The 54063-nt window shown below is 72.9% G+C and carries 60 protein-coding genes and 1 tRNA gene (1 of these 61 only partly in view); 30 read left to right on the top strand and 31 right to left on the bottom strand.

All coding sequences use genetic code 11. The features are described 5' to 3' along the window. The 7 genes in view from AC1DT4_RS14740 to AC1DT4_RS14710 are tightly spaced (at most 56 nt apart) and all read right to left on the bottom strand, a layout consistent with a single transcriptional unit that may run on beyond the window. On the bottom strand, positions 1–796 hold the 5' portion of the coding sequence (locus AC1DT4_RS14740; RefSeq protein ID WP_477090546.1) for a GMC family oxidoreductase. 704 nt of this gene lie to the left of the window's left edge; 796 of the gene's 1500 nt are visible here — the first part of the coding sequence; the start codon lies at positions 794–796; its stop codon lies off the left edge, out of view. A gap of 6 nt (positions 797–802) precedes the next feature. Further along, positions 803–2230, bottom strand: a complete 1428-nt coding sequence (locus AC1DT4_RS14735) for an FAD-binding oxidoreductase (protein WP_477090545.1) — start codon at positions 2228–2230, stop codon at positions 803–805. A gap of 30 nt (positions 2231–2260) precedes the next feature. Then, positions 2261–5521, bottom strand: a complete 3261-nt coding sequence (locus AC1DT4_RS14730; protein WP_477090544.1) for an AfsR/SARP family transcriptional regulator — start codon at positions 5519–5521, stop codon at positions 2261–2263. 56 nt (positions 5522–5577) lie between these two features. Further along, positions 5578–6384: an ABC transporter permease gene (locus AC1DT4_RS14725; RefSeq protein WP_477090543.1), complete on the bottom strand. Its 807-nt coding sequence runs from the start codon at positions 6382–6384 to the stop codon at positions 5578–5580. Continuing rightward, complete coding sequence (locus AC1DT4_RS14720; protein ID WP_477090542.1) at positions 6381–7274, bottom strand: ABC transporter permease; 894 nt, start codon at positions 7272–7274, stop codon at positions 6381–6383. Before AC1DT4_RS14720 ends, AC1DT4_RS14725 begins: the two co-directional genes overlap by 4 nt. A 4-nt stretch (positions 7275–7278) precedes the next feature. After that, positions 7279–8484: an extracellular solute-binding protein gene (locus AC1DT4_RS14715; RefSeq protein WP_477090541.1), complete on the bottom strand. Its 1206-nt coding sequence runs from the start codon at positions 8482–8484 to the stop codon at positions 7279–7281. Between the two features lie 25 nt (positions 8485–8509). Next, a complete protein-coding gene (locus tag AC1DT4_RS14710; RefSeq protein ID WP_477090540.1) occupies positions 8510–9568 on the bottom strand; it encodes an ABC transporter ATP-binding protein in 1059 nt (352 codons plus the stop codon). Between the two features lie 257 nt (positions 9569–9825). Here AC1DT4_RS14710 and AC1DT4_RS14705 point away from each other — a divergent pair, with 257 nt between their 5' ends. After that, positions 9826–10122: a hypothetical protein gene (locus tag AC1DT4_RS14705; protein ID WP_477090539.1), complete on the top strand. Its 297-nt coding sequence runs from the start codon at positions 9826–9828 to the stop codon at positions 10120–10122. A 66-nt stretch (positions 10123–10188) separates the two neighbouring features. Here AC1DT4_RS14705 and AC1DT4_RS14700 read toward each other — a convergent pair whose 3' ends face one another. The 5 genes from AC1DT4_RS14700 to AC1DT4_RS14680 form a co-directional block, all read right to left on the bottom strand. After that, the gene (locus AC1DT4_RS14700) at positions 10189–11304 is read right to left on the bottom strand and encodes an LLM class flavin-dependent oxidoreductase (protein ID WP_477090538.1); all 1116 of its coding nucleotides are present in this window, start codon (positions 11302–11304) and stop codon (positions 10189–10191) included. A gap of 102 nt (positions 11305–11406) precedes the next feature. Then, positions 11407–11895: a flavodoxin domain-containing protein gene (locus AC1DT4_RS14695; RefSeq protein ID WP_477090537.1), complete on the bottom strand. Its 489-nt coding sequence runs from the start codon at positions 11893–11895 to the stop codon at positions 11407–11409. Positions 11896–11990: 95 nt separating this feature from the next. Beyond that, positions 11991–12362 carry a nitroreductase family deazaflavin-dependent oxidoreductase gene (locus AC1DT4_RS14690; RefSeq protein WP_477090536.1) on the bottom strand — a complete coding sequence of 124 codons (372 nt, stop codon included), beginning with the start codon at positions 12360–12362 and terminating at the stop codon, positions 11991–11993. 113 nt (positions 12363–12475) lie between these two features. Then, positions 12476–12988, bottom strand: a complete 513-nt coding sequence (locus AC1DT4_RS14685; RefSeq protein ID WP_477090535.1) for a tetratricopeptide repeat protein — start codon at positions 12986–12988, stop codon at positions 12476–12478. Between the two features lie 99 nt (positions 12989–13087). Next, positions 13088–13243, bottom strand: coding sequence for a hypothetical protein (locus tag AC1DT4_RS14680; RefSeq protein WP_477090534.1), 156 nt, complete (start codon positions 13241–13243; stop codon positions 13088–13090). 158 nt (positions 13244–13401) lie between these two features. Here AC1DT4_RS14680 and AC1DT4_RS14675 point away from each other — a divergent pair, with 158 nt between their 5' ends. Both AC1DT4_RS14675 and AC1DT4_RS14670 read left to right on the top strand, forming a co-directional pair. Then, positions 13402–13878, top strand: coding sequence for a PPOX class F420-dependent oxidoreductase (locus tag AC1DT4_RS14675; RefSeq protein ID WP_477090533.1), 477 nt, complete (start codon positions 13402–13404; stop codon positions 13876–13878). A 75-nt stretch (positions 13879–13953) separates the two neighbouring features. Continuing rightward, positions 13954–14652, top strand: a complete 699-nt coding sequence (locus AC1DT4_RS14670; protein ID WP_477090532.1) for a VOC family protein — start codon at positions 13954–13956, stop codon at positions 14650–14652. Between the two features lie 134 nt (positions 14653–14786). Here AC1DT4_RS14670 and AC1DT4_RS14665 read toward each other — a convergent pair whose 3' ends face one another. Next, positions 14787–15227, bottom strand: coding sequence for an Hsp20/alpha crystallin family protein (locus AC1DT4_RS14665; RefSeq protein WP_477090531.1), 441 nt, complete (start codon positions 15225–15227; stop codon positions 14787–14789). 242 nt (positions 15228–15469) lie between these two features. Between AC1DT4_RS14665 and AC1DT4_RS14660 the strand changes: the two genes are divergently transcribed. Next, on the top strand, positions 15470–16702 hold the full coding sequence (locus AC1DT4_RS14660) for a PP2C family protein-serine/threonine phosphatase (RefSeq protein WP_477090530.1): 1233 nt from the start codon (positions 15470–15472) through the stop codon (positions 16700–16702). 34 nt (positions 16703–16736) lie between these two features. Here the strand turns inward: AC1DT4_RS14660 and AC1DT4_RS14655 are convergent, their stop codons facing one another. Further along, positions 16737–16865 (bottom strand): hypothetical protein, encoded by a 129-nt coding sequence (locus AC1DT4_RS14655; protein ID WP_477090529.1) that lies wholly within the window; start codon positions 16863–16865, stop codon positions 16737–16739. Positions 16866–17177: 312 nt separating this feature from the next. Between AC1DT4_RS14655 and AC1DT4_RS14650 the strand changes: the two genes are divergently transcribed. Then, complete coding sequence (locus tag AC1DT4_RS14650) at positions 17178–17555, top strand: hypothetical protein (RefSeq protein WP_477090528.1); 378 nt, start codon at positions 17178–17180, stop codon at positions 17553–17555. A 129-nt stretch (positions 17556–17684) separates the two neighbouring features. Further along, positions 17685–19019, top strand: a complete 1335-nt coding sequence (locus tag AC1DT4_RS14645) for an NAD(P)/FAD-dependent oxidoreductase (RefSeq protein ID WP_477090527.1) — start codon at positions 17685–17687, stop codon at positions 19017–19019. A gap of 33 nt (positions 19020–19052) precedes the next feature. Here the strand turns inward: AC1DT4_RS14645 and AC1DT4_RS14640 are convergent, their stop codons facing one another. After that, positions 19053–20006 carry a PAS and ANTAR domain-containing protein gene (locus tag AC1DT4_RS14640; RefSeq protein WP_477090526.1) on the bottom strand — a complete coding sequence of 318 codons (954 nt, stop codon included), beginning with the start codon at positions 20004–20006 and terminating at the stop codon, positions 19053–19055. A 316-nt stretch (positions 20007–20322) separates the two neighbouring features. Here AC1DT4_RS14640 and AC1DT4_RS14635 point away from each other — a divergent pair, with 316 nt between their 5' ends. Further along, complete coding sequence (locus AC1DT4_RS14635) at positions 20323–20634, top strand: hypothetical protein (RefSeq protein WP_477090525.1); 312 nt, start codon at positions 20323–20325, stop codon at positions 20632–20634. Here the strand turns inward: AC1DT4_RS14635 and AC1DT4_RS14630 are convergent. From AC1DT4_RS14630 to AC1DT4_RS14610, 5 genes are all read right to left on the bottom strand, one after another. Then, a complete protein-coding gene (locus AC1DT4_RS14630) occupies positions 20617–20793 on the bottom strand; it encodes a DUF2188 domain-containing protein (RefSeq protein ID WP_477090524.1) in 177 nt (58 codons plus the stop codon). The genes AC1DT4_RS14635 and AC1DT4_RS14630 overlap by 18 nt on opposite strands. A gap of 16 nt (positions 20794–20809) precedes the next feature. Next, positions 20810–20956 carry a hypothetical protein gene (locus AC1DT4_RS14625; protein ID WP_477090523.1) on the bottom strand — a complete coding sequence of 49 codons (147 nt, stop codon included), beginning with the start codon at positions 20954–20956 and terminating at the stop codon, positions 20810–20812. A 52-nt stretch (positions 20957–21008) separates the two neighbouring features. Next, on the bottom strand, positions 21009–21677 hold the full coding sequence (locus AC1DT4_RS14620) for an acetate uptake transporter family protein (protein WP_477090522.1): 669 nt from the start codon (positions 21675–21677) through the stop codon (positions 21009–21011). 93 nt (positions 21678–21770) lie between these two features. Then, entirely contained in the window at positions 21771–22211 is a 441-nt protein-coding gene (locus AC1DT4_RS14615; RefSeq protein ID WP_477090521.1) for a hypothetical protein, read from the bottom strand. Beyond that, a complete protein-coding gene (locus AC1DT4_RS14610; protein WP_477090520.1) occupies positions 22208–24664 on the bottom strand; it encodes a molybdopterin oxidoreductase family protein in 2457 nt (818 codons plus the stop codon). Before AC1DT4_RS14610 ends, AC1DT4_RS14615 begins: the two co-directional genes overlap by 4 nt. 274 nt (positions 24665–24938) lie before the next feature. Between AC1DT4_RS14610 and AC1DT4_RS14605 the strand changes: the two genes are divergently transcribed. The 17 genes from AC1DT4_RS14605 to AC1DT4_RS14525 all read left to right on the top strand — a co-directional run bounded on the left by AC1DT4_RS14605 (position 24939) and on the right by AC1DT4_RS14525 (position 38731). Beyond that, positions 24939–25910, top strand: coding sequence for a carbohydrate ABC transporter permease (locus AC1DT4_RS14605; protein ID WP_477090519.1), 972 nt, complete (start codon positions 24939–24941; stop codon positions 25908–25910). Further along, on the top strand, positions 25910–26845 hold the full coding sequence (locus AC1DT4_RS14600) for a carbohydrate ABC transporter permease (protein ID WP_477090518.1): 936 nt from the start codon (positions 25910–25912) through the stop codon (positions 26843–26845). Before AC1DT4_RS14605 ends, AC1DT4_RS14600 begins: the two co-directional genes overlap by 1 nt. A gap of 215 nt (positions 26846–27060) precedes the next feature. After that, the gene (locus AC1DT4_RS14595) at positions 27061–28425 is read left to right on the top strand and encodes an ABC transporter substrate-binding protein (protein WP_477090517.1); all 1365 of its coding nucleotides are present in this window, start codon (positions 27061–27063) and stop codon (positions 28423–28425) included. A gap of 4 nt (positions 28426–28429) precedes the next feature. Beyond that, on the top strand, positions 28430–29185 hold the full coding sequence (locus tag AC1DT4_RS14590) for a histidine phosphatase family protein (protein ID WP_477090516.1): 756 nt from the start codon (positions 28430–28432) through the stop codon (positions 29183–29185). Beyond that, on the top strand, positions 29169–30032 hold the full coding sequence (locus AC1DT4_RS14585; RefSeq protein WP_477090515.1) for an NAD(P)H-hydrate dehydratase: 864 nt from the start codon (positions 29169–29171) through the stop codon (positions 30030–30032). Before AC1DT4_RS14590 ends, AC1DT4_RS14585 begins: the two co-directional genes overlap by 17 nt. Positions 30033–30234: 202 nt before the next feature. Continuing rightward, positions 30235–30969 carry a GAF and ANTAR domain-containing protein gene (locus AC1DT4_RS14580; RefSeq protein ID WP_477090514.1) on the top strand — a complete coding sequence of 245 codons (735 nt, stop codon included), beginning with the start codon at positions 30235–30237 and terminating at the stop codon, positions 30967–30969. A 306-nt stretch (positions 30970–31275) separates the two neighbouring features. Beyond that, positions 31276–31989: a hypothetical protein gene (locus tag AC1DT4_RS14575; protein ID WP_477090513.1), complete on the top strand. Its 714-nt coding sequence runs from the start codon at positions 31276–31278 to the stop codon at positions 31987–31989. Continuing rightward, positions 31986–32396 carry a phage holin family protein gene (locus AC1DT4_RS14570; RefSeq protein ID WP_477090512.1) on the top strand — a complete coding sequence of 137 codons (411 nt, stop codon included), beginning with the start codon at positions 31986–31988 and terminating at the stop codon, positions 32394–32396. Before AC1DT4_RS14575 ends, AC1DT4_RS14570 begins: the two co-directional genes overlap by 4 nt. Further along, entirely contained in the window at positions 32393–32986 is a 594-nt protein-coding gene (locus tag AC1DT4_RS14565) for a DUF3618 domain-containing protein (protein ID WP_477090511.1), read from the top strand. Before AC1DT4_RS14570 ends, AC1DT4_RS14565 begins: the two co-directional genes overlap by 4 nt. A 71-nt stretch (positions 32987–33057) precedes the next feature. Continuing rightward, on the top strand, positions 33058–34143 hold the full coding sequence (locus AC1DT4_RS14560; RefSeq protein ID WP_477090510.1) for a YihY/virulence factor BrkB family protein: 1086 nt from the start codon (positions 33058–33060) through the stop codon (positions 34141–34143). 16 nt (positions 34144–34159) lie between these two features. Then, on the top strand, positions 34160–35131 hold the full coding sequence (locus AC1DT4_RS14555; RefSeq protein WP_477090509.1) for a manganese catalase family protein: 972 nt from the start codon (positions 34160–34162) through the stop codon (positions 35129–35131). After that, positions 35128–35700 carry a type 1 glutamine amidotransferase domain-containing protein gene (locus AC1DT4_RS14550; RefSeq protein WP_477090508.1) on the top strand — a complete coding sequence of 191 codons (573 nt, stop codon included), beginning with the start codon at positions 35128–35130 and terminating at the stop codon, positions 35698–35700. The genes AC1DT4_RS14555 and AC1DT4_RS14550 overlap by 4 nt, the downstream gene beginning before the upstream one ends. A gap of 20 nt (positions 35701–35720) precedes the next feature. Further along, positions 35721–35981, top strand: coding sequence for an endonuclease/exonuclease/phosphatase family protein (locus AC1DT4_RS14545; protein WP_477090558.1), 261 nt, complete (start codon positions 35721–35723; stop codon positions 35979–35981). Continuing rightward, entirely contained in the window at positions 35879–36520 is a 642-nt protein-coding gene (locus AC1DT4_RS14540) for an endonuclease/exonuclease/phosphatase family protein (protein ID WP_477090557.1), read from the top strand. Before AC1DT4_RS14545 ends, AC1DT4_RS14540 begins: the two co-directional genes overlap by 103 nt. A 220-nt stretch (positions 36521–36740) precedes the next feature. Next, complete coding sequence (locus AC1DT4_RS14535) at positions 36741–36926, top strand: hypothetical protein (RefSeq protein WP_477090507.1); 186 nt, start codon at positions 36741–36743, stop codon at positions 36924–36926. Beyond that, positions 36923–37078: a hypothetical protein gene (locus tag AC1DT4_RS14530; protein ID WP_477090506.1), complete on the top strand. Its 156-nt coding sequence runs from the start codon at positions 36923–36925 to the stop codon at positions 37076–37078. The genes AC1DT4_RS14535 and AC1DT4_RS14530 overlap by 4 nt, the downstream gene beginning before the upstream one ends. A 54-nt stretch (positions 37079–37132) precedes the next feature. Then, positions 37133–38731, top strand: a complete 1599-nt coding sequence (locus AC1DT4_RS14525) for a phytoene desaturase family protein (protein WP_477090505.1) — start codon at positions 37133–37135, stop codon at positions 38729–38731. On the opposite strand, the gene AC1DT4_RS14520 is transcribed toward AC1DT4_RS14525, so the two are convergent. Further along, on the bottom strand, positions 38728–39165 hold the full coding sequence (locus AC1DT4_RS14520) for an SRPBCC family protein (RefSeq protein WP_477090504.1): 438 nt from the start codon (positions 39163–39165) through the stop codon (positions 38728–38730). The two genes, AC1DT4_RS14525 and AC1DT4_RS14520, sit on opposite strands and share 4 nt — an antisense overlap. A 7-nt stretch (positions 39166–39172) precedes the next feature. Beyond that, positions 39173–39589 (bottom strand): CBS domain-containing protein, encoded by a 417-nt coding sequence (locus AC1DT4_RS14515; protein ID WP_477090503.1) that lies wholly within the window; start codon positions 39587–39589, stop codon positions 39173–39175. Positions 39590–39763: 174 nt separating this feature from the next. Here AC1DT4_RS14515 and AC1DT4_RS14510 point away from each other — a divergent pair, with 174 nt between their 5' ends. Both AC1DT4_RS14510 and AC1DT4_RS14505 read left to right on the top strand, forming a co-directional pair. Continuing rightward, positions 39764–40357: a DUF2231 domain-containing protein gene (locus tag AC1DT4_RS14510; protein ID WP_477090502.1), complete on the top strand. Its 594-nt coding sequence runs from the start codon at positions 39764–39766 to the stop codon at positions 40355–40357. A gap of 152 nt (positions 40358–40509) precedes the next feature. Then, positions 40510–41292, top strand: a complete 783-nt coding sequence (locus AC1DT4_RS14505) for a DUF899 family protein (RefSeq protein ID WP_477090501.1) — start codon at positions 40510–40512, stop codon at positions 41290–41292. Positions 41293–41304: 12 nt separating this feature from the next. On the opposite strand, the gene AC1DT4_RS14500 is transcribed toward AC1DT4_RS14505, so the two are convergent. Beyond that, complete coding sequence (locus tag AC1DT4_RS14500) at positions 41305–44106, bottom strand: helix-turn-helix transcriptional regulator (protein WP_477090500.1); 2802 nt, start codon at positions 44104–44106, stop codon at positions 41305–41307. 305 nt (positions 44107–44411) lie between these two features. On the opposite strand from AC1DT4_RS14500, the gene AC1DT4_RS14495 reads away from it, so the two are divergent. The 4 genes from AC1DT4_RS14495 to AC1DT4_RS14480 all read left to right on the top strand — a co-directional run bounded on the left by AC1DT4_RS14495 (position 44412) and on the right by AC1DT4_RS14480 (position 47170). Then, positions 44412–45146, top strand: a complete 735-nt coding sequence (locus tag AC1DT4_RS14495) for an alpha/beta fold hydrolase (RefSeq protein ID WP_477090499.1) — start codon at positions 44412–44414, stop codon at positions 45144–45146. Beyond that, complete coding sequence (locus AC1DT4_RS14490; RefSeq protein WP_477090498.1) at positions 45143–45505, top strand: cupin domain-containing protein; 363 nt, start codon at positions 45143–45145, stop codon at positions 45503–45505. The genes AC1DT4_RS14495 and AC1DT4_RS14490 overlap by 4 nt, the downstream gene beginning before the upstream one ends. Before the next feature lie 61 nt (positions 45506–45566). Further along, positions 45567–46454 (top strand): alpha/beta fold hydrolase, encoded by an 888-nt coding sequence (locus AC1DT4_RS14485; protein WP_477090497.1) that lies wholly within the window; start codon positions 45567–45569, stop codon positions 46452–46454. Beyond that, positions 46451–47170, top strand: coding sequence for a pyridoxamine 5'-phosphate oxidase family protein (locus AC1DT4_RS14480; protein ID WP_477090496.1), 720 nt, complete (start codon positions 46451–46453; stop codon positions 47168–47170). Before AC1DT4_RS14485 ends, AC1DT4_RS14480 begins: the two co-directional genes overlap by 4 nt. A 26-nt stretch (positions 47171–47196) precedes the next feature. Here AC1DT4_RS14480 and AC1DT4_RS14475 read toward each other — a convergent pair. The 8 genes from AC1DT4_RS14475 to AC1DT4_RS14440 form a co-directional block, all read right to left on the bottom strand. Beyond that, a tRNA-Pro gene (locus AC1DT4_RS14475) sits at positions 47197–47270 on the bottom strand. Positions 47271–47297: 27 nt separating this feature from the next. Further along, positions 47298–48341 carry a hypothetical protein gene (locus tag AC1DT4_RS14470; protein WP_477090495.1) on the bottom strand — a complete coding sequence of 348 codons (1044 nt, stop codon included), beginning with the start codon at positions 48339–48341 and terminating at the stop codon, positions 47298–47300. Next, positions 48338–49813, bottom strand: a complete 1476-nt coding sequence (der, locus tag AC1DT4_RS14465; RefSeq protein ID WP_477090494.1) for a ribosome biogenesis GTPase Der — start codon at positions 49811–49813, stop codon at positions 48338–48340. Before der ends, AC1DT4_RS14470 begins: the two co-directional genes overlap by 4 nt. A gap of 56 nt (positions 49814–49869) precedes the next feature. Further along, positions 49870–50676, bottom strand: coding sequence for a class I SAM-dependent methyltransferase (locus AC1DT4_RS14460; protein WP_477090493.1), 807 nt, complete (start codon positions 50674–50676; stop codon positions 49870–49872). A gap of 2 nt (positions 50677–50678) precedes the next feature. Next, a complete protein-coding gene (locus tag AC1DT4_RS14455) occupies positions 50679–51365 on the bottom strand; it encodes a lysophospholipid acyltransferase family protein (RefSeq protein WP_477090492.1) in 687 nt (228 codons plus the stop codon). Beyond that, on the bottom strand, positions 51362–52075 hold the full coding sequence (gene cmk, locus AC1DT4_RS14450; protein ID WP_477090491.1) for a (d)CMP kinase: 714 nt from the start codon (positions 52073–52075) through the stop codon (positions 51362–51364). Before cmk ends, AC1DT4_RS14455 begins: the two co-directional genes overlap by 4 nt. Continuing rightward, positions 52057–53166, bottom strand: a complete 1110-nt coding sequence (locus AC1DT4_RS14445) for a prephenate dehydrogenase (RefSeq protein ID WP_477090490.1) — start codon at positions 53164–53166, stop codon at positions 52057–52059. The genes cmk and AC1DT4_RS14445 overlap by 19 nt, the downstream gene beginning before the upstream one ends. Continuing rightward, positions 53163–54063 (bottom strand): pseudouridine synthase (locus tag AC1DT4_RS14440; RefSeq protein WP_477090489.1); only part of this gene is annotated, 901 nt, incomplete at its 5' end. The genes AC1DT4_RS14445 and AC1DT4_RS14440, both read right to left, overlap by 4 nt.

The raw sequence follows: 54063 nt of genomic DNA, 5'->3' as shown, positions 1-54063 counted from the left end.
CGGCCGGACCGATCCCGGACCGCAGGAGCAGGGCGGGGCTCCCGTACGCGCCGCCGCAGAGGACGACGCGGTCGGCGTGGACGGTCTCTCCTGACAGGAGCCGGACGCCGGTGACGCGGTCGCCCTCGAGGACGACGTCGCGTGCCTCGGCACCGCAGGTGACACTGAGGTTCGCCCGCTGTCCGTCGTGCGGCAGGTAGGCGATGGCCGTGCTCACCCGCTTGCCGTCGACGCAGTTCATCGGGATCCGGCCCACCCCGACGGCGCCAGGCGCGTTGAGGTCCGGCACGGGTGCGCAGCCGATGTCCCGCAGCGCCTCCTCCCCCGCCCGCGCGACGTCCGTCAGCTCGTGGTCGCCGTAGCGGCGGACGGGCAGAGGCCCGTGGTCGCCGTGCCAGGGCTCCGAGCCGTGATCCACATCCGACTCCAGCCGGACGAAGTCGGGCAGCACCTCGGCGAAGGACCATCCAGGGTTGCCGGCGAGCGCCCAGGCGTCGTAGTCGCCGGGGTGACCCCGGAGGGCGAACGTGGCGTTGGTCGACGAGCACCCCCCGAGCAACCGGCCGCGCGGGAGGTGTCGAGCGGTGCCGTCGGGGCCGGGCACCTCGGTGTAGCCCCAGTCGTGCTGCATGGTGGCGCGCCGACCGTCGCGGACGTCGTCGGGCGTGTCCACCCGGTGGTCCGGACCCGCCTCGAGCAGCAGCACCCGCCGCGAGGGGTCCTCGCTCAGGCGAGCCGCGAGCACGCACCCGGCGGCGCCGCCACCGACGACCACCACGTCCCATCCCGTCGACATCGTCGCTCACCCCCCGGTCGAGGGTGCGGGAAGGACGTTCTGGTTGAACCGGAACACGTTCTCGGGGTCGAGTCGCCGCTTGACCTCGGCAAGGCGCGCATAGGTCTGCGGCGGGTAGCAGGCTCGGGCTCGGCCCTGCTCCGGCTCCCCCGTGAAGTTCACGTACATCCTGCCGCTGCCGTACGCGGCCATCGCGTCGCGCGTCGCTCGCGCCCAGTCGACCAGGGGCGCGGCGTCGGACGTCCCGGGCGTCCGGGCGAGGCAGTTGACCACGAACGGCGCGGTGCGCTCGGCGAACGCGGACGCCTCGGTCGCGACGCGGCCGACCGCCCCACCGAGCTGGTGGACGTGCAGCTCGCAGAGGGCGGGGGGGCCCGCGGCGCGGCGGTGCGCGTCCGCGTACAGCTCCACCGCCGCAGCCGGGAGGTCGTCCAGGAACGCCGAGGTGAAGTAGTTCGAGGCGCCTGCCGGCCACAGGGGGTCGACCAGCTGCTGCAGGTCGACGTAGCGGATCGGCCCCAGCAGGTCCGCGATCGGGTCGCCGAGCGAGCGCAAGGGCCGCACGACCTCCTCCCCCACGTCGGCGGGTCCGCTCCAGCACGCCACGACCGCGGCGACCTTCGTCCCGTGGACCTCGACCGGCAGCACGGGCAGCGGCGGTGCCGACGTGAGGTTGACCAGGGAGGTCAGCTCGTCCGGCGTCCCCGCGACGGCGTCCCGCCACCCGGCGACGACCTGAGCGGCCTGGTGGCCGGGGTAGAAGACGACGCCGCCGAGGACGACAGGCCCGACCGGGTGCATGGCCAGCTCCATCGAGGTGACCACCCCGAAGTTGCCCCCGCCGCCGCGCAGCGCCCAGAAGAGGTCGGCGTTCTCGTCCGGACCCGCCCGGAGCACCTGCCCGTCGGCTGTCACCACGTCGGCGGACAGCACGTTGTCGCAGGTCAGACCGTGCTTTCGGGCCAGGTGCCCGATGCCCCCGCCGAGCGCGAAGCCGCCGACGCCGGTCGACGAGACCAGTCCGCCGGTCGTCGCCAGGCCGTGCACCTGGCTCTCCCGGTCGACGTGCCTCCAGAGGGCGCCGCCCTGGACCCGGGCGCGTCGAGCCACGGGGTCGACGTGCACCGCGTGCATCTCGCGCAGGTCGAGGACAACCCCGCCGTCGCACGTGGAGAAGCCGGCCACGCTGTGCCCGCCACCGCGGACGGCGACCGGCAGCCCCTCGCTCGCGGCGAAGCGCACGCTGGCGACGACGTCCGCGACTCCGGCGCAGCGCACGACGGCGACCGGGCGCCGGTCGATGCTGTGGTTCCAGACGTGGCGCGCCTGGTCGTAGTCGCGGTCCGTCTGCACGACCACCGTGCCCTCGAGGTCGTGGCGCAGCTCGGCGAGCGTCGCTTCGCCGAGCGCGTGACCGGTCAGGATGTCCCTCATCACCGCTGCCTCCCGTGTCGTCGGGCTGGATCACCGCGATCCTGCGCCGTGCGCTCTTAGCGGCGGCTTTGCACGGGCGATCCGGTCGCCGAGCCGACCGACCACGGCCAGCCCGCGTCGCTCGCCGATCTCGTCGAACACGGCCGTGGCGGCGCCGAGCTCGGCGGCGGCGCCGACCCCGTCGCCGAGACGGAGTCGCAACCCTGCCAGCAGCGTGTGCTGCCACCCGACGGAGCGGTGCGCGGACGGGACGGCCGCGAGGGACAGCGCACGCTCGACGGCGTGGGCCGCACGGTCCAGCCGCCCGCACACGACCTCGACCGCGGCGAGGTCGTCCAGGGCTCCCGACCGACCCGGGAGGTCGCCGGAGCCCTCCAGCACCTGCGACGCCTCGTCGGCCAGGGACCGTGCCCGCGACCTCCTGCCGAGCAGGGCCTCGGAGACTGCGAGCCCCGACAGCGCGACCGCCGTGCCGCGCTGGTCCTGGATTCCCGCCCTCAGGTCGATCGCGGAGGCGAAGCACGTCCGGCTCGACGCCGGCTCGCCCCTCTCGCGCAGAAGATGTCCACGTTGCACGAGGACGTGGGCCTGTCCCGCGGGGTCGTCGAGAGCCCGGAACGCACGTCCGGCCCGGTCGAGCGCGGCCGTGGCTGCCGCGAACCGCCCGTCCATGCGCTCGGCCAGCGCGAGCGTGGACCACACGTACCCCCGGGCCTGCGCCACACCGACCCGGCGCCCCGCGAGCATGGTCTCCTCGAAGACCGGGAAGTGCAGGTTCCGCGCGCGCCCCACCGAGAACGCCAGCGAGCAGACCGGGAAGAACGGTGGCGCGTCGTCGGGCACCTCGTCGAGGGCGGTCGCGCTGCGCAGGGCGGCGGAGCGCGCGGCCTCGATGTCGCCCCGGCTGAGGGCGAGCAGTGCGCACAGGTGGTGGTGCGCGGCGCACGCGCCGGGAGACCGGGCCACCCTCGGGGCCGTCGTCGCGACGAGCCGGTCGGTCTGCGCCCAGTCGCCCGCGAGCCAGGTCAGCAGCACCTGCTGCTGGCACGCCTCGGCGGCCCGGTCGGGATCGTCCAGCGCCGCGCCGATCTCCGCGATCTCGGCGCCGATGGCCGCCGCGTGCGCCGAGCGGCCCAGCCGGATCTCGAAGACGGCCGTGGCGAACAGCGCGCGCGCCCGCAGGTCGCCCCGGCTGCTCGATGCGTCCAGCGCGCGCGACAGCCAGCGACGTCCCTCGGCGTGCATGCCGCGGGCCAGCAGGAGCCGCCACGCCGCGAGGATCGCCTCGAGCGCCCCGTCCGGGTCCTCGTCCAGGGCGGTCTCGAGCGCCACGCGCAGGTTCTCGAGCTCGAGCCCCAGCCACGCGTCCGGCTCGCCGGCCACCGGTCCGCTGCGCTCGGTGTCCAGCGCAGCGGCACGCCGGACGTACCAGAGGGCGTGGCGGCGCCTGAGCTCGGCGGCCTCTCCGGCGTCAGCGAGGTGCCCGCCCGCGTAGCTGCGGACCACCTCGAGCAGCCGGTAGCGCGCCGCGGGCGCCCTGCTCGTGTCCGCGACGACGAGGGACTTGTCGACCAGGCCCGCGAGGGCTTCGCGCACACCCTCGAATGGGCCGGCGGCGCAGACGTGCTCGGCAGCGTCGAGGCCGAACCCGCCCGCGAAGACGGACAGCCGGCGCAGGAGCACCTGCTCGTCCCGGTCGAGCAGGTCGTGGCTCCAGTCCAGGGTCGCCCGCAGCGTGAGCTGGCGGTCGGGGACGCTCCGGACCCGGCCCGCGACGGTGGTGAGGGCGTCGTCGAGGAGCGCCGCGATCTGCGCGGGCGCGAGGTGAGCGACGCGGGCAGCGGCGAACTCCAGCGCCAGCGGTATCCCGTCCAGGCGACGACAGATGCGGGCGACGGCCGCCGAGGTCGACCGGTCCAGACGGAAGTGCGGTGCCACCTCCGTGGCCCGCCGGACGAAGAGCTGGACCGACTCGTGCCGAGCCGTCGCGGCGGGGTCAGAGGCCCGGCTCAGCTCGGGCACGCCCAGCGACGGGACGCGCCAGACCACTTCGCCGGGCAGGTGCAGCGGCTCCCGGCTCGTCGTCACGACGAGCAGCCCAGGGCTGCGCGCGAGCATCGCGTCGACGAGGGCGGCGGCGGCCTCGAGGACGTGCTCGCAGTTGTCCAGGACCAGCGCCAGTCGCCGGTCGGCCACCAGGTCGGCGACGGCGGCGGGGCGGATCGTCGCGTGGATCGAGGTGAGCCCGAGAACCGCGGCGACGGTGGCCGCCACGTGCGAGCCGTCCCGCAGACCGGACAGCGCGGCGAACCAGACACCGTCGGGGAACGCGGGCGAGGCCGTCAGCTGTCGGGCGAGCTGCACGGCAAGACGCGTCTTGCCCACCCCACCCGGACCGCTCAGGGTGAGCAACCGGGTACGGTCCACCAGCCCGTGCAGCTCCGCCAGCTCTCGGCGGCGCCCGACGAAGGTGGTTGCGCTGACGGGGAGGTTGGTGGCCGACCGGAGCGGCAGCGCGACCTGTCCGGCGAGGACTCGCCGCAGGAGGTCGACGGTCTCCGGCTCCGGCGACGAGCCGTAGTGCTCCTCGAGCGTCGACCGCAGAGACTCGTAGGCGTCGATCGCGTCCCAGTGCCGGCCCGTCGCGTCGAGAGCGCGGATCAGGGTGCGCTGACGCGCCTCGTCCGTGGCGTGGCCGGTCGACGAGCTCTGCAGCAGCCGAACCGCTTCGTCTGCCCGGCCCGCGTCGACCAGGGCCTCGGCGAGGGCCGCCTCGACCGCTGCACGAAGACCGTCGAGCCGGCGCCGGTGCTCGTCGGTCCAGTCCTCGAAACGGTCCTCGGGCAGGAGCTCGGCCGGGAACGCGTCGAGCACGGCCTGGCAGTCGGCAGCTCGGCCCGCGGCGAGTGCGGTACGCGCCGCCGCCTCGAAGTCCTGGACGTCGGTGCGCACGGCCCCGGGGTGGCCGAGCGTGAGGACGTCGTCGTGCAGGCGCAGCAGCTCCGGGCTGCCGCCTGCCGACCCGAGCGCTCGCCGGGCCGCGTGCAGCGCCTGGTGCAGGTTGTTGACCGCCGCCGCGCGGTCGTGCTGCGGCCACAGGGTCTCGGCCACCAGGTCGCGGTGCATCCGGTGCCCCTCGGCGAGAGCGAGCAGCTTGACGACGGACTTGGCGCGGCGCAGCCGCCAAGCGTCCGGCACCGGCCGGTCTCCGACGCGGACGCCGAAGCCCCCCAGCAGGTTCACCCGGAGGGGCGACGTGCTTCCCGACGACGCGGGCGCGGGCGCCCTCATGCGTGCAGTGTGCAGCACCGCGTCGGTCAGGGACCAGGCTCGGGCCCTCCCTGCACCTAGATCCGCCCGCCGCCGGTGGACTCGCCGGCGACCTTCTGACTGAGGTAGATCGGGATGATCGACGCCAGCACGAGGACGGCGGCGACCACGTTGACCACCGGTCCCTGGTTCGGCCGGGACAGGTTCTGGAAGATCCAGATCGGCAGGGTCGTGACGCCGGGCGGGGCGGTGAACAGCGTCACCACGATCTCGTCGAACGAGAGCCCGAAGGCCAGGAGCGCGCCGGCCACCATCGCCCCGCGCAGCAACGGGAACGTGACCAGCCGGAACGTCGTGAACGTGTCCGCGCCGAGGTCCATCGACGCCTCCTCCGGGCTGGTGCCCGTCCGGCGCAACCGCGCCAGGACGTTGTTGTAGACCACGACGATGCAGAAGGTCGCGTGGGCGATCGCCACGGTCCAGATCGAGAGCTCGAGCCCGAGGAACGTGCGGAACCCCGTGCGGAACGCCAGCGCGGTGACGATGCCGGGCAGCGCGATCGGCAGCACGACCAGCAGCGAGACCGTGTGCCGCCCGAAGAAGGTGTACCGCCCGAGGGCGAAGGCCAGCAGGGTGCCGAGCACGAGGGCGACGGCGGTCGCGACGATGCCGACCTCGATCGACGTGAGCACCGCCGACCGGACGCTCTGGTTGCCGAACGTCGAGGTCCACCAGTGCGTCGTGAACTCCTTGGGCGGCCATGCGAACACCGTGCTGGCATTGAACGAGTTGATGACGATGACGCCCAGGGGCACATAGATGAACGCCAGGCCGAAGGCCATGAGCAGCCCGAACGTCCAGCGCGCGCGGCGGGAGTTCCTCACAGGTTGTCCAGAGCTCCCGTCCGCCGGACCAGCGCCAGGTAGATCACCATGATCACCACGGGGATCAGGGCGATCGCGGCCGCGAACGGCAGGCTGCTGGTGTAGTTCTGGTAGACGATGTTGCCGAGCATCTGGGTGCGCCCGCCGACGATCTGCACGGTGATGTAGTCGCCCAGGCTGAGCGAGAACGTGAACACCGAGCCCGCGACGATCGACGGGTAGACCAGCGGCACCACGATGCTGCGGACGGTGCGGCCGGGACGCGCGCCGAGGTCGCCGGAGGCGTCGAGGAGGCTGTCGGGCATCCGGTCCAGCCCCGCGTACACCGGCAGGATCATGTACGGCAGCCACAGGTAGGTCAGCGTGAGGATCGTCGCCGCCACGCCGTAGCCGGGACCGTCCAGGCCGACCGGCGCCAGCAGCCACGCCAGCACCCCGGTCTCGGGCTGGACCATCGCCTGCCACGCGTAGATCTTGACCAGGTACGACGCCCAGAGCGGCGTGACGACGAGGGCGACGAGCAGCCCCCGCCGGCGTGGCGGCGCCACCTTGGCCATGAAGAACGCCATCGGGAAGCCGAGGAGCGTGCAGAGCACCGTGACGGCCGCGGCGATGCCCACCGTCCGCAGCGTCGCGTACCGGTAGGCGGGGTCGGACAGGACGTCCTGGATGTTCTGGAGCGTGAACGTGCGGACGACCTCGTTGGTGAACTCGTCCACCGAGAAGAACGCCGTGGCCAGCAGGGCCAGCAGCGCGGACAGGTAGACGAGCACGAGCCAGGTCGTCGGCAGCACGAGGAGAGCCGCGAGCCGCAGCCGAGGCCGCCGGAAGAGCGCAGCCGACAGCCGGCGTCCACCCGTGGTGGACGCCGGCCGCACGACCGTCGTCACTCGGTCAGCCGTTCTTGATGCTGCTCCACGCCTTGCCCCAGTCCGCGTACGGGATGCACTTCACGTCCGTGCGCCCGTCGAGGCAGTCGGACTGCGGCGTCGACCAGAACCAGATCTTCGAGAAGTAGCTCTCGTCGTCGGCGTGGAACGTGTCGCAGTGTGTCGGGTCGGTGGTGAGGGCGCAGGCCTTGGTGTTGGCCGGGGCCTCCCCGAACCACTCGGCGATCTGCGCCTGGACGTCGGGGTTGGTCACCCAGTTCATCCAGAGGTACGCGCAGTTCGGGTGCGGGGACTTGGCGTCGACCATCCACGTGTCCGCCCATCCGGTGGCGCCCTCCTTGGGCAGCACCGACTCGACCGGGGCGTCGTCGCCCTTCGCCAGGTTGATGATGATCTGCCAGGTGGAGCCCACCTCGGTGCTGCCGTTCTCGAGCGCCTTCTGCGCGTCGGCGTAGCTGGCCCAGTAGCTGGCCACCTGCGGCTGCTGCGCCGTGAGCAGGGCGACGGCGGCGTCGAACTGGTCCTTGTCCAGGGCGTACGGGTTGGTGATCTTCAGGTCCGGCTGGGTCGACATCAGGTACACGGCCGCGGCGGCGATCCCGTCGGTCGGCGAGTCGTAGTCGGTGATCTTGCCGGCGTACGCGGAGTCGGGCTCGAAGACCACGCTCCACGAGTCGGGCGCCGGGTCGACCTTGTCCGTGCGGTAGCCGAGCAGCTGGGCGCCCCAGCCGTGCGGCATGCCGTACGCGGCGTCGCCCACGGAGTTCCAGGTCTGCATCTTCTGGAAGTCCGGAACGTCGCCGTAGTTGGTGAGCAGGTCGGTGTTCACGGGGGCGACCTTGCCGGCGTAGATCATGCGCAGCGACGAGTCCCCTGACGCCGAGACGACGTCGAAGTCGCCGGTGCCCATCTTCTCGAACATGCTGTCCGAGGTGTCGGCGACCTGGACGTTCGCGGTACACCCGGTGGCGGACTCGAACGGCGTCACCCAGTCGACCGCCGGGTCCGTGGAGCCGTCCTCGGCGTAGCCCGCCCACGCAAGGATGTTGACCTCGCCCTCCCCGTCGCCCTGCGCGCTCAGGGAGTCCATCGCGGGCGGTGTCGCCCGGGCGGAGCCGCCCCCGTCGCCGTCCGACGTCCCGCAGGCGGCCAGGGCGAGCCCCGCCACCGCGCCGACCGCCATCGTCCGCACCAGACGTAGGTGCTTCATCGTCGTCTCCTTCGTTCGTGCAGGCTCACGGCAGCGAGGTGTCTGCCGCGGGGTTCACCTCGAACTCGTGCTCCTTCGCCCAGACGAGCAGGACGCGCGCACCGCGCAGCTCCTGCACGTCCATCGACGAGGTCTGCTGGTTCTGCTGCAGCGCGACGAGCGTCGCGCCGGCATCCAGGTCGACGAGGAACCGCGTGGCCGACCCGACGTAGACCACCTCGCGCACCGTGCCGAGGGCGCCGTCCTCCCCCGGGCCGGGCTGCGCGTCGGGCGCGGCGAGCCGGATCTTCTCGGGCCGCACCGACCAGGTCCCCGTCCGCGCGAGCACCTGCACCGCCGCGTCGCCGACCAGCAGGTTCGAGGTGCCGACGAACCCGGCGACGAAGGGCGTGGCCGGCTTCTCGTAGACCTCGGCCGGCGACCCGACCTGCTCGATCCGACCGCCCGAGAAGACGGCGATGCGGTCGGACATGGTCAGCGCCTCCTCCTGGTCGTGCGTGACGAAGAGGAACGTGATCCCGACCTGCCGCTGGATCGCCTTGAGCTCGACCTGCATCTGCTCGCGCAGCTTGAGGTCGAGCGCGCCGAGGGGCTCGTCCAGCAGCAGCACCCGGGGCCGGTTGACCAGCGCGCGGGCGAGGGCGACGCGCTGGCGCTGTCCGCCCGAGAGCTGCGCCGGCCTGCGCGCGCCGTACCCGCCGAGCTGCACGCTCTCCAGCGCCTCCTGCGCGCGCAGCGTCCGCTCCTTGCGCCCGACCTTCTTCACGCGCAGGCCGTAGGCGATGTTGTCGAGCACGGTCATGTGCGGGAACAACGCGTAGTCCTGGAAGACGGTGTTGACGTCCCGCTCGAACGGCGCCCGCTGCGTGACGTCGACGCCGGCCAGCTCGACGGTCCCGCCGGTCGGCAGCTCGAAGCCCGCGATCATCCGCAGGACCGTCGTCTTGCCCGAGCCCGACGGGCCCAGCAACGTCATGAACTCGCCGTCGCGCACGTCGAGGTCGACCCCGTCGACCGCGACCACGTCGCCGAACTCCTTGCGCACGCCGCGCAGCCGTACAGCGACGACCCCCGAGTCCGTCATCGCCGCAGCCCCTCTCCCGTGGCTGTTGCCTTCCGCAACGGCCGATATCGCAGCCGTTTCGACGGAACCTAGCGGAAATCCGTTGCGCGGACGCACAGCTGCGTTACGAATCGGTTGCAGTCACGGATCGGGCGGCGACGGTTCCGGACCTCCTGCACGGGCGTTTCGCGGCCCGGCGGCGCAGAGTGTGGGCAAGACGGTGCTCCCGGTCCGTGCAGCGACGCGCGGCCGGGACCCGGATCCCTGAGGAGAGCAGCATGAGCACTGAGCACGAGGCGCGTGACGCACGCGAGGCCGCCAGCACCGAGGCGGAGAAGATCCGGTCGGACGGGCTCGTCGAACCGGCCGGCAGCACGGTCGACGAGCACGGCCTGCCGACCAGCGACGCCGAGAAGATCGAGGCCGACGGCCTGGAGGGGACCCACACGGACGACGTCCACACGAGCGAGGCCGTGCGGGTGCGGTCCGACGAGCTCCGCGAGCCCGGAGCGTCGCGCGAGGACGTCGACGTCACCACCGAGGCCGAGAAGATCCGGTCGGACGACCTGCGCTGACCGACCGCACCGAGGGCGCGCGGGGCACGTCACCCGCGCGCCCCGGGGCGTGCTCCGTGGCTGCGGTCAGGCAGCCGCGCCGGCCGCCTGCGCCTCGCGATCGCGCCGGGCGACCTCCTCCTTGACCAGGGGGATGACGTATCGGCCGAAGTCCACGGCGTCGTCCAGCAGGTCGTACCCGCGGGCGGAGATGATCCGCACACCGAGGTCGTAGTACGCCAGCAGCGCCTGCGCGACCGTCTCGGGGGTGCCGACGAGGGCGTTCGAGTTGCCGGCCCCGCCGGTCGCCTTGGCCGTCGCGGTCCACAGCGCGGTGTCGAACCGCTCCCCCTGCTCCGCGATCTCGAGCAGCCGCTGCGAGCCGGCGTTCTCGGGCTTGCCGGGTCGCCAGCGCGCCAGCGCATCGCCGGCCGCCGCCTTGCGCGCCTCGATGCGCGCGACCACCCGGTGGGCCTTCTCCCATGCGAGCTCCTCGGTCGGCGCGATGATCGGCCGGAACGCGGCGTGGATGCGGGGCGGCGTCGTCCGGCCCGCCGCAGCCGCCTCGGCGTGGATCCGCGCGATCTGCTCCGCGGTGCTGGCCAGGGGCTCGCCCCACACCGCGAAGATGTCGGCCTCGGCCGCGCCGACCCGGTAGGCCGCGTCCGAGGACCCGCCGAACGAGATCGTCGGGGTGCGGCCCCCGAACGGCTTGGCGTCGAGCACGAAGTCGTCGAAGTCGTAGAACTGGCCGTGGTGGTCGAACGGCTCCGCGCTCGTCCACGCGCGCTTGACGATCTGGATGTACTCGCGCGTGCGGGCGTACCGCTCGTCCTTCGTCAGCCGGTCGCCCTCGCGGCCCTGCTCCTTGTCGCTCCCGCCCGTGATGAAGTGCACCGAGAAGCGGCCCTGCGAGACCTGGTCGAGCGTCGCGAACGTCTTGGCGGCGAACGTCGGGTACGAGACGTTCGGGCGGTGTGCCAGCAGCAGCTCGATCGAGTCGAGGCGGCCCGCGACGTACCCGGCGAGCGCCGACGGCTCCAGGCCGCCCGACCCGTACGCGAAGAGCACGCGCGTCCAGCCGTTGTCCTGGTGCGCCCGCACGATCCGCTCGAGGTAGCCGATGTCGACGGGCGCGGTGGTGGCAGCGGTCGTCTCGGAGGCATCGCTGGTGGTGGCGATGCCCAGGAACTCGACGGGCATGGGAAGAGCCTTCCGGTCGGAGTGGCGAGTGCCGCGCAACCTAGGAACGGCGCGGACCTCGGTCAATGCATGACCGGAACTGCTCACCATGCGGACGGGCCGTCAGGCGCGGAGCTGCGCGTCCACCTCGTCGACCCACCGGGCGACGTGGTCCGCGTCGCGCCAGTCCCCCGCGTTCGTCTTCGCCATCGCGGCCGCCGGGAAACCCTTGGCATCGGGCAGCAGCCGACCGCCGAACGTCTGGACGCCGCGCGCCCCGATCTTGTCCGCGGCGTTCCGCACGTGGGAGACGGCCCGGATCTCCGTGGTGTCGGCCGACCGGTCCAGGGGTCCGGTGGCGACGAGCCACACGGGCAGCTCGGCGAGTCGGGTGGACTGCCGCTTGATCAGCGAGCGCGCCTCCTTGTGCCAGCGGCCCGCGTACAGCGCGCCGGCGACGACGACGGCGTCCACGTCCTCGAGGTCCGTGACCTCGGCCGCCGGACGCACGACCGTCTGGTACCCGCGGCCGCGCAGGTCCTCACCGATCATCTCGGCAAGCCCCTCGGTGCCGCCCCGGGACGTTCCATAGGCGACCAGGACGCACGTCATGATGTTCTCCTTCGAACGAACGATCGGACACTCCCGATCGTCGTCCGCCCCGCGCCGTGCCAGCAGGGCCGGAGGTCCCAGAGCTGCCGCCCGGATCAGGCCGCGTCGGTCGGCGTGATCTCGATCAGCGGGCTGTGCTGCATCATCAGCTCGACGTCGTCCCGGCCCCACTGCCGGGCCGCCGCCTCGATGAGCGGGCGCCGCTCGTCCGGGTCGTCGACCACCCGCGCGAGCGCCGGCACGTCGGCGGTCAGCCCGCGCTTGAGGTGGACGACGACGTGCGGGTCGGCCGCCACGTTGTGGATCCATGCCCGGGTGCGCGGCGACGGCATCCCCGAGATGAACAGCCGTCCGTCCAGCTCGTGCAGGAAGATCTCGATCCGTCGCGGCTGACCCGACCGACGGCCGGTGGTCGTCAGGTCGATGACCTGGCTGCGGTGCAGGGCGCTGGCGACGGTCTCGGTCATGGGCCCACTGTCCGTCGCCCCGGCGCTCGGCGCAATCAGGCCGGCGCCGGGCTCGTCGCCGCCTCCCGGACCCTGCCGGGCGCCGACGCGATCGCCGCCCGCGCCGCCATGGGCTACTCGTCCGGCCTGCCCACCTCCAGCCACCGCGCCAGGCCGCCGAGCCCGACGGCGTAGCGGCCCAGGTCGGTGGCGTCGGGGTGGTTGGTGATCACGGTGAGGAGCTGCGCCACCGCGCCGTCGGTCCTGCCCGCCTCCGCGAGCGTCAGTGCCAGGAACACCCGGACGGCGTCGGACTCCGGGAACTGGGCTCGCGCCCGCTCGAGCACCGCGACCGACTCGTCGAGCCGACCGAGCCATCGCAGCGTGCTGCCGTACTGGCACAGGCACCGGCGCAGGTCGTCGCCGTCCAGGCCCAGCGCGAGCGCCCGCTCGTACCGGACGGCGGCCTCGCCCTCGCGCCCGGCCGTGTCGTAGGCACCGGCGACCTCGAACACCAGCACGGGGTGATCAGGGTGGTCGGCCAGCAGTCCCTCGAAGTACGCGATGGTCGGCGCCATGTCGTCCCGGTCGCGCCGGGCGTACCCCAGAGCGATGGCATCCCGCAGGTCCTGGGTGAGCTCGTCCACCCGCGGATCCTGTCACGACCCGCAGGGATGGAGCTGGACCGGGGCTCGCTCAGCAACCCGGTCGATGAACCGGCGGGTCCACCGACCGGGGCTGACGCGTTACGCCCGGGTGCGACCGCGGCTGACGATCCACCCGATGAGGCTGATCACCAGGAGGGCGATGCCGATCCACAGCAGCACCTTTGCTGCCGTGACAGCGACGCCGAGCACGATCATGACGACACCGACGATGATGAGAATCAGCCACAGAGCCATGGTGAGGCCTCCCTGACGGCGACGACCGCGGTCGGACGTCGACGGCGTTGCCCGGCCATGTCTTGACCGGACAATCGAATGGTCGACCTCCGAGCGCCGATCCGCACGCTGAACTGCGACAAGAGGTCGGGGTGCGGCCGAGCGCCTAGCGTGTGGCCATGCCTCGATCCATCGCCACGACCCGTCCCGTCGACCTCGACGGCCTGCTCGACTTCGTCACCGACCGGCACCACATGGTCCTCATCACGACGCGCCAGGACGGTCGACCCCAGGTCTCCCCCGTGAGCGGCGGTGTGGACCGCGAGGGGCGCCTGGTGATCTCGACGTACCCCGGACGGGCGAAGGCGATCAACGTCGAGCGCGACCCCCGCGTCAGCGTCTGCGTGCTGTCCGACGACTTCGGCGGCGCGTGGGTCCAGGTCGACGGCGACGCGCAGGTGCTGCACATGCCGGAGGCCGAGGACGCGCTGGTGGAGTACTACAGGTGCATCGCGGGCGAGCACCCGGACTGGGAGGAGTACCGCGCCGCCATGCGGCTGCAGGGCAAGTCCCTCATCCGGGTCACACCGACGCGGTGGGGCCCCGTCGCGACCGGCGGCTTCCCCGCCGACGTCGCCGCACGCCTGGACGGCTGACTCACCCGCGGCTCGCACGCTCGACGACGAAAAAACCTCGTGCGGGACGTCGCGCGTCCCGCCTAGCGTGCGTGGGTGGCTTCCCGCCTGACCGCCCTCGCCCTCGACGCCGACGACCCCGCCCGCGTGGCGGGGTTCTGGGCCGGCGTCCTGGGGCGCGACCCCGTCGAGGACGCCCGCGGCGCGCTCGTGCCCGGGACAGACACCCAGCTCGGCCTGCGGTTCGTCGGGAGCCGCGCGCCGAAGGTCGGCCGGGACCCCATGCACCTGCACCTCACGAGCACCAGCCCGGCCGACCAGCAGGACACGGTCGCCCGACTGCTCGGGCTCGGCGCGAGCCACCTCGACGTCGGACAGCGCCCGGACGAGGGGCACGTGGTGCTGGCCGACCCCGAGGGCAACGAGCTGTGCGTGATCGAACCCGGCAACGCGTTCCTCGCCGGGTGCGGCTTCCTCGGCGAGCTCACCTGCGACGGCACCCGGGAGGTGGGCCTGTTCTGGTCCGCCGCGCTGGGTTGGCCCCTCGTGTGGGACCAGGACCGGGAGACCGCGATCCAGTCCCCGCTGGGCGGCACGAAGGTCTCGTGGGGCGGTGAGCCGGCGCCGACCACGCCGCGGACGAACCGCCAGCGGTTCGAGCTCGCCCCGGTCGCTGGCGACCGGGGAGCCGAGGTCGTCCGACTGGTCGCGCTCGGGGCGACGCTCCTGGCGCACGCCGACGGCGTCGCGGTGCTGGCCGATCCCGACGGCAACGAATTCTCTCTCCGCGAGTAGCGGACGTGCGGGACCGGATCGAGGCGCGACGACCCCGCCGACGGCAGGGCGCGGAGGTCCGGCTCGCCCGCACAGGGCGTCCCTCGCCTCGGACCGGTGCTCTCGCTGCCCGGCGCGCCCCTGCCGTCGCAGCATCAGGCGGTGGCGTCGGCCCCCGAGGTGATCTGGGAGGCGTCGCCGGCGTGCTGCACCTCGATGCGCCGCGGCTTCGCCTCCTCGGCGACCGGGATGCTCAGCGTCAGGACCCCGTCGGCGTACGTCGCCGAGATGGCGTCCAGGGCGAGCCCCCGGCCCACGCTGAGCTGTCGGGCGTAGGTGCCGGTCGGGCGCTCCTTGGCCAGCCACTGCGCGTCACTCTCGGTGTGCGCGGTCCGCTGAGCGCGGATCGTCAGCGTCCGGTCCTCCACGTTCACGTCGATCGATCCGGGGTCGACGCCCGGCAGGTCGACGTGGAGCACGTAGTGGTCACCGGAGCGGTACAGATCGATCGGCATCGTCGCCGACGACCGGTCGGCGGCGAGCATCTGACCGAACAGCCGGTCGATCTCCTGGAACGGGTCGAATCGGGTAGCCATGACCCTCACCTCCCTCGCGTCACGGCACCGGCACGTCCGGTGCCCGGGTGCTGTCCGGATCCTCTCCGGACTGGCTACAGCAGAAGAATTAGCACTCTCGACCGGAGAGTGCCAGTCATCCGCGGGGGCCGTTCACCCCCGGCGAACACGGGTCGTCGCGTCGCGGCGCGGGCCGCGTGCGCGAAACGTAGGGTGAGCATGCGGGCAGCCCTCCGACGTGCCGGCCCGCGGAGGGTCGGCCCATGGACTGGAACCACCACCTCGGCTCCGGCGTCACGCGTCCGCTCGCCGCCATGACGACCCTCCTGCGCCAGACGCACCTGGCACCCCCGGACCTCCTCCCCACGGCCGTCGCCGAGGCCGCCGCGCACCTCGGGGCCCGGGTGACCGTCTACCTGGCGGACTACACGCAGAGCGTGCTCGTGCCGATGGCGCCGTCGACCTCCGAACGCCCGCCCGACCTGACCATCGACGGGACGCTCGCAGGACGCGCCTACCGGATGATGGCCGCCCAGACGTCGACGACCGACGACGAGCCCGTGCTGTGGATGCCGATCATCGACGGCCTGGAGCGGCTGGGCGTGCTCAAGATCGTGGTGCTCGACCCGGGCGTGCTCGAGGACCGGGCGTTACGCCGCCAGTGGTGGTGGTTCAGCCACTACCTGGGCCACCTCGTGTCCGTGCTCGACATGTTCGGCGACGCCATCGACGCCGTGCGGCGTCGTCAGCCGCGCAGCCTGTCCGCCGAGCTCATCTGGCAGCTGCTCCCGCCGCTGACGTCCGGGACCGACAAGGTGCTGGTCAGCGGTCGGCTCGAGCCGTCGAGCAACGTGGGCGGTGACGTGTTCGACTACGCGCTCTCCGACGACGTCGCCCAGTTCGCGATCCTGGACGCCACCGGGCACGACCTGCGCTCCGGCCTGGCCGCGGCGTCGGCGCTCGCCGCCTACCGGAACGCGCGCCGACAGGGGCACGGCCTGTTCGAGCAGACGGAGTCGATCCACCGCACCATCCGCGACGAGTTCGGCGGCCGGATGTACGCGACCGGCGTGCTGGGGAGGCTCGACCTGCACACCGGGCGGCTCCGGTACCTGTCGGCCGGGCATCCCCCGCCCTTGCTGCTGCGCGGCGGGCGCGTGGTCAAGACGCTCGACGACGGCCACCGCCCGCTGCTCGGGCTGGACATGCGCGAGGCCACCATCGCCGAGGAGTCCCTCGAGCCGGACGACGTCGTCGTCCTCTTCACCGACGGGATCACGGAGGCGCGCGACCAGGACCACCAGTTCTTCGGCCTGGACCGGCTCAAGGACTTCATCGAGCGCGAGGCGTCCGAGGGCATCCCGCTCCCCGAGCTGGTGCGCCGTGCCTGCCGTCGGATCCTCGACTACCAGAACGGCGTGCTCCAGGACGACGCGACGATGCTGCTGGTCCAGTGGACGACCACCGGGCAGGCCTACCTGGAGCCGACCCGCTGACACTGTCGGGCCCTGTCGGGCCGCCCGGGCACGATCAGCGCAGGAACGACCGGGTCTTGGTCGCGGTCGTCTCGACGACCCGCAGGCCGCGGGACCCCAGGGTCGGGCCCGCCTGCTGTCGCTCGACCCGCTCCGCGAGCCTGCGGGCGATCGATGCGACCACGGGAAGGAGGATGGCAACCACGACGAGGAGCCGCAGTCGGCGGAAGATGAGAGCCCACATCGGTGCCTCCGGTGATCGGTCGGCGGCCGACGCCCGCTTCCCGACGTCGACCCCCATCGTCGGACACCCGCCGTGCGACCGCACGCGGGACGTCGACCTTCTCGCCGGTCGGTGCCATGATCGAGACGACGAGCCGACCCGTCCGTGGCCGGCGCGCCGAGCCGGGATCCAGAGTCGCGGTCCGTGGGCACCCCCCGGGAGCGCGCGATGCGTGGGACGACTCACAGCCAACCGGACTCGACGGGTCGGGGCGTGCCGGCCCACAGCGAGCGATCTGCACCGCTCCCGGCAGCCGTGCCGCCGACGTGGACCGTGCCGGCCCGCGGCGGGCACGTGACCGTGCGCGTCACCGACTTCGACGAGCGGTCGGCGCCCCAGATCTCCGCGCGGGACCATCTCGGACGGTTCCTCGTCCTCCTGGACCGCGGTACGACGTGCCGGGTGCGCGTCACGACGATGAACGGCGAGCTGCTCGGGCACCTGCCGGTCAAGTGGAGCCACGTGATCGAGAGGGAGCTGGCGCGGTGCCAGGGCCGTGGTGTCGCGGCGGTGGCCCGGGCCGCGCTCTGCGGGCGCCGGGACGAGCACGACCTCTACGTGCTCCTCGCCTGGCCGCGCCGCCGCCCGTGAGGGCATCTACGGCCGTGGTGGGGCGGCTGCGCCGGGTGCGTCGCCCGGCCCGCCATCGCATAGTGGTCCGACCGGTGGAGCGGACCGTGGAGCCCTCGCGGCCACCGCGCCCCGACGCGAGGAGTCCGCATGGCCCGGCCCACCACGCTCCACCACGTCGTCATCGTCGGCTCAGGGTTCGGGGGTCTGTTCGCCGCTCGAGCGCTGGCCCGGCAGCCCGTCCGCGTGACGCTGCTCAGCGCGACGAACCACCACCTGTTCCAGCCGCTGCTGTACCAGGTGGCGACGGGCGTGCTCTCGTCGGGAGAGATCGCCCCCGCGACGCGCGACGTGCTGAAGCGGCAGAAGAACGTGCGGGTGCTCCTCGGCGCGGTCACGGACGTCGACCTCGACCGGCGCGAGGTCGTGTCGCAGAGCCCGCTCGGTGAGCTGCGCACCGGGTACGACAGCCTGATCGTGGCCGCCGGTGCCGGCCAGTCCTACTTCGGCAACGACCGGTTCGCCGAGCACGCGCCGGGCATGAAGAGCCTGGACGACGCCCTGGAGGTCCGTGGCCGGATCCTGGGCGCGTTCGAGCTCGCCGAGATCGCGCCCGACGAGGCGACCCTCGACCGGCTCCTCACGTTCGTCGTGGTGGGTGCGGGCGCCACCGGGGTCGAGATGGCGGGCCAGATCGCCGAGCTCTCCCGCCGCACCCTGCCCGGGACGTTCCGGCACATCGACCCGTCGCGAACCCGCGTCGTGCTCGTCGACCCCGTCCCGCAGGTGCTCCCGGGCTACAGCGACAAGCTCTCCCGCGCAGCCGCCACCCGGCTCGAGCAGCTGGGGGTCGAGGTCCGGATGGGCACGAAGGTCGTCGACGTCGATGCCGACGGTGTCGAGCTGGAGGACACCGAGGGTCACCGCTCCCGGCTCGAGTCGGCGTGCAAGATCTGGGCCGCGGGCGTCGGCGCCCCGCCTCTGGGCCGCACGCTCGCCGAGCGGTCGGGGGCGCAGACCGACAAGGCGGGGCGGCTCCACGTCGAGGCCGACTGCACGCTCCCGGGACACCCGGAGGTGTTCGTCGTGGGCGACCTCATGACCCTGGGCGGCTACCCGTGGGTCGCGCAGCTCGCGATGCAGAGCGGGGCGTACGCCGCCGACCAGATCGGCCGACGGGTCCGCGGCGCCGACCCCGCCCCGCCGTTCCGCTACCGCGACAAGGGCATGATGGCGACGGTCGCGCGCTTCCACGCCGTCGCGCGGATCGGCCGGTTCGAGACCGCCGGTCTGCTGGCGTGGCTGCTCTGGCTCGGCGTCCACCTCGTCTACCTCGTCGGGTTCAAGAACCGTCTCTCGACGTTGATGCACTGGGCCGTGAGCTTCGTCGGGCGCGACCGCGCGGAGCAGGCCGCGACCTGGCAGCAGGTCGTCGGGCGCAACGCCCTGCAACGGGCCGGCGAGGAGCGGATGGGCCTGCCGTGACGGTCGCCGTCACGCCGCCGGGTGCCCGGTCGCTCAGGATCGCGCCGCGAGCTCCGCGGCGGCAGGGGCCGAGCGGTCGTCGTGGACCAGTCCGGCGCGCGACGGGACCAGCACCTGCATCGTCACGTTGCGGGCGCGCGCGCGGCGCTGTGCCGCGGCGAGGACGAAGGAGGCGACGGGACCCAGGTGGTCGACCCCGCGCAGGTCGACGACGACGTCGCGGTCCTCGGCCTCGGCCATCAGCCGACCTAGCGCATGGTGGAGCTGAGCCATCGACGTGACGTCGACGGTGCCGGAGACGCGCAGCACGGGGGTCCACGCCCTCCGCTCGAGCGCACAGCCGAACTCCGGGTGCGCGACGGTCTGGAGCGGCAGCTCGACGTCGCGCATGGCCGCGATCACGAGGTCGTCGACGGTCGACCGCAGCACGGCGTCGGCACCACCGGCCGCCCGGGCGGCCTCGACCAGCCGTCCGGCGAGCACCCGGAGGCGAACGTTGCTCTGCTGGGACGCCCACCGCAGGATCTCGAACGCGGCATCGTCGTCGATCCCGTAGACGAGCATCAGCATGCCCTTGGCCTGGTCGATCGCCGCGTGCGACTCCAACGCCGTGGTCAGCTCGGTGTTGACCGCCTCCGCGACCGTGCGCCGCTGTCGTTCGCTGTCGTCGACCAGCACGCCCCACACCGTCGCGCCCACCTCGGCCGAGACCGGCGTCAGCGCGAGGACGACGTCGCGCGTGTGGCCGCTCAGGTCCACCAGCCGATAGTCGCAGCCCACGGGTTGGCCACCCGTCGCGATCTCGTCGAGAGTGGCCGCGACCCGGTCACGGTCCCCGGGGTGCACGTGGCTCAGGAAGAGTGCGCGCGTCGGGACGACGTCGCCGGGCGACATCCCGTGCAGGGCGAACATGCAGTCCGACCAGGTCCAACGCGTCTCCGTCGGCGAGTAGCCGAATCGTCCGACCGCCAGTGTCGAGGTAGTCACAGGATCCTCCCTGCGCGGGGCCACAGGAGCGGAGCCTCCACGCCGAGGCCCACCGCCGGACCCGGGAGGCCGCGAGGTCGACCAGTGACCGGGCCGACCAGTGCGTGCTCGCGACGGCAGATTATGTCGCCCGGCGCGCCTGCGCGAGAGGAACGGGGAATCGGACGAACCGCGTCGGGAGGCGTCCTCGGCGCGCACGCCTCGACGGCAGGGACGACGATGGATTCGGTCGCGAAGGACGTCATGGAGCGGCGCCCCTCCTTCGCCCGCAGCGGCGCGGACATCACCCCCGACGGCTCCCCCAGGCCGGTGGGACATGACCCTCGGTACACCCGCGCAGGTCCTCGCTGAGCTGCTCGGGGTCCTGGTGCGCGACCTCGACACGACCGACCTGTTCGCCGACCTCGTCCACGACGCGGCACGGCTGCTCACGGTCGACGCCGCGGCTCTTCTCGTCACCGACGGCAGGCACGGGCTCGAGCTTCTCGTGGCGACATCGCACCGCGCCGCCGAGCTCGAGGTCGATCAGGTGCGTCGCACCGCGCGGCTCGACGAACTCGCTCTCGGCAGGCAGGGCTGCCGGCCGTTCGGCGTGCGCGGCGCCGTCCTGTCACCCGCGGGGCCGTGAGTCGTCGTCCACCACGTGCCGCGACCCGCGGGCGTCCGCCGCGGCGCGGCCGGCCTCCTCGGCGTCCTCCCGGCGCAGGAACCCGCCGTCGACCGGCTCCCCGTCCACCTCGTTGATCCAGACGCCGTCCCGGTGGACGGTGTGCACGTCGCTCCTCATGGTCGGACCTCCTTGCTCAGGCCTGGATGATCGGGCCGTGCGCGTCCGGGTTCGCCGGGCCGTCGACCGCCGGCGGGCCGTCCTTGCGCTTCCCGTCGGGGAGCCCGTCGAGCTCGTCGGGCAGGTCCGGGACGTCGTCGTCGCGCGTCTTGTCCTGGTCCATGGGTCTCTCCTTCTCGTGGTGATGGCGACGGCCGGGCGGCCGCGCCTGACGTTCACAGCTGGGGCCGCACCCCGGCCTCGTGCCTCACCCCCGACAGGTCCGCGCCGTCGAGGGCCGCGAGCCCGTCGCCTCGGCGCGCGACGGGCAGGACCGTCTCGTGCCGAGCGTCCTCGAGCTCGAACGCCAGGGCCGCGTACAGCGCCAGCGCGGCCAGGACCAGCCCGATCGCACCGGCCAGGGTGGTCCACGTCGCCGAACCGGTGAGCTGGACGAACCCGGTCACCGCGAAACGGACCGCGCTGAGTGCCATCACCGCCGCGGCGAGGAGCTTGCCCGTCGCCGCGGCCGCGGGGACGAGCATCGCGGCGGCCGCGCAGAGCAGGAGCACCCCGAGGCCCGGGGCGTGCGATCCGGGCGCCGCGCGCACGGTGACGAGGCCGACGGCCGCCCAGGTCCCCGCCAGGACGCCCATGCCGGTCCCGGCTCCGGGGTCGCGTGCCAGGAAGCCCAGCACGCTGGCCAGCAGCTGGACCGGCACGGTGAAGGCCAGGATGCCGAGCGCGACCACCTGACCCTGGTCGGGCGGGACCCAGCCGAGCTGCACCGCGCTCATGCACGTGGTGGCGACGACGAGACCCAGGAAGCCGAGCGGCAGGGGCGTCGCGATCGGGCGGACCACCACCCTGACCTGGTCGGGCGAGAGGTCGGACGGTGCCGGCATGGTCGCCTCCCGGGAGGTCCGACACGATGACGCGCTCTGCCCGACGCCGTGCTCCATCGTGCGCCCCGGCGACGGGCGTCGCACTTCGGTGGGCTAGCGCGACAGGACCTGCGGTGCCGACTCCTTGATGGTCGCGCGCAGCCAGGTGACCTGCCGGCCGACCTGCCCGGAGCACCGCTCGACCACACCCAGCAAGGTCAGGTCCCGGGTCGCGCGCGCCGCCTGCCCGATCGCCTCCCAGTCCGCCGCCACGCCGCAGGCTTCCTGGTACACCGCCCGCACGTCCTGCAGGAGCGCCAGACCGGGGTCGTCCCCGTCGGCGGCCGGCGGCACCCGCCGCCCGCTCGCGTCACCAGGCACCGGTCGACCCAGCCCGTCGATCGCCGCGACGTGGTCCCGCGACCACTGTGCGAGGTCGCGGGCGACGTGCGCGACGTCGTGGTCGTCCGCATGCCGGTCGGCGAGCTGGTCGAGGGAATCGGCGAGGCCGGCCTCTGCCGAGCGCGTCCAGGCGAGGACGAGGTCCAGGTTCACGAGTCGACTCCCTCCACCCGCTCGAGAACGTCGGCGGCCGGCCCGCCCCGCGTCGACGCGACGCCGTCGGTCACGGGAGCGGACGCCCCCGTCGTCGGTGCCGGGGCCGGCGCGCCCCCGCCTGCGGCCAGCCGTCGGACGCGCGCCTTGCCCGCCTTGAAGAGCGGCTGCTTCGAGACCGGGTCCCACTCGGTGCGCGTCAGCTCGTTCGCCGCGCGCCCGGCCCCTGCGGGTCCGGTCCCGCTCCCCTCGTCCCAGTAGCCGTAGTGGAAGGGCAGGAACACGACTCCGGGCCGGATCCCGGTGACCCGGACGGCCGCCTCGACCGTGCCGCGCGGCGTCCGGATCTCGGCGCGGTCCCCCTCCGCCAGGCCCAGCTCGCGGGCGTCGGACGACGAGACCTCGACCCAGACGTCCGGCGCCGCCGCCTGCAGCTGCGGCGCACGCGCGGTCTTGGTGCGCGTGTGGAAGTGGTAGAGCGTCCGGCCGGTGACGAGCGACAGCGGATAGCCCTCGTCGGGCGGCTCGTGCGGAGGGACGTACTGCGCCGCCTTGAGCATCGCGCGGCCCTCCGGGTTGGTGGCCCTGTACTGGGTCGCGTCGACCGGAGCACCGGTGAACAGATCACGACCGAACGTCTCGCACGCGTCGGGAGCGGCCCAGAACCCACCGCGGTCGTAGAGCCGCTCGGTTCCATCGGGTGCGTCCTCGGTGCACGGCCACTGGATCCCGCCCACCGAGCGCAGCGCGTCGTACGACAGGCCGCTGTAGTCGCACGGGCGGCCGGTGCTGCACCGCTTCCACGCCTCGAAGGCCTCCTCGGGCGCCCGCCACCACACCAGCGGGTCGCCGTCGCGGTCGGTCAGCCCCAGTCGCCCGGCCACCTCGACGAAGATGTCGAGGTCCGACCGCGCCTCCCCCGGCGGGTCGATCGCGCGCTCCGAGAGGTGCACCGTGCGGTCCGCGTTGGTGAACGTCCCGGTCTTCTCGGCCCAGGCCGCGGCGGGCAGCACGACGTCGGCCAGCCGGGCGGTCTCCGTCAGGAAGATGTCCTGCACCACGAGGAAGAGGCTGTCGCGGGCCAGTACCGACCTGATCCGGCCCAGCTCGGGCAGCGAGACCGCCGGGTTCGTCGCCTGGACCCAGAGCATGCCGATCGAGCCCTGCTCCGCGTGCTGGAAGATCTTCATCGCGTGCGTCGGCGGTCCGTGGTGCGGGATCCGGTCCGGCTCGACGTTCCAGAGGCTCGCGAGCTCCGCGACGTGATCGGGGTTCGCCCAGTTGCGGAATCCCGGCAGGTCGCCGTTCGCGCCGCACTCGCGGGTGTTCTGCGCCGTCGGCTGCCCGTTCATCTGGAGCACGCCCGCGCCCGGCCGGCCGAGCATGCCGCGCAGCAGGTGGACGTTGTTGACCTGCACCGCCGCGGCCGTGGCCTGGTGCGACTGGTAGAAGCCCTGCAGGACGGTCGACAGCAGCCGCTCGGCGGACCCCAGCAGCTCTGCGGCTGCGCGCACGAGGCCGGCGTCCAGCCCGCAGATGTCGGCGACGCGGTCCACCGGGTAGTCCTGCAGCACGGAGACGAGATCGGCATACCCGATCGTGTGGCTGTCGACGTAGGTCCGGTCGACCCAGCCGCGGGACACGATCTCGTGCAGCAGCCCGTTCATCAGGGCGAGGTTGGTGCCGGGTCGTGGCGCGAGGTGGACCGTCGCAGCCTGAGCCACGCGCGTCGGGCGCGGGTCGACGCACAGGACCGCGGGCGGGTTCGGCCCGGCGAGGCGGTCGAGCATGCGGCTCCACAGCACGGTCTGCGTCTCCGCGACGTTGTGCCCGTAGAGCGCCAGCACGTCGGCGTGGTCGACGTCGGCGTACGAGCCCGGCTGCCCGTCGGAGCCGAATGACTCCTTGAGCGCCTCGGCCGCCGTCGCCGTGCAGAGGCGGGTGTTGCCGTCCAGGTGCGGCGTCCCGATGCCGGCTCGCGCGAGCACCGCGAGCGTGTAGTACTCCTCGAGGAAGAGCTGGCCCGAGGTGTAGAAGCCGATGCTGCTGGGTCCGCGCTCGTCGAGCAGTCGCTGCGTCGTGGCCACGACCCGGCCCAGGGCCTCGTCCCATGACGCCTCGACCAGGTGTCCGCCGTCGCGGACGAGCGGTCGTCGCAGGCGGTCCGGCGAGGCGTTGGCCTGCCAGCCGAACAGGTCCTTGGGGCCGAGCCGGCCGTGGTTCACGCGGTCGGACGCCCGGCCGCGCACCCCGACGATCCGGCCGCCACGCACGGCGATGTCCATCGCGTCGCCGTTGGAGTGCAGCACCGACGCGCTGGGCACCCACCGCTCGACGTCCTCGGCGGCGACCCCGTCCTCGAGGAACGTGTCCACACGCACGGGCCACCGGGTGCCCGGACCGTACGGGGTCCGCGCGCCCCACGGTTCGGCGATGCGGTCGCGGACGGTCATGAGGTGCTCCTGCAGGGCAGCCGGGCACCCGTGGTACCCGTGTCACGCCGCCGTCTTCAGCGTTCCGAGCGTCTCACCGCGACGGTCGGGCCACCACCCCGAGCCCCGGCACGCTGTCCGAGCGCACCCGGCGTGCCTATCCAGGCACCGGTTGCGGTGCGTCGGGGCCGGGGTTACGTTCTCCGCCACGTGGCCCAGGCCACGCGCGACGGTCAAGGCACGGCCACTCGACGGATGCGGCAGCGCGGGGCTGCCACCTCGAGCGGAGGTGCTCATGGCGCAGCTGAGTCTCCGGCCGTCTCCGGCCCTCCAGGGCGGTCCGCAGCCCTCCACCGGCGCCGTTCGATCGGCGCGGTTCCACCGCCGAGAGGCGATCGCGGGATACCTGTTCATCTCGCCGTGGATCGTCGGCTTCCTCGTCTTCACGGCGGGCGCGATGATCTACAGCCTCGTGATCTCGTTCAGCCACTACAACCTCGCGACGAACACGGCGCGGGCGGCGGGCGTCGAGAACTACCGCCAGCTGGTCGAGGACCCGCGCGTCGCCACCGCGCTCGGGAACACGCTCTTCTACGCCCTCCTGGCCGTGCCGATCGAGATCGCGTTCGCGCTCTTCCTCGCCTCGCTGCTCAACGGGGTCGGCCGGGGCGCCGGCGTCTTCCGGACGATCTTCTACCTGCCGAGGATGACGCCGGTCGTCGCGACGGCGGCCATCTTCTTCCTGCTGCTCAACGGCAACACGGGCGCGGTCAACCAGTTCCTGGGCGTGTTCGGCATCGAGGGTCCGCAGTGGCTCGTCGACCCGACGTGGATCAAGCCGTCGATCGTCCTCATGCAGCTGTGGGCCGTGAGCGGGACCATGGTCATCTTCCTCGCCGCCCTGAAGAACGTGCCGCGCGAGCTCTACGAGGTCGCGTCGCTGGACGGTGCCGGGCCGGTCCGTCGGTTCTTCAGCATCACGCTCCCGATGATCTCGAGCGCGGTCTTCTTCAACGTGATCGTGCTGACGATCGCCGCCTTCCAGGTGTTCGACTCCGCATACCTGCTCTTCTGGCGCGACCAGTCGAACGCCTCGCCCGAGGCGTCACTGTTCTACGCGGTGTACCTGTTCCAGCAGGCGTTCCGGCAGTTCAACTTCGGCTTCGCGGCCGCCATGGCGTGGCTCCTGTTCGCGATCATCCTGCTCGTCACCTTCGTGCAGATGCGGTTCGGCAACCGCCTCGTCTACTACGAGGGAGACCGCTGATGGCCACCATCCCGATGGCCGGTTCCCGGCCCGTCCAGCCCGCCGTGCTGACCACCGTGCCCCAGACCGCACCGCCCCCGGCGCAACGCGGACCCGGTCGCCGGTTCGGGCGAGTCCTGCTGTGGCTGCTCCTGGCCGCGTTCACGCTGTTGTTCCTCTACCCGTTCGCCTGGCTGCTGGCGGCGAGCCTCAAGGGCCGCGGCCAGGTCTTCGACAACGCGCTGTGGCCCAGCGAGTTCCACTGGGGCAACTACGCCGAGGTCTGGCACCAGCTGCCGCTGCTGAGCTGGATGTTCACCAGCATCGCCATCGCCACCCTCGCGGCCGTGAGCGTCGCCCTGTCCAGCTCGATCGTCGCCTTCGGGTTCGCGTACTTCCGCTTCCCGGGGCGTGGACTGCTCTTCGGGCTCGTCCTCGCCACGATGATGCTGCCCGGCGCCGTGACCATGATCCCGATCTACCTGATCTGGAAGAACCTGGGCGCGCTGGGGACGTGGATCCCGTTGTTCGGCGCCAACCTGTTCGGCTCGGCGTTCTACATCTTCCTCCAGCGGCAGTTCTTCCTCGGGCTGCCCCGCGAGCTGTTCGAGGCCGCCCGGATCGACGGCGCCAGCTACTGGAAGATGTTCTGGAAGGTCGCGATGCCGCTCTCGATCCCGTCCTTCGTCATCGTGCTGCTCTTCGAGTTCCAAGCCAGCTGGAACAACCTGCAGGCGGGCCTGATCTACCTCAACGCCGGCAGCGTGTCGGGGTTCACGGCCCCGCTCGGCATCGCGTACGCGATGACGAAGTACAGCCCGACCGCAGGCGGCCAGGGCGACTACCAGTACGTGATGGTCGCGTCCCTGCTGGTCACGCTGCCCATGCTGCTGCTGTTCGCCTTCGGGCAGCGGTACTTCATCGAAGGCGTGGCGACGACGGGGCGCAAGGGGTGACTCGGGATGCGCCCGACCACCAGCGACCTCACCCTGAGGTACCAGCGGACCCGCCCAGTGGTGCGGAGCGCCGCCCGGCGTCGAGATGACGGCGCACACCACGCCGGACCCCGACCATCCGCTCTGCGCGCTCGACGCTGCGCGACCGGAATCGGCAACGGCATTCGCCCGGACCTCGACGACGAGATCTGGGACTCGGAGGGACTCTCATGAGGATGAGGCAACGAGTCGTCGGCGTCGCGCTGGCTTCCGCCACGCTCGCGGTGGCCGCCTGCAGCTCAGGGTCGGGCGGCACCGCCACCACGGCCAGCACCGACTTCAGCGGCACGCCGGGCGGCACCATGAACGGCTGGGCGTTCGACAACGCGGACGACGTCGGCACCTCGCGCATGGACTATGCCGCGGACCAGCTCGACGGTGTCACCGTCAAGCTGGACCAGACGGCGTTCGACGCGCAGAAGTTCACCACCCGGCTGGCGGGAGGCGACGTGCCCGACGTCGTGCAGATGGACCGGCGCTACGTCACGACGTACGCGGCGCAGAACCTGATCATGCCGCTGGACCAGTGCTTCGCCGCCCACGACGTGGACCCGGACACCCAGTGGTACCCGTTCGTCGTCGACGACGTCCGGTACCAGGACAAGGTCTGGGCGGTGCCGCAGTTCTACCAGCCACCCGCGATCCTCCTGAACAAGAAGGTCATGGACGCAGCGGGGGTGACGGACGACCAGATCGACACGTCGAACCCCGACACGCTGCTCGCGGCGATCACGGCGATGTACAAGGAGGGCGGCGGCAACCCGGCCACCCTCGGCTTCGACCCGGTGGCCACGGGCCAGGCGGGTCTGTGGGTCCTGGGGATGGGCGGCAAGCTCACCGACGACGACGGCAAGCCCACGCTCGACGACCCGTCGAACGAGGCGGGTCTCGAGCTGCTGAAGAAGATCACCGACGCGCAGGGCGGCTTCGCCAAGGTGAAGAGCTTCACCGACTCGTTCGACACGTTCGGCGACAACAACCAGTTCGTCGCCAGCCAGGTGGGCGCGCAGGTGGACGCGCAGTGGTACCCGAACGTCCTGTCGCCGTACCTCGACTCGATCCAGCTGGCGGCGGTGCCGTTCAAGGACAAGGACGGCAAGCCGTTCTCCGTGGCGTCCGGCACCGCGTTCGTCATCCCTGCCGGTGCCAAGAACCCGGACGCCGCGTGCGCCTGGGCCCTCGACCTCACCAGCCTCGAGGCGTGGCAGGCGGCCGGCGAGGCCCGCTCCGCGACGCTGAAGGAGAACGGCGGGCTCAGCACCGGCCTCTTCACCGGGTCGCCCGAGGCGGACAAGGCGCTGCGGGAGAAGTTCGTGGTGCCGACGGGCAACGCCGGCTTCGACCAGGTGATCTCGACGTACTACGACGTGCTCGGGTACGGGAAGACGTTCGGGTCGTCACCCGCCGGCCAGGACATCGAGAGCGAGCTCAACAACGCCGTGACCGCCACCCTGCTCGGCGACAAGTCTGCGTCCGAGGCGCTGGCGGACGCGCAGGGCGCGGCACAGCGCGCCTACGACAACGCGACCGCGGGAGGCTGACGGTGTGAACCGACCCCACGACCCGTCCGGCGTCCGCGAGCTCGTGCTCGTCCGGCACGGCGAGAGCGCCGGCAACGTCGCGGCGGCAGCGGCCGAGCGCGCGGGTCTCGAGGTGATCGACCTCGAGACCCGCGACGCGGACACCCCGCTGTCACCCCTCGGCGCGGAGCAGGCGGCGGCGCTCGGCACCTGGCTGGAGGGGCAGGCCGGAGACGACCATCCCGACGTGGTGTGGTGCTCTCCGTACGTGCGCGCGGTCCAGACGGCGTCCATCGCGCTGCAGGAGGCCGGCTCGACGCTCGCCCTCCGGCAGGACGAGCGGCTCCGGGACCGCGAGCTCGGCATCCTCGACCTGCTCACGACGGTCGGGGTCGGCGCCCGCTATCCCGAGGAGGACGCGCGGCGGCACCACCTGGGCAAGTTCTACTACCGCCCACCGGGCGGCGAGTCGTGGGCCGACCTGGCACTTCGGGTGCGGAGCCTGCTCGCCGACCTCGACCGTGTCGAGGACGGGCGCCGCGTCCTCGTCGTGGCGCACGACGCCGTCATCGCGACCATCCGCTACGTGTGCGAGGGGCTCTCCGAGCGCGAGGTGCTCGACCTGGCGCGACGGTCGCCCGTCCGCAACGCGGCGGTGACCCGGCTGGTCCGCCTCGCAGACGGGTGGACGGCGACCGTGGTCAACGACGACGCCCACCTGCGCCGGGAGGACACCCCGGTGACCGCGCACCCCGGAGACCCCGATGTCCACCCGCGCTGAGAGCATCACCCCCGCGTCCCTGCGGAGCTGGCCGCTGCCGGAGCTCGCGGGGTCGAAGTACGGACGGGGTCAGGTCGTGGTGGTCGGCGGGGCTCGGTCGAGCCCGGGGGCGGCGCTCCTCGCGGGCACGGCCGCGCTCCGGGTCGGGGCCGGGCGCCTGACCCTCGCGGTCGCCCGTTCGGTCGCCGTCGCGTCGGCTGTCGCGCTCCCGGAGTCGGGCGTCCTCGGGCTGCCCGAGACGGAGGCCGGGGCGGTCGACGGCACCGGGACCGAGATCCTGAGCACCGACCTGCACGATGCCGACGCCGTCGTCGTCGGGCCGGGCCTGGACGACCCCGAAAGGACGATCGACCTGCTCCGGGCGCTGGTACCGCAGCTCGGGCGACGGGTGCCTGTGCTCCTCGACGCGTTCGCGCTCGGGATCCTCACCGACGTCCCGGACGTGTCGGAGAGCCTTCGCGGCCGGCTGGTCCTGACCCCGAACCCGAAGGAGGCCGCGGCACTCCTCGACGACGCCGAGCCCGACGACGGCTCGAGCCTGCGGATCGCCGAACGGTTCGACGCGGTCGTGTCCTGCCGCGGCACCGTCGCCGCGCCGGACGGCCGGACGTGGGTCGTGTCGACGGGCGAGGAGGGCCTCGCGACGTCGGGGAGCGGCGACGTGCTCGCCGGCGCGCTCGTCGGGTTGCTCGCCCGCGGCGCCGACCCGGCTCAGGCGGCCTGCTGGGCCACGTACCTGCACGCGGCGGCCGGCGACCGGCTCGCCGCGCGCGTCGGACGGGTGGGGTTCCTGGCCCGGGAGCTCCTCGACGAGCTCCCGGCGCTCCTGACCGAGCTGTCGGCCTGACCTCCGGCGGCGCGCCGCCCGCCGTCGGTCGGCACGGAATGCGGGCTTTCGGGCGACGGGCGGCGTACCGTCGAGGTGCCAGGGTGAGGAAGCCGCGCTGGTCGGTCAGTGATCGAGGCGTGATGGAGAATCTGGCTCGCGGCACGCAACGGCGCCGATGCCGACCGGGCACCGGTGCGGACGCACCCCGGAGTCCGCGGCCATGAACGAGGCGCAGCGCATCGTGGCGATCACCGAGCTGCAGACCCTGCTGCTGGGCACGGCCGGTGTCGAGGACTTCGTCGAGGGTGTGGCGCGTGCCGCGGCCCGACACGTCGGGACGGCGACCTCGGCCACCATCACGCTGCGACGTGACGGCCGTCCGACTCTCGTCGGCGCGAGCGACCCGCGTGCCGCGATGTGCGACGAGGTCGAGTACGCGGCCGACGACGGCCCGTGCCTGACGTCGATCGAGACGGGGCAGATCGTGCACGTTCCCGACCTGTCCGTCGAGACCCGCTGGCCCGCATGGCGCGTCGCCGCGTGCGACAGCGGGTTCGCCTCGGCCGCCGCGCTCCCTCGCGAGGTGCGCCCCGGCGTGCACATCGCTCTGAACCTGTACGCGGCCGGCGCGCACGCCTGGGACGAGCCGGCGATCGCGATCGCGGACATGTACGCCGACGAGATCTCCCGGACGGTCGCCCTCTGCCTTCGCAGCACCGACCAGGTGGAGCTGAACGCCGACCTGCGGGCCGCCCTCGTGTCTCGCGCGGTGATCGACCAGGCCATCGGCGTCGTCATGGCCGAGAACCGCTGCACCGCGGACGAGGCTCTGGCGATCCTGCGCAGCGCCTCGCGGCACCGCAAGGTCAAGCTGCGCGAGGTCGCGGCGGTCGTCGTCGAGGCCGTCACCGGAAGCCCTCCGCGCGAGCGTGACACCTTCCGCCAGCGCGCGTAGGTACCCGGCCGTCCCCGGGTGGCGCACCTGGGAACGCTGGCTTAGCGTCCGTAGTGCTGGTCGAGAAGGTGGGCCGGCAGACCGTCGCCCGGGACAGGACACGTCGCCGGGGACACGGGCAGGTGTGCGGAGCAGCGCACCGCGGACAGATCTACCCCCGGGAGCGCGCTGAGCGCCCCGCCCCCCATGCGGACGGCCGCGGCAGAAGGCTCGCGACGTCGTCGACCCCACGAACGGCACCGCTGCGCGCTGCCGTGCTGGCTCGACGACTCCGCTCCGTCAGACCACAGGAGACGAGTCGACACCATGACTGAGAACTACAGCAGCACGTACGCACGCACGGACGGCGAGCCGACGCCGGCCAGCACGACCGACACCGCCAAGGAGCAGGCCGCCAACCTCAAGGACAAGGCGACCGACGCCGGCGGCCACCTGCTCGGGGAGGCGAAGTCCGAGGCCGCCGCGGTCACGCAGGAGGCGCGGCGCCAGCTCGGCGACCTCTGGTCCCAGGCCCGCACCGAGGTCGCGCAGCAGACCGGCACCCAGCAGAGCCGGCTCGCCGGCGGCCTCACGTCGGTCGGCGGCCAGCTGACGCAGATGGCGGCGGCGCCGAGCGAGCAGAACCTCGCCACGGACATCGCCCGCGAGATCGGCGACCGGGTCACGTCGATCGGTCGCTGGCTCGACGAGCACGGCCCCGACGAGGCCCTCGACGAGGTCCGGAGCTTTGCCCGCCGCCGCCCCGGCACGTTCCTGGTCCTCGCCGCCGGGGCCGGAGTCGTCCTCGGTCGCCTGACCCGCGGGCTCAAGGACGCCCCACCGGCAGCGACGGCGATGCCCACGACAAGGTCGGCCACGACCGCCCCCACGCCGGTCTACACCGAGCCAGGTCTCGCGACCGAGCCCGGACCGGCCACCGACCCGGGCCTGCCCACGGCGCCCGGCTTCACCAGCGATCCGGGCCTCGTCGCCGAGCCCGACGTGCCGGTGCCCAGCGCGACGTGGGGGGACCAGCGATGACCGACCCTCTGGACGCCCCTCCGCGTCAGTCGGTCGGCGACCTGCTGGGCGACGTGACGCGCGACATCTCCACGCTCCTGCGCCAGGAGGTGGAGCTGGCCAAGGCCGAGGTCCGGCAGTCGGCCAAGGAGGCAGCCAAGGGCGGCTCGCTGTTCGCGGGTGCCGCGGTGGCCGGGCACTTCGTCCTCCTGTTCCTGTCGATCGCCCTGTGGTGGGCGCTCGGCGACGCCATGGACAGCTGGGCCTGGTCCGCCGTAGTCGTCGCCGTGGTGTGGGCGATCGTCGCCGCCGTGCTCGCCCTGCGCGGCCGCGCCGCGTCCCAGCGCGTCACCGGGCTGCCCCGGACGACCGACTCCGTCAAGAAGATCCCGAACGCCCTGCAAGGTCACGAGGAGAAGAACTCATGAGCACCGACCCCGACCAGATCCGCGAGGACATCGAGCGCACGCGCGCCGAGCTGAGCTCGGACGTGGACGCGCTGACCGACAAGGTGAGCCCCACGCAGGTGGCCCAGCGACAGGCCGACAAGGTCCGCGACGCGGTCTCCGACGTCAAGGACAGGGTGATGGGCGGCGCGGACGCTGCAGGCGCGAAGGCGGCCGGCGTGAGCGACGCGGCGTCCGAGCTGCCGCACGCGGCGAAGGAGAAGACCCGCGGCAACCCGCTCGCCGCGGGCCTGATCGCCTTCGGTGCCGGCTGGCTGATCTCGTCGCTGCTGCCCAGCACCCGCCAGGAGCAGCAGCTCGCGCAGTCCGCCAAGGAGCAGGCCGCCCCGCTGGTGCAGGAGGCGAAGGACGCCGCCCAGGGGCTCGCGGACCAGCTGCGCGAACCGGCGCAGGAGGCCGCCGCGGCGGTCAAGGACCGCGCGACCGAGGCCGGCAGCACGCTGCGGGACGAGGGCAGGTCGGCCGCCGCCGACCTGCGCTCGGACGCCACCGAGGCGACCGACAACGTCCGCGGCGCGCACGCGGCGGGCGACGACCGGCCCGGCTACTGAGAGCTCGCGCGGCGGGGCMCAGCGCCGTGCCCCGCCGCGCGGCACCGACCTGGACCACACGGAGGGCCGCGATGACCACCCACGACACGAGCAGCACCCGCAGCACCGAGAAGGATGCCGCTCCCGCCCCGGAGGACCCCCGCAAGCCCGACTCCCCCGACGACATCACCAAGCGGTCCTGGCTGTACGTCCTGCGCAAGACCCTGCGCGAGTTCACCAAGGACCAGTGCACCGACCTTGCGGCCGCCCTCACGTACTACGCAGTGCTGGCGATCGCGCCGGCGCTGCTTGCCGTCGTGTCGATCCTCGGGCTGGTCGGCGACCCGCAGAAGATGGTCACGGACGTCCTGAAGATCGCCGGTGACGTCGGCGTGTCGTCGGTCGACGACACGCTCAAGCCGATCCTCACGCAACTGACCGAGGCGCCCGCGGCCGGGTTCGCGCTCGTGCTCGGGCTCGTCGTCGCCCTCTGGTCGGCCTCCGGCTACGTCGCCGCGTTCAGCCGCGGGATGAACCGTGTCTACGAGATCGACGAGGGCCGGCCGATCTGGAAGCTGCGCCCGGCCCTGCTCGTCGTGACCGTGATCCTCGTGGTCATCGCGGTGGCGATCGTGGCGGCCGTGGTGCTCTCCGGCGGCGTCGCACGCTCGGTGGGCGCCGCCATCGGGCTCAGCGACGTCACGGTCGCCGTCTGGGACGTCGCGAAGTGGCCGATCATCGTCGCGCTGGTCGTGGTCGCCATCGCGATCCTGTACTACGCGACACCCAACGTGCAGCAGCCGAGGTTCCGCTGGATCAGCCTCGGCGCGGTCGTCGCGCTGGTGGTCTGGATCCTCGCGTCGCTCGCCTTCGGCTTCTACGTCGCGAACTTCTCGAGCTACGACAAGACCTACGGCTCCCTGGCCGGGGTCATCGTGTTCCTGCTCTGGCTGTGGATCACGAACCTGGCGCTGCTGTTCGGGGCGGAGCTCGATGCGGAGGTCGAGCGCGGCCGCCAGCTGCAGGGTGGCATCGAGGCCGAGAAGACCATCCAGCTCCCGCCGCGCGACACGCGCGCGAGCGAGAAGAAGCAGGCCAAGCAGGAGGAGGACGAGCGGCTCGGTCGCGCCCTGCGCCAGTCGCGCGGGTCAGACGACAACAAGACCAGCAACGTGTGACGACGAAGGAGATCCGATGTACCTGCACGTACAGCGACTGATCAACGACATCGTGGCCGACGAGCCGGACCCGGCCGCCGCCAACGCCCTCCAGGAAGGGCTCGGCGGCCAGTTCGGCGAGATGCGGACGATGATGCAGTACCTCTTCCAGAGCATCAACTTCCGCGGTCCGGCGGGCAAGCCCTACCGCGACCTGCTGCAGGGCATCGGCACCGAGGAGATCAGCCACGTCGAGCTCATCGGCACCACCATCGCGCGCCTGCTCGACGGGTCGCCGCAGTACAACGGCAAGAAGACGGACCCCCTGGACAAGCCCGGCACGGGTGGCGCGACGCCGCTCGAGTCGGCGCTGGACCAGGGCAACATCCACCACTACCTCGTGGCCTCGCAGGGCGCCCTGCCCGTGGACGCCGCGGGCAACCCGTGGAGCGGCTCCTACGTCTACAACTCCGGCAACCTCGTGCTCGACCTCCTCTACAACCTCATGCTCGAGTCGACCGGGCGGCTGCAGAAGTGCCGGATCTACGAGATGACCTCCAACAAGACCGCGCGCTCGACGATCGCGTACCTGATCGTGCGCGACCAGGCGCACGAGAACGCCTACGCCCGGGCCCTGGAGACCTTGGGCGTCGACTGGGCGAAGGTGCTGCCCATCCCGAAGACGAACGCCGAGAGGTTCCCCGAGGTGAAGAAGCTGGTCGACCTCGGGCTGCAGAGCAAGCAGTACACCTTCGACCTCACCGCATCGTCCGAGGCAGGCAAGATCTTCCAGGGCATGTCCCCCTCGAAGGACGGGACCCAGCTCGACGCGAGCGAGCAGGCGCCCGCCGGCGTGCCCTCGACCATCGCCGAGGAGCGGTTCGAGGAGTTCTCCCCCGGCCTCGACACCGACCTGCTCGCCCTCATCCAGGCCACCGCCGACCTCGAGATGGCCGAGGTGCAGCCGCTCTACGGACCCGTCTCACCGACGGACGGGGACGGGTCATGACCGAGACCACGGTGAGCGGCACCCGCGTCCTGGCGATCGTCACCACCTACGGCGTCGAGCAGGACGAGCTGGTCGTCCCGGTCGAGCGCCTGCGCGAGCGGGGCGCCACCGTGGTGGTCGCGGCGGGCTCCACCGAACCGGTCCAGACCCTCGTGGGCGACAAGGACCCGGGCCGGACGGTGCAGCCGGACACGACCTTCGGCGACGCCGGGACGGACTTCGACCTGCTGCTGGTGCCGGGCGGCACGCTCAACGCCGACTCGCTGCGGCTCGAGAGCGCCGCCGTCGACATCGTGCGTACGTTCGCGTCGTCGGGACGGCCGATCGCGGCGATCTGCCACGGGCCGTGGGCGCTCATCGAGGCGGGTGTGGTCGCGGGCAAGACCTTGACCAGCTACCCATCGCTGCAGACGGACGTCCGCAACGCCGGCGGCACGTGGGTGGACCAGCCCGTCTCGGTCGACGACGAGGGCGGCTACCGACTGATCACCTCGCGCGACCCGGACGACCTCGACGACTTCGTCCCGGCGATCGAGCACGCGCTGGCCGGTCGGCTCGCGAACCGGTGAGGTGACCTCGCGTGCGCGTCATGAGCTGGAACGTCTGGTGGCGGTTCGGTCCCAGCTGGCGCGCACGCGAGGCCGGCATCCACGACGTCATCCGGCGCGTCCGGCCCGACGTCCTCGGGCTCCAGGAGACCTGGGGCTCGGCCGACGAGACGCAGGCGGACCTGATCGCGCACCGCGCCTGGGGGCGCACGGTGCCTTCCTCCCCAGCTCGATACCGCCGCTGCCCGACCCCGTCGAGACGCAGGACCAGGTCGGGATCGACATCGGCGTCGGCCTGGTGAGCCGCTGGCCGGTCATGCACGTGCGCGGCCACCCGCTGCCCGCCGTGCACCGCGAGCCGCCGACCGCCCTCGTCGCGACCCTGGACCACCCGATCGGGCCGCTCCACGTCATCGTCGCCTGCACCGAGTGGCAGCCGAGCTTCCGCGACGACCACCTGGCGCAGACGAAGGAGCTGGCCGTCCTCATGTCCGACCCGGCCCTCGACGGCGACCTGCCGGTGCTCCTCCTGGGAGACCTGAACGCGCGGCCGGGCTGTCCGGAGATCGACGTCCTCGAGTCCGTGGCCGTCGACCTCTGGCCCGCCGGCGGCGGTGCGACGAACGCGGTCACCCTGAGCTCCTCGACGCCGTACGCACCGATCGAGGCCGTCCGGCAGATCGACCGCCGCATCGACTACGTGTTCGCGAGGCCGGGTCGCCCCGGGGGGCCGATCGTGGCGTCCGGCAGCGAGCTCGTGGGCACCGAGGCGGTCAACGGCACCTTCCCGTCGGACCACTTCGCCACGCTGAGCGAGCTCGACGAGGGTCCCGCCGCGTGACGCCGGGTGGCACGGACTGGCGTCCGCGGCACCAGGCGTCGTGTTCGAGGGCGTCGCGCAGGGGTGCTGCGCTTCCTCGGCACCGCGGGCAGCGTCGTGCGGTCGCGGGGCGGCGCGGGCGGGCGGATGATCGACACCATGCGCGGGCCGTCGCGCGACGTCGGCCCCCGCCAGGACTCAGGCAGCGCAGGTCCTCGGTGCTCACGCGGTGAGGTGTGCCATGAGCGAGAGCCTTCCTGACCAGTTCCCCGGGCCGGACGACCCGGACCGCAGCCCCGTTCCCGACGAGGTGCCGCAGCAGATCCCCGACGGTCCCGAGACTCCGGACGCCTTCCCCGACGGCCCGGACGATCCGGGCGACCCCGCCGGGACACGCGCCGGAGCCGACGACGAGGTTGCGCCATGACCGAGACCCACCCGGATCGGGATCACGACCAGAAGACCGACGCGGACGAGCTGGCACAGGCCGGCGGGGTGGGCATCGGAGCCGGCGAGCCGTCGACGTTCGAGCCCGAAGAGGACCCGGAGTCGGTCGACGAGGGCCCGACGGTCTCCTGACCCAGGCCGTCCGGTGACGGATGTCCACACCCGCGCGTGCTCGGAGGGTCAGCCATGACGGTCGAGACCGTGGACGCGGTGGTCGTCGGAGCGGGGCCGAACGGCCTTGTCGCCGCGAACGCACTGGTCGACGCCGGGTGGGACGTCCTGGTCCTGGAGGAGCAGGACGTCCCGGGCGGTGCCGTCCGCAGCGCCGAGGTCACCGCGCCCGGCTTTCGCACGGACCTGTTCAGCGCGTTCTACCCGCTCGCAGCAGCCTCACCCGTGATCCGGGGCCTGAACCTCGAGGATCACGGGCTGCGGTGGGTGCAGGCGCCGGACGTGCTCGCGCACGTGCTCGACGACGGCCGCGCGGCGGTCCTGAGGCGCGACCCGGCACGGACCGCCGCGGGTCTCGACGACTTCGCCCCCGGCGACGGAGACGCCTGGCTCAGGTTGTTCGAGACGTGGCACCGGATCCGGGACCCGCTGCTGGACGCCCTCTTCACGCCGTTCCCGCCCGTGGTGAGCGCGGCCCGGCTCCTCCGGAGGCTCGGGCTCTCGGACGGCCTCGACCTCGCGCGGCTCGCGGCGCTGTCCGTCCGGCGCCTCTCGGACGAGCAGTTCCGTGGCGCCGGCGGCAAGCTCCTGCTCCTCGGGAACGCGCTGCACGCCGACATCCCGCCCGACGCGGCGGGCAGCGGGGCTTTCGGCTGGCTGATGTCGATGCTCGGCCAGGACGTCGGCTTCCCCGTGCCGCAGGGCGGCGCCGGCGCTCTCACGGACGCGCTGGTCGGGCGGCTGGTCGCCGGAGGTGGCGAGGTCCGGACGGGGGTCCGGGTGGACCGCGTCCATGTCGCCGGTCGGCGGGCGGTCGGTGTGGCCACCGCGGACGGACGGCGCGTGCGCGCACGCCGGGCCGTGCTGGCGGACGTCTCCGCGCCCGCGCTCTACCGGGACCTGCTCGCGACGGAGCACGTCCCGGGTCGGCTGCTCCAGCAGCTCGAGAAGTTCCAGTGGGACCACTCGACGTTCAAGGTGAACTGGGCCCTCGACCGTCCGGTCCCGTGGGCCGCCGCCGCCGCTGGCAGCGCAGGCACGGTGCACCTGGGCGCCGACGTCGTCGGGATGGGCGACTGGGCCGCCGACCTCACGGCCGGGCGCACCCCTGAGCGCCCCTTCCTGCTCTTCGGGCAGATGACCACGGCAGACCCCACCCGCTCCCCCGCCGGCACCGAGTCGGCATGGGCGTACACGCACGTGCCGCACGGCCAGGACTGGACAGCGGCCGCTATCACCGACCAGCTCGAGCGCGTCGAGGCGTCGATCGAGCGCGCGGCCCCCGGGTTCCGGGCAACCGTCGTCGGCCGTCACACCCAGAGCCCGGCCGACCTCGAGGCGGCCGATGCGAACCTCGTCGACGGCGCCGTGGGCGGTGGCACGTCCGCCCTCCACCAGCAGCTGGTCTTCCGTCCCACGGCAGGCCTCGGCCGGCCCGAGACGCTCGTCGACGGACTCTTCCTGGCGAGCGCGTCCGCCCATCCGGGTGGTGGCGTGCACGGCGCGTGCGGCTGGAACGCTGCTCGCGCCGCGCTCGTCGCCGCAGGCCCGGCGGGGCCGGCACACCGGCTGCTCACCCGGACGGTGTGGCACAGGCTGCTGGGTTCGCCCTAGCGGCGCCGACCCTCCGCCAGGTACGCGAGCCGGCGCAGCGACTCCACGTTGCGCGGGACCAGGGCCGCCGTGCGCAGCGGCCGCGGGACGAGGGTGCCGGGTCCGCGCACGGCATCCTCCGACATCTCGACGGTGCAGCCACCCGCGCTCGGGCGCACCTCCACCCTGACCCGCGCCTCGCCGGCGGGCCACCCCCGCGCCTGCAGCTCGATCCCGCGGTCGGGGTCCCAGCGCCGAGCGACGGTGACGTCGTCGAGCAGAGCCGGCCAGATCCCGACGGAGTGTGCGATCTGGGTCCCCGGGGCGGGCCAGGCCCGGTCCACCCCGCGGATCCGGGACGTGCCCACGACCCAGGTCGCGTACGCCCAGCCGTCGGCCAGCACGTCGAGGACCGCTCCCGGGTCGCAGCGCATCTCTCGCCTGACGGTTGCCACGGCCGCGTCAGTCGTTCGCCGGCGCCGCGGAGATGTCGGCGAGTGCCGAGTCCGCGTCCAGCGCCATCGCGAGGTCACCGAGGCTGATCACGCCCACGGCCCGGTTGCCCTCGACCACGGGCACCCTGCGGACCGCCCGGTCCCGCATGATCTGCACGACCTCGGCGACGTCGTCGTCCGGTCCGACGCTGACGAGCTCGCCGCTCGTGAGCTGCCCCACCGGTGCGTCGGCACCGATCCCGACGGCGAGCCCGCGGACCACGAGGTCGCGGTCGGTGACGATGCCGACGATCGCACCGCCTTCGGCCACCACGAGGGCGCCGACGTCCTGCGTGGCCATCGTCTGGGCCACGGATCGCAAGGTGTCGGTCACCTCGACGACGGTCGGGTGCGCGGTCATGAGCTCGGAGACTGTGCGGGCCATGGCTCCTCCTGTGCCGAGAGCAAGGTCATCGGTCCAGCGGCAGGCTGCTTCGCCACGTCACCACTCTCGACGACGACCGCCTCCTCCGCATCCGGGTCGTGCGCGACGGAGCCTCGGCTGGGATGATCGAGGTGGTGGAGCAGACGCCTCCGACACTCCCGGACGGTCTGTGCCATGAACACCGAACCCACCCCGCTCCCACGTCGCCTCGCCGAGGCCTCCGAGACGTCACGCGTGCTCGACCCCGTCGCCCGCGCGCTCGACCCTGCGGCGGACGCGGTCGCGGCCCCGCCTCTCGGCCGGCTGCTCCGAGGCGAGCTCCTGGGCCACGCCGCCCACCCGCTGCTCACCGACCTGCCCCTCGGGTTGTGGGTCAGCAGCTCGGTGCTCGACCTGGTCGGCACCGACCCGCGCTCGGCGGACCGGCTGCTCGGCCTCGGCATCCTCGCCGCCGCGCCGACGGCGTTGACCGGCCTCGCGGACTGGCAGCGGGGCGGCGAGACGGTCCGGGCTGTGGGCGCTCTGCACGCCACCCTCAACACGGGCGCTCTCGCGCTGTACACCGCGTCGTGGGTCCTGCGGAAGCGTGGGGCCCGGCGCGGGACCGCCGTGGCGCTCAGCCTGCTCGCGGCTGGCGCGACCGCCGTGAGCGGGTACCTCGGTGGCCACATGCTCCTCGTGCTCGGCGCACCCCACGAGCAGCGCAGCGACGTCGCGCCGGAGCCGCCGGACGTCACGAGCCGCGGCGTCGCCTCCGGCCTGCAGTGACCAGCGGGGTCAGGCCCAGCACTCGGCAGTGGCGCCCCGGCGCCGGCTCGCAGACCGCGACCTGTCGATCTGGGGCGCGCCCGCGCGTCGTTGGGTAGACGTCGCACGACCCCGCGCGACGCCGCCCGGCACGACCCACGACGGAGGACACGATGACGACCACGCCCGATGCCCCGATCGCCGCCCAGCCCGGGCGCCCCGCGGTCGTCGACCTCGCCACCTGGCAGACCGCCCGCGACGAGCTCCTGGTCCGCGAGAAGGCCCACACCCACGCCGGTGACGCACTCGCGGCGGAGCGCCGGCGCCTCCCGATGGTCGAGGTCGACGGAACGCTCGAGATCGTCGGAGCCGACGGGCCGGTGCCGTTGGTCGAGCTCTTCCAGGGACGCACCGAGCTGATGGTCTACAAGCACATGTGGCACGACGGTGCGCCGCACCAGGGTCAGTGCGAAGGCTGCACGTTCACGACGTGGCACCTGAAGGACGCGGTCTACCTGCACGCCCGCGGCGTCTCGTTCGCCATCGTGACGGAGGGCCGCTGGGACGAGGTCGCACCGTTCGTCGCGTTCATGGGCTACTCCCAGCCCTGGTACTCGGTGCGCGACGTCGCACAGCCCATCGGAGGCGACATGGGCTCCTTCGCCTCGTTCGTCCGCGAAGGCGACCGCGTCTTCCTCACCTACGCCACGACGGGCCGCGGCGTCGAAGCGGCCATCGGCTCATTCGGCCTGCTCGACATGACCCTCTACGGACGCGGAGAGGCCTGGCAGGACACCCCGGACGGGTGGCCGGAGGGTCACGACCCCTGCTGGTACTGGCGGACCGACGCGGACGGTCGTGCCGGATGGGCGGAGACGACTCGGCCCGCACCGCAGTGGACCCGGCCTGGCGCGACACCCGTAGAGACGCTCGGTCGGCACGCGCACCACCACTGACCCCGCGCGCCCTCACGAGGTGATGGGGTGCGGTGGGTAGGCCAGCCCAGTGGACAGCGCCTCGGCGAGCTGCCGACGCGAGCTGACTCCCAGCTTCCGGAAGACCTTGCTGAGGTGGTATTCCACGGTGGACGTCGTCAGGAACAGGCGGGCCGCGATCTCGGCATTCGTCGCGCCGGTGGTGGCAAGACGGCAGACCTGCGTCTCCTGCGGGGTGAGGTCGACGCTCGGGCGGGCCGCGGACTCGACCGTGTGGCCGCCGGCGGCGAGCTGTTCGACCCGGGTGCGGGCCGCGAAGGCCAGCGCCCCCATCGAGCTGAACATCTCGTAGGCGCTGCGGAGCTGTACCAGGGCGTCCCGCCGGCGTCGGCGCCGGCGTAGCCACTCGCCGTACAGCAGGTGGGCTCGGGCGAGCTCCGTGCGCAGCGTGGTGCGACCCAGCTGCTCGATCGCCTCGCGGTACAAGCTCTCGGCGTCGGCGTCGGCTGCGAGGAGCGCCCGTGAGCGTGCCAGCACCCCGAGTGCCCAGGCGGTGCCGCTGGCCGGCGCGCGGTCTGCCAGGCGCGCAAGCGCGACCTCGGCGATGTCGCGACGGCCGCCGCGCACGCCGGCCTCGACGATCTCGGGCAGGATGCGGTTGCCGAAGCCCGGCGGGTCGTCGTCGAGGATCCGCCGGCCGCAGGTGAGCGCCTGCCCGTAGCGCCCCAGGCCGAGCTCCAGGACCGTGAGGCCATAGGCCGCGAAGATCTCCAGGATCGCCGCACCGCGCTCCCGCCCCCAGCGCGCCGTGAGGTCGGCGATCTCACGGCTCTCCTGCTCACGGCCCTGCCACGCCCGGATCTCGAGCAGCACACCGGTCGTCGCCGGGGCGGGGATCCCGATCAGCGCCGAGATGTCCGCCGCCTCGAGGTAGCTCTGCTCGGCCAGGTCCGACTGACCCGCCCACAGCTGGCTGGTGGACAACCCCGCAAGGGTCACCCGGAGGGCGCCGAGCTCTCCGTGGCGCCGCTCGATGGCCGCAGCGCGCTCGAACATCGCGCGCCGACCGCGGTCGTCCCACACGTCGTCGGCAGCGAACCAGCCGAGGATGGTCGTCGGGATGCCCGCGTCCAGCTGGTCGTCGGAGAAGAGCGCCGCCACAGAGTCGCGCAGCAGGGGAACCGCCTGGGCGTAGCCGACGGCAAGCCGGGTCGCGAACCCGTCGAGCAGCGCGTCCATGGGGCTCCTCGTCCCCTCCGGACCGCCGGATACCCGCAGCACCTCCCGTGCGACGTCGACAGGGCCGACGTCGGCGGTGTACTCACGCGCGACCAACGATGCCTGCAGTGCCTCGAACAGCATCTCGCGAACGACCCGTCCTTCGCGCGCGTCGACGTCAGCGGCGGCGAGGAGGATCGCCGGCACCTCCTTGTGTCGGGAGAAGAAGACCGCGACCGAGGCTCGCATCCGCTGCACGGCCAGGGGCATATCCTCGGCGTCACGTCCTGCCGTCGCCTGGTCGAGCAGGGCTTCGGCCAGGGTGCCGTCGCCGGAGGCGAGGTACGCGCGTGCGGAACCCAGGAGTCGGCGCGCCCTGTCCCGCCCGTCCGGTGACAGCTGCGCGGCACGGTTGAGGAACATGCCTTGCGCGACCCGGCCGCCGCGGCGTTCTGCTCGCCCCGCGCTTCGCTCCAGCTCGGCGGCCACGCGCTCGTCTGGCCCGCGCGTGGCGGCCGCCCGGTGCCACGCGGCTTGGTCCAGGTCACCGTCGAGATGTGCGACCGCCGCCAGCGCCTCGTGGACCCTGACGCGGTCGCGCGGATCTCCGGCGTGATAGGCGGCGGCGCGGATCAGTGGATGCCGGAAGGCCACCGTCGGGTCGAGCGAGAGGATGTGCCGGGCCACTGCGGGTTCGGCGGCGTCGGGACGCAGGCCGAGCACGGCGGCCGCGCGCCACAGCACGGCGGGATCCTCCGTCGAGGTCGCCGACGCCAGGAGGACCAGGAGACGAGATCCCGGCGGGAGTGCCTCGACGTGCGTGCGGAAGTGGTCCTCCATGCCCCCGCCGGCGGGCAGCTGCTGCGGAAGCGGTGCTCGGCCTGCCAGCTGGTCCTCCGTGAGCTCGCCCACGATCTCGGCGATGGCGAGAGGGTTCCCTCTGGTGTCCGCGACGATCCGGGCGGCAACCCGTGCGCCCAGCGGACCGGACGTCGTGCTCTGCAGCAGCGACCGCGCCGCGCCCAGGTCGAGACCTCCCACGTGCCGCGTCGGAATCCCGACCAGGACCTCCAGAGCGCTCGAGTCCGTCCGCGCCGCAAGGACGACGCCCACGCGGTCCGCGTACAGGCGTCGACAGACGAACGCGAGGACCTCCAGCGACTCCCGGTCCAGCCACTGGGCGTCGTCGACGAGAACGACCAGCGGCTCGTCGGCGGCCACGTCGGCGAGCAGTGTCAGGACGCCGAGCCCGACCAGGAGCCGCTGCGGAGGCGCGCCGTCGAGCAGGCCGAAGGTGCGCTGGACGGCATCGCGTTGCGGCGCGGGCAGGTGCTCGACGCGGTCCAGGAAGGGCACCAACAACCGGTGCACCGCGCCGAAGCCGATCCGGACCTCGGCCTCGACGCCCGCGATCCGCAGCACGCGCACACCCTCGGCCGCGTCGGCCACGTAGGTGAGCAGACGGGTCTTCCCGATACCGGGCTCCCCCACGAGCACCAAGGCCCCGCTCATGCCCGCACGGACGGCGTCCGCGAGGCCGTCGAGGACGGCGCAATCCCGGTCGCGGCCGACCAGAGCCGTCGTGCCGAGCGGCGAGGCAGACGGAGGCGTGCGCACGGATTGCTGGCCCGGACCCGCGCCGGCGCGTGCAGGCTCGGTCACGACGTTCCGCGCTTCAGCGCGCTGGGGAGACTCATCATGGGTCCACCTCGGCCGGCGGCGGGGACTGCGTTCACGGTAGCCGCGAGCCGATGCCGCGGCCACCTCCGGGGCGGCAAAGGACTGGGGTCTTTCCCGGATTCGCGCGCTGCTGCCCGCGTGGTGCGCTGCTGAGGCCGGACGGGCCCCCCGCGGACCTCGAGGACCCCGCGCGGCCTGAGCACCACGAGCCGACCGAACCCAGCCACCGAAGGGAACTCGTCATGGCAACACTCCCCGGCCCCACCACCGTCGTGCTCGTGCACGGCGCCTTTGCCGACGCGGGAAGCTGGGTCCCGGTCATCGAACGGCTCCTCGCCGCCGGGGTTCCGGTGCGCGCACCGGCCGTCGCTCTTCGCGGTCTGCAGTCGGACTCGTCCTACATCGCCAGTGTCATCGCCCAGATACCCGGGCCGGTACTCGCCGTCGGGCACTCCTACGGCGGCGCCGTGATCAGCAACGCAGCCACGGAGGCCACGAACGTCACCGGACTGGTCCTCGTCTCCGGGTTCGCACCCGAGGAGGACGAGGCCCTCAGCGCGGTCGAGGGCACCTCACGGGACAGCGCCCTCGGCCCAGCACTCATCCAGGCGCAGTTCCCCACGGGCACCGGCGACGAGTCTGCGGTCGAGCTCTACGTCGATCCGGCGAAGTTTCCCGCCGTGTTCGCCGCGGACCTCCCCGAGGCGCAGGCCAACGCCTTCGGCGCGTCCCAGCGACCGATCGCCGCGTCGGCGTTCGACGAGAAGTCCGGACCGCCGGCGTGGAAGAAGCTTCCGACCTGGGCCGTCGTCGCCACCGGCGACAAGGCAGCGGGCTCGGACGTGCTCCTCTCGATGGCGCACCGTGCGAACGCGGAGCTCCTCGAGCTGGAGGGCTCCCACCTGATCATGGTCTCGCAGCCGGACGCCGTGACCGACGTCATCCTCCGTGCGCTCGACCAGGTCGGCCGGTCATGACGAGCGGCGCGGAACCCGTGGACGAGCTCGCCACCAAGCTCAAGCGCACCGAGCTGCAGCACGAAGCCTCCTCGATCCCCGGCAGGGACATCGTGCAGGTCCTCACCGAGATCCCGGTCGGCGTCGAGTCGGGCTGGCACACCCACCCCGGGGAGGAGGTCGGGTACATCCTGGCGGGAACCGTCGAGATGAAGATCGACGGGAAGCCCACGCTGACGTTGCACGCGGGAGACCCGTTCCTCATGCCCCCAGGAACCCCCCACAACGCCCGAGACCTGGGCCCGGGCACCGGGATGATGCTCTCGACCTACATCGTCGAGCCGGACAAGTCCCTCGCCACCTTCGTGCACATCGACTGACCGGGCGGCGCACGGGGAACGTGGAGGTGCACAGGTCATGGAACCGGTCTCGTTGCGCACGGTGAGCACCCCCGATCTCGAGGTCGGCTACCTCGACGTCGGCCCGTCCGACGGCGACCCCGTGATCCTGCTGCACGGGTTCCCCTACGACGTCCACAGCTACGACCGGGTCGTCCCGCTGCTCGTCGCGGCCGGCCGGCGGGTCGTCGTCCCCTACCTCCGGGGGCACGGACCCACCCGGTCCCGCACCGACGCCGGTCGCTCCGGCCAGCAAGCCGCCCTCGGCGCCGACCTCGTCGCGCTGCAGGACGCGCTCGGGATCGAGCGCGCCGCGTACGCAGGCTACGACTGGGGCGGCCGGGCGGCCTGCGTCGCGGCCGCGCTCTGGCCCGACCGCTGCGACGGCGTCGTCAGCGTGAACGGATATCTGATCCAGGACATCCGGGCGTCCGCGACCCCGATCGCGCCCGCCCTCGAAGCGGGGTTCTGGTACTTCTACTACTTCGCCACCGAACGGGGTCGCGCCGGCCTGACGGCGAACCGGGCGGAGGTCGCCCGGGTGATCTGGCGACGGAACTCACCGATGTGGCGGTTCGAGGACACCGACCTCGAACGCACCGCGCGCTCCTTCGACAACCCGGACTACGTCGAGGTCGTCATCCACTCGTACCGGCACCGCCTCGGCCTGGCTCCCGGCCACCCGGCCTACGCAACGCTCGAACGACAGCTCGCGCAGGCACCCGCCATCACCGCGCCGACCGTGACTCTCGACGGTGCGGCCGACGGCAACTTCCCCGCCACGGACGGCACCGGGTACGCCACCCACTTCACGGGTGCGCACGCACATCACGTCGTCCCGGGTGCCGGGCACAACCTCCCCCACGAGGCGCCGGAGGCGTTCGCGGACGCCGTGCTCGAGGTGGCCGACCTCCGTGCCGGGACATCATGAGTGCCCAGTACGGGTGCCTCGCGTTCACCGACGACGTGCGACGCACCCAGGAGGAGTACGGGAGTGCCGAGTTCTACACGCGGATCGCCGAGCGCGGTCGCGACGTGTCGGGGTACGACCGGCTCGGCTCCCGGGAGGCCCAGTTCCTCGGCGCCCTCGACGGCTTCTACCTCGCCACCGTGAGCGAGACCCAGTGGCCCTACGTGCAGTTCCGAGGCGGACCACCGGGCTTCGTCCGCGTCCTCGACCCGCACACGATCGCCTGGGCCGACTACCGAGGAAACCTCCAGCACGTGTCCGGCGGCAACCTCCGGGGCAACGACCGAGCAGCGATGATCGGCGTGGACTACGCCACACGCCGCCGGTTGAAGCTGTTCGGCCATGCGCGCGTCGCGCGTGCCGAGGACGACGACGAGCTCATCCACACCCTCGCCGCGTCGGCTGAACCGGGGGCGACGGTGGAGGCGGCCATCGTCGTGACCGTCGTCGCCTTCGACTGGAACTGCCCGCAGCACATCCCACGACGCTTCACGGCTGACCAGGTCGGGGCGCGCGAGCTTCAGCTGCGTCACCGGATCGCCGAGCTCGAGGCCGAGAACGCCGCTCTCCGAGCTCGGAGAGACACGGTGGCGGGCGCCGACGCGGACCGTACGCCAGCAGAAGGAGTCCCGATCGGCCCACGGACGCACGTCAGCGGCCACCCAGAATCTCTCTGAGAGGCCGCTGACCTGGACTTTCACTGTCGGGCTGACAGGATTTGAACCTGCGACCCCTTGACCCCCAGTCAAGTGCGCTACCAAGCTGCGCCACAGCCCGATGGCCCCCGCAGGAGCCTCGGAAACTCTACCCCACGGGCGAGGTGCTCCTGTCACCGGCGATCACGTCGAGCTCGGCCGCGACCACCGCGAGGATCACCAGGTCGATGAGCAGGCCGATCGTGGCGTCCCACGGCGAGAGCCGGAACAGGAAGATCTGCGTCACCAGCAGGGCGACCAGGACCGCGCGCCGGAACCATCGGTAGCCGGCCTCCCGGTCCGTGCGGACGCGGACGAGGCCGACCGCGGCGAACGCCGTGGACGCGAAGCCGCTGAGCACGATGCCGACCACGAGCCAGACCGGTTCGTCGTCGGACGCCGACCAGCCGTAGATGCCCCGGACCAGGGTCACGACGGACGTGAGGACCAGCACGGCGACGGTCACCCACGGCACCCAGCGCGCCCGGACCAGCCAGCGCGAGGCGCGCACGATCCACTGCGACGTAGCCCCGATCGGGTCGGGGAGCTCGACGGCGTCGTGCTCGACGGCGTCGAGCAGGGCGCGCACCTCGTCGGCACCCGGGACGTCCCCCGCCCGGGACAGGTACCAGCGGGCCCGGGTCCGCTCCCGGGCGCTGAAGCCGCCCGCCAGGCCGGCGACTGCCTGGTCGGCGGCCGCGGCGAGGAACTCGGCCGGCTCGCGCGGGTGCCGGCGCTGCAGGACGTCGGCGAACAGGCCCAGCCCGATGACGACGAGGTAGATGAGGGCCGCGGTCGGCTCCCAGAAGTAGTCGTAGTCGGCGGTGACGAACTTGCCGATCTCGTCGATGAAGAGCCCGAAGCCCACGCCGGCGAGCAGCACGGCGACGCGCCGCACGACGGGTCCGATGAACGTCATCAGCACGATGAACGCCAGGGCCATGAGCAGACCGCCCCACAGCACGTGGGAGACGTGCACTCCCCCGCCGCCCAGCTGCGGGAAGCCGGTGAGACCGAGCAGCAGGCGCGTGAGGATCACGGTCGCCAGCGTGATCACCAGGAACCCGGTGATGTGGCTGCTCGACGAGGGGTCGCGCGGCAGCCCGAGCCTCAGCAGGGGCCGTCGGCGGCGCACCGGCCCCTCCGGTGTCACCGCTTGCGCTTCTCCCGCACCCGGACGGAGATCGAGATCGGCGTGCCCTCGAAGCCGAACGTCTCGCGCAGGCGGCGCTCGATGTACCGGCGGTAGCCGGGGTCGAGGAAGCCGGTCGCGAAGATGACGAAGCGCGGCGGCCGGGTGGACGCCTGCGTCGCGAAGAGGATGCGGGGCTGCTTGCCGCCGCGCAGCGGGTGCGGGTGGGCCGCGACGAGCTCGCCGAGGAACGCGTTGAGGCGCCCGGTCGAGATGCGCGTGTCCCACGAGTCCAGCGCGCGCTCGAGGGCCGGCACCATGCGCTCGGTGTGCCAGCCGGTCTTCGCAGAGATGTTCACGCGGGGTGCCCACTGCACCTGGACCAGGTCCTGCTCGATCTCGCGCTCGAGGAACGGCCGGCGGTCCTCGTCCATGAGGTCCCACTTGTTGTACGCGATGACCAGCGCGCGGCCCGCCTCGATGACCTGGGTGATCACGCGGGTGTCCTGCTCGGTGAGCTTCACGGAGGCGTCGACGAGCACGACGGCCACCTCGGCCTTCTCGATCGCGGCCTGGGTGCGCAGCGAGGCGTAGAAGTCGGCGCCTGACGTCTGGTGCACGCGCCGCCGGATCCCGGCGGTGTCGACGAACACCCACGGCTTGCCCTTGAGCGCGACGAGCTCGTCGACCGGGTCGCGGGTGGTGCCGGCGACGGAGTCGACGACCACGCGCTCGGCGCCGAGCACCTTGTTGAGCAGCGACGACTTGCCGACGTTCGGGCGGCCCACCAGGGCCACGCGGCGGGGACCGTCGGGGATCGGCGTGCCGTGCGCGGAGACCTCAGGGAGCGCCTCGATCGCGGCGTCGAGCAGGTCGCCCGTGCCGCGGCCGTGCAGGGCGGAGACCGGGAACGGCTCCCCCAGCCCGAGCGACCAGAGGTTGGCGGCGTCGGCCTCGCCTGCCGGGCCGTCGACCTTGTTGGCGCAGAGCACGACCGGCTTGCCGGCCTTGCGCAGCAGCCGGACCACCTGGGTGTCGGTCTCGGTGACGCCGACGGTGGCGTCGACGACGAAGATCACGGCGTCGGCCAGCGAGATCGCGACCTCCGCCTGCTGGGCGACGCGCGCCTCGATGCCCGCGACGTCGACCTCCCAGCCGCCGGTGTCGACCAGCGTGAACCGCTTGCCCGACCAGTCGGCGGGGTAGCTCACGCGGTCGCGCGTGACGCCCGGCTTGTCCTCGACGACGGCCTCACGGCGGCCGAGGATGCGGTTGACCAGGGTCGACTTGCCGACGTTCGGACGGCCGACGACGGCCAGCACCGGGAAGACGACGACCGGCTCCTCGCCGAGCTCGCCGACGTCGCCGGCGTGCAGGAGGGCGAGGTCCTCGTCCTCCAGCTCGTACTCGGTGAGGCCCGCGCGCAGCGCCCGCTCACGGTCGGCGTCGCCGGTCTCGTCGGGCAGCACCAGGGTCGGATCGGGCTCAGTCATGCCCCCATTGTCCCAGGTGTACCGGCCGTGGGGCGACGAGCGGGGCGAGAGTCCCGTCACGGCCGCCAGATCGCGGCGGCGATGTCCGGCACACGCTCGGCGAACGGTCCGACGCCGAGGAGCTCGCGCAGGTCGCCCTCGAAGGCACCGAGCCGGTCGCCGAAGAGGTGCGGCGCGGAGCTGGAGAGCGACAGGACGGCCGCGACGACGTCGTCGGAGGTTCGCTCCACCGCCTCACCGCGGGTCACGACGACGCGTTCCGGTCCGCGGTAGCCGGCGGCGAGCATGACGTCCTCCTCCCCGCCGCGCGTCCCGTCGGGCAGGGTCCCGGCTCCGGCCCGACGCACCGGGCCGAGGTACTCGGCCACGAGCTGGTCGATCCGGTCCCAGGGGGGTCGGGGATGCGGGAGCGCGTCGTCGCCGTCCATGCCACGGTGGGTCATCGCCGACACGTGCACCCACGCGCCGCCCGCGTCGAGCATCCCGCGCACGCGCTCGGCCACCAGCGGCTGATCCATCCAGTGGAACGACTGCGCGAACACGACCGTCCGGAACGTGCCGAGTCCCGCGGGCAGCTCCTCGCCGCGCAGCTGACGCCAATCGATCCGCGCCTCGCCGGCGGCCCGACGGGCCTCGGCCAGCATGTCCGCGTCGGGGTCGACCCCGACGGACGACGAGTACAAGGGGGCGAGCAGGAGGGTCAGCGAGCCCGGGCCGCAGCCCACGTCGAGCAGCCGCCCGGTCCCGTCCAGGCCGAGCGCCTCACGCAGCGCGTCCGCCAGCGCCGGCGGGTACGGCATCCGGCCCACCACGTAGTGCGCGGCCGTCCCCGCGAAGAGGGTCGGATCCCACTGCCACTCCATCGTCAGTCCCGTCGTTCGCGGTTCGGGTCGTCGGTCGGCAGGACCAGGCCGGTGCGTGCCGACGCCCGGTCGACCAGCTCCGCCAGCGCGACGCGGAGCGCCTCGTTGGCCTCGGCGAGCGCGACCCGCCCGGAGATGCCCGGGCTGCGCTCCACGACGAGCGGCTCGCCGAACTCGATGGCGAGCCGCCGCCGCAGGCCCGGGACGTGGCCGACCGACTCCCCCGTTCGTCGCGTCCCCAGCACGGCGACCGGCACCACCGGCGCGTGGGCGTTGAGCGCGAGCCACGCGATGCCCGCCCGCGCGCTCGCGGCGTCACCCTTGCCGCGGTTGCCCTCGGGGAACACCCCGACCACGCCGCCGCGCTTGAGCACCGCGAGAGCGCTGTTGAGCGCCGAGCGGCCCCCGTCGTGGTCCACCGCGATCTGGCCCGCGGCCCGCAGGACCGCACCGACCGGGCCCCAGAACATCTCGACCTTGACCAGCATGTGCGACGGCCGGGGCGACACGCCCAGCAGGATCGGGCCGTCGATGATCCCCGTGTGGTTGGCGGCGAACAGCACCGGACCGTCCGTCGGCACCAGGTGCGAGCCGACGACCTCGGTGTTCCAGACGATCCGCGCCAGGAACCGGCCGATCCAACGCGCCCAGCGCGGGCCGCTCTCGGACGGGCCGACGGCGGTGGTCACGCGCGGGGGCCGACGACCGACTCGACGACGTCGAGCACGGCCTGCACCGTCTGGTCGAAGTCCAGGTGCGAGGAGTCGACGGTGACGACGCCGTCGGCCGCGACGTGGAACTGCACGACCGTCGAGTCGTCGGCGTCCCGCCGCAGCACCTGGTCACGAGTGGCCTCGACCGCGTCGGCGTCCGCCGTGCCGTGCAGCTCCTTCGCGCGACGGGCCAGCCGGGCCTCCTCGCTCGCGGTCAGCAGCACGCGCACGTCCGCGTCGGGCGCCACGACCGTGGTGATGTCGCGCCCCTCGGCGACGATGCCCCGGCTCCCGTCCTCGCGCGCCGCCTGGATGGCTGCGCGCTGCAGCCGGCCCAGCTCGGCGCGCACCTCGAGGTTGGTCGCGACCGCGCTGACCGCCGACGAGATGGCCGTCTCGCGGATCGCCGCGCCGACGTCGACGCCCCCGACGTGCACGGTCGGGTGCGCCGGGTCCACGCCCATGACCAGCGGCAGCGCCCGCACCTGCGCGGCGACCGCGTCGATGTCGGTCAGCGGCACACCCTGCTCGAGGCACCACCACGTGGCGGCCCGGTACATCGCGCCCGTGTCGAGGTACTCCAACCCCAACGCGGTCGCCACGCCCCTCGACACGCTCGACTTGCCGGACCCCGAGGGTCCGTCGATCGCGATGACGATCGCCGTGCTCAACTCACCAGTCTCCATCCGCGGGCCGTCAGCTCCGCCTCGAGGTGCTCCACGCTGCCGGGCAGCACGGAGATCTGCGCCATGCCCACCGGTCGGCCCGCCGCGTGCTCCAGGACGAGGTCCTCGAGGTTCACACCGGCCTCGCCCACCTCGGTGAGCAGGCGCGCCAGCTCGCCCGGCGCGTCGGGCACCAGGACCGTCACCACGCCGTACGTCCGCTGCGCGCCGCCGTGCTTGCCGGGGATGCGCGCGACGCCGGCGTTCCCGTCGGCGATGGCCTGCGCGAGGGCCGCCAGCGCGCCCAGCTCGACCGTCTCCGGCCCGTCCGCGACGGCCGCCTGGCCGAGCGCGGTGATCACGCCGTCCAGGTCGGCCCGCAGGTCGATCAGCACGTCGCGCACGGCCGCGGCGTTCGCGGCCAGGATCGACGTCCACAGCGCGGGGTCCGACGACGCCAGCCGCGTCACGTCCCGCAGGCCCTGACCGGCCAGGCCCAGCGCGGCGTCGTCGGCGCCCCGCAGGCGCGCGGCGACGAGGCTCGCGGCGACCTGCGGCACGTGCGAGACAGCGGCCACCGCCGCGTCGTGCGCGTCGGCGTCCATGGTCACCGGCACGGCGCCGAGGTCCACGGCCAGCGCCCGGACGGCGAGCACCGCGTCGGGGCGCGACCACCCGGAGTCCGCGATGACCCACGGCCGGCCCAGGAACAGGTCCGGCACGGCCGCCGACGGGCCCGACCGCTCGCGGCCGGCCATCGGGTGCGAGCCGACGTACCGCGTGAGGTCCGCGCCGGCGGCCTTGAGCTCGGCCAGCACGTAGCCCTTCACGCTCGCGACGTCGGTGACGACGGCGTCGGGGTACGCCTCGAGCTCGGCTCGCACGACGTCCGCGGTGACGTCGGGCGGGGCGGCGACGACGATGAGGCTCGGCGGCAGGTCGTCGGGCCGCGCGGGTCGCCCGGCACCGACGTCCCGCGCGAGCGCGAGGGCGGTCCGGGACGGGTCGTGCAGCACGACGTCGACACCGCGCGTGGCGAGCGCGAGACCCACCGACGTGCCCAGCAGGCCGGTGCCGACGATCCGCACCGTCCCCGTCGTCGCCAGCGTCACATGCCCACCCGGGTCATCAGGGAGCCCACCTCGGTCTTGGACAGCACGCGAGTGCGACCCGGCTTGAGGTCGCCCAGGCGGATCGGGCCGATCTGGGTGCGGACCAGCTGCGTGACGGGGAACCCGACCTCCTCGAAGATCCGGCGCACGATCCGGTTGCGACCCTCGTGCAGCTCGATCTCCACCAGGCTGGCCTGCGGCGTCGTCTGCACGATCTGGAACTTGTCGATCTTGGCCAGGCCGTCCTCGAGCTCGATGCCCTTGATCAGCCGCGTGCCCAGCGACGGCGTCACGCGACCGTCGAGCTGGACCAGGTAGACCTTGGTGACGCCGTGCGACGGGTGCGAGAGTCGGTTGGCCAGGTCGCCGTCGTTGGTCAGCAGGATCAGGCCCTCGGTCTCGGCGTCGAGGCGACCGACGTGGAACAGGCGCTCCTCGCGGTCGGCGACGAACTGCCCGATCGACGGCCGGCCCTCGGGGTCGTGCATGGTCGAGACGACGCCCTTCGGCTTGTTGAGCGCGATCGTCACGATCGACGAGTCCAGCTGCACCCGCATGCCGTCCACGTGGATCACGGCCGTGAGCGGATCGACGCGCACGCCGAGCTCCAGCACCTTGTTGCCGTCGACCGTCACGCGACCCGCCGAGATGAGGTCCTCGCACGCGCGACGCGACCCGAGGCCGGCCGCCGCGAGCACCTTCTGCAGGCGCACGCCGTCCGGGTCGTGCACGTCGATGGTCACCTCGGGCGTGCGGCTCGGCTTCGAGGGACGGCTGGACGCGCCGTCGCTGCGCGGCCGACCGGTGCCCCCGCTGCGCGGGTAGCCGCTGCCGCTCTTGGGACGCGGCGCGCCGCCGCGCGAGGACGCGCCCGGTCCGCCGCGCGAGGCCCCGCCC

The organism is Cellulomonas sp. P4_D11, assembly GCF_056401915.1.
Note: the sequence above shows the minus strand (reverse complement) of the source record. Positions and strands in the feature narration are given on the sequence as shown.

What these genes read in the sequence shown, in the direction of transcription:
- AC1DT4_RS14735 (WP_477090545.1), bottom strand. Translation starts at nt 2,230, where the DNA reads ATGAGGGACATCCTGACCGGTCACGCGCTCGGCGAAGCGACGCTCGCC.
- AC1DT4_RS14730 (WP_477090544.1), bottom strand. Translation starts at nt 5,521, where the DNA reads ATGAGGGCGCCCGCGCCCGCGTCGTCGGGAAGCACGTCGCCCCTCCGG.
- AC1DT4_RS14715 (WP_477090541.1), bottom strand. Translation starts at nt 8,484, where the DNA reads ATGAAGCACCTACGTCTGGTGCGGACGATGGCGGTCGGCGCGGTGGCG.
- AC1DT4_RS14710 (WP_477090540.1), bottom strand. Translation starts at nt 9,568, where the DNA reads ATGACGGACTCGGGGGTCGTCGCTGTACGGCTGCGCGGCGTGCGCAAG.
- AC1DT4_RS14705 (WP_477090539.1), top strand. Translation starts at nt 9,826, where the DNA reads ATGAGCACTGAGCACGAGGCGCGTGACGCACGCGAGGCCGCCAGCACC.
- AC1DT4_RS14700 (WP_477090538.1), bottom strand. Translation starts at nt 11,304, where the DNA reads ATGCCCGTCGAGTTCCTGGGCATCGCCACCACCAGCGATGCCTCCGAG.
- AC1DT4_RS14695 (WP_477090537.1), bottom strand. Translation starts at nt 11,895, where the DNA reads ATGACGTGCGTCCTGGTCGCCTATGGAACGTCCCGGGGCGGCACCGAG.
- AC1DT4_RS14690 (WP_477090536.1), bottom strand. Translation starts at nt 12,362, where the DNA reads ATGACCGAGACCGTCGCCAGCGCCCTGCACCGCAGCCAGGTCATCGAC.
- AC1DT4_RS14680 (WP_477090534.1), bottom strand. Translation starts at nt 13,243, where the DNA reads ATGGCTCTGTGGCTGATTCTCATCATCGTCGGTGTCGTCATGATCGTG.
- AC1DT4_RS14675 (WP_477090533.1), top strand. Translation starts at nt 13,402, where the DNA reads ATGCCTCGATCCATCGCCACGACCCGTCCCGTCGACCTCGACGGCCTG.
- AC1DT4_RS14665 (WP_477090531.1), bottom strand. Translation starts at nt 15,227, where the DNA reads ATGGCTACCCGATTCGACCCGTTCCAGGAGATCGACCGGCTGTTCGGT.
- AC1DT4_RS14660 (WP_477090530.1), top strand. Translation starts at nt 15,470, where the DNA reads ATGGACTGGAACCACCACCTCGGCTCCGGCGTCACGCGTCCGCTCGCC.
- AC1DT4_RS14645 (WP_477090527.1), top strand. Translation starts at nt 17,685, where the DNA reads ATGGCCCGGCCCACCACGCTCCACCACGTCGTCATCGTCGGCTCAGGG.
- AC1DT4_RS14635 (WP_477090525.1), top strand. Translation starts at nt 20,323, where the DNA reads ATGACCCTCGGTACACCCGCGCAGGTCCTCGCTGAGCTGCTCGGGGTC.
- AC1DT4_RS14630 (WP_477090524.1), bottom strand. Translation starts at nt 20,793, where the DNA reads ATGAGGAGCGACGTGCACACCGTCCACCGGGACGGCGTCTGGATCAAC.
- AC1DT4_RS14625 (WP_477090523.1), bottom strand. Translation starts at nt 20,956, where the DNA reads ATGGACCAGGACAAGACGCGCGACGACGACGTCCCGGACCTGCCCGAC.
- AC1DT4_RS14620 (WP_477090522.1), bottom strand. Translation starts at nt 21,677, where the DNA reads ATGCCGGCACCGTCCGACCTCTCGCCCGACCAGGTCAGGGTGGTGGTC.
- AC1DT4_RS14610 (WP_477090520.1), bottom strand. Translation starts at nt 24,664, where the DNA reads ATGACCGTCCGCGACCGCATCGCCGAACCGTGGGGCGCGCGGACCCCG.
- AC1DT4_RS14605 (WP_477090519.1), top strand. Translation starts at nt 24,939, where the DNA reads ATGGCGCAGCTGAGTCTCCGGCCGTCTCCGGCCCTCCAGGGCGGTCCG.
- AC1DT4_RS14600 (WP_477090518.1), top strand. Translation starts at nt 25,910, where the DNA reads ATGGCCACCATCCCGATGGCCGGTTCCCGGCCCGTCCAGCCCGCCGTG.
- AC1DT4_RS14595 (WP_477090517.1), top strand. Translation starts at nt 27,061, where the DNA reads ATGAGGCAACGAGTCGTCGGCGTCGCGCTGGCTTCCGCCACGCTCGCG.
- AC1DT4_RS14585 (WP_477090515.1), top strand. Translation starts at nt 29,169, where the DNA reads ATGTCCACCCGCGCTGAGAGCATCACCCCCGCGTCCCTGCGGAGCTGG.
- AC1DT4_RS14580 (WP_477090514.1), top strand. Translation starts at nt 30,235, where the DNA reads ATGAACGAGGCGCAGCGCATCGTGGCGATCACCGAGCTGCAGACCCTG.
- AC1DT4_RS14575 (WP_477090513.1), top strand. Translation starts at nt 31,276, where the DNA reads ATGACTGAGAACTACAGCAGCACGTACGCACGCACGGACGGCGAGCCG.
- AC1DT4_RS14570 (WP_477090512.1), top strand. Translation starts at nt 31,986, where the DNA reads ATGACCGACCCTCTGGACGCCCCTCCGCGTCAGTCGGTCGGCGACCTG.
- AC1DT4_RS14565 (WP_477090511.1), top strand. Translation starts at nt 32,393, where the DNA reads ATGAGCACCGACCCCGACCAGATCCGCGAGGACATCGAGCGCACGCGC.
- AC1DT4_RS14560 (WP_477090510.1), top strand. Translation starts at nt 33,058, where the DNA reads ATGACCACCCACGACACGAGCAGCACCCGCAGCACCGAGAAGGATGCC.
- AC1DT4_RS14555 (WP_477090509.1), top strand. Translation starts at nt 34,160, where the DNA reads ATGTACCTGCACGTACAGCGACTGATCAACGACATCGTGGCCGACGAG.
- AC1DT4_RS14550 (WP_477090508.1), top strand. Translation starts at nt 35,128, where the DNA reads ATGACCGAGACCACGGTGAGCGGCACCCGCGTCCTGGCGATCGTCACC.
- AC1DT4_RS14545 (WP_477090558.1), top strand. Translation starts at nt 35,721, where the DNA reads ATGAGCTGGAACGTCTGGTGGCGGTTCGGTCCCAGCTGGCGCGCACGC.
- AC1DT4_RS14535 (WP_477090507.1), top strand. Translation starts at nt 36,741, where the DNA reads ATGAGCGAGAGCCTTCCTGACCAGTTCCCCGGGCCGGACGACCCGGAC.
- AC1DT4_RS14530 (WP_477090506.1), top strand. Translation starts at nt 36,923, where the DNA reads ATGACCGAGACCCACCCGGATCGGGATCACGACCAGAAGACCGACGCG.
- AC1DT4_RS14525 (WP_477090505.1), top strand. Translation starts at nt 37,133, where the DNA reads ATGACGGTCGAGACCGTGGACGCGGTGGTCGTCGGAGCGGGGCCGAAC.
- AC1DT4_RS14515 (WP_477090503.1), bottom strand. Translation starts at nt 39,589, where the DNA reads ATGGCCCGCACAGTCTCCGAGCTCATGACCGCGCACCCGACCGTCGTC.
- AC1DT4_RS14510 (WP_477090502.1), top strand. Translation starts at nt 39,764, where the DNA reads ATGAACACCGAACCCACCCCGCTCCCACGTCGCCTCGCCGAGGCCTCC.
- AC1DT4_RS14505 (WP_477090501.1), top strand. Translation starts at nt 40,510, where the DNA reads ATGACGACCACGCCCGATGCCCCGATCGCCGCCCAGCCCGGGCGCCCC.
- AC1DT4_RS14495 (WP_477090499.1), top strand. Translation starts at nt 44,412, where the DNA reads ATGGCAACACTCCCCGGCCCCACCACCGTCGTGCTCGTGCACGGCGCC.
- AC1DT4_RS14490 (WP_477090498.1), top strand. Translation starts at nt 45,143, where the DNA reads ATGACGAGCGGCGCGGAACCCGTGGACGAGCTCGCCACCAAGCTCAAG.
- AC1DT4_RS14480 (WP_477090496.1), top strand. Translation starts at nt 46,451, where the DNA reads ATGAGTGCCCAGTACGGGTGCCTCGCGTTCACCGACGACGTGCGACGC.
- der (WP_477090494.1), bottom strand. Translation starts at nt 49,813, where the DNA reads ATGACTGAGCCCGATCCGACCCTGGTGCTGCCCGACGAGACCGGCGAC.
- AC1DT4_RS14460 (WP_477090493.1), bottom strand. Translation starts at nt 50,676, where the DNA reads ATGGAGTGGCAGTGGGATCCGACCCTCTTCGCGGGGACGGCCGCGCAC.
- cmk (WP_477090491.1), bottom strand. Translation starts at nt 52,075, where the DNA reads ATGGAGACTGGTGAGTTGAGCACGGCGATCGTCATCGCGATCGACGGA.